Consider the following 57671-nt stretch of genomic DNA (forward strand, 5'->3'; position numbering starts at 1 on the left):
GCGACTTCGGCAGGAAGCCGCCGTCCTCGTTGCGCCAGGGTGAGTCGGGGATGAGCACGGCGAAGAGCACCACCGCCGTGAGCATCAGTGCTGAGGCCAGGGACCATACCAGGCCCCGCTTCTCTTCGGGTTCGAGTTCGGCCTTGACCTCCTTCTGTGATTCCTCGACCTCTTCGGCGGACACGGAGTTCTCGCCGTAGGGGTTGTCCTTGGCCTGATATTCCTTGGCCAGGCCCGATCCCTTGGCATCCGCGTATTCGCGCGGAACGCCTTTGCGAACCATGTTCGGTTCGATGAGCTTGTCGATGATGAAACCGGCGATGACTGCCAGCACGATCGAGGCGACGATGTTGAAGAAGTAGTTCGACACCGGGTTGACGGCCGAATAGTCGGTGTCGGGCAATGTCCCCATCACCGAGGTGGTGATGCCGGCGAAGAGTGCATCGAGGCTGGTCGGCACGATCGAGGTCGAATACCCGGCCCCGGTGGCGGCGAATCCGCCGATGAGCCCGGCCATCGGGTGCCGCCCGGCGGCCTTGAACACGAGCGCAGCCAGGGGCGGGATGATGATGAAGGCCGAATCGGCCATGATCGACCCGACCACGCCGACGAAGCCGACGGCATAGGGCAGCAGCCAGCGCGGGCTCTTGCCGAAGGCGATTCGCACGGCTGCGGCGAGCATGCCCGATTTCTCGGCCACGCCCACCGCCAGGAGGATCGGGAGCACGGTGGCCAAGGGTGGGAACCCGATGTAGTTCTCCCCCATCGTCGTCGTCAGCCACGACATGCCTTCCCCGGTGAACAGTCCCTTGATCGCCACGGTCTCGTCGCTGCCGGGAATCGAGACCGACACGTCGGCGATGGCCATGCCCGTTGAGATCGCTCCGGTGATGAGGAACAGTCCGAGGAAGAGGGTGAACGGCTCCGGCAGTTTGTTCCCGAGCCGTTCGATCCCATCCAGCAGACGTTGGCCGATACCGACTTTCGCTGATGTCGTCGTTGACATGTGTCTTCCTTTATCTGGTTGACGTCGTTAAGTATCTAGTTGAAGTAGTGCTCCACGTCGACCGCTCCTCCGTCGCGCTCGAATTCCGCTACCACCTCGGCGGCCAGTCCGTCGTCGACGAGGAAGTCCAAGGCCGTACACGCCAGCCCATATCCGGCGTCATGGGCGGCGTCTTCGGCGGCAGGTGTGATCGAGGCTGCCGCGAACTCGCGGGTGTGCAGCGCCACCTCGGCGTCGGCGGTCTTGATGAGTGGGTGGATGCCGGGTATCCGGTAGGAGACATTGCCGAAGTCGGTCGACGCTGCGATTGACTCATCGAGCACCCCACCGGGCAACGGTGTTCGCCCCTGCGTCTCCTCGTGCACGGCCCAGCGCTGTGTGAGAGCTGAGTTCGAGCGCACCGGAAGGGAGGGCGGATGCTCATCCCAATCCACCTCCGCTCCGGTGCCGGTCATAAGTGCCGCTCCCTTCGCCGCCTCCTCGACCCTGTCCGAAAGCTCCTTGAGCGTCTCGGGGAACTTCGACCGGACATAGCACTGCACTGTGGCGGCTTCCGTGATGATCGAGGGCCGGGTTCCGCCGTCAGCGATGACGGCGTGCAGACGGGAGATCGGCGGCATCTGCTGGCGAATCAGGCCGAGGCCCTGGTAGAAGAGGTTCGCCGCGTCAAGTGCGTTGCGGCCCATGAACGGCTGTGCCGAGGCGTGGGCGGCGATCCCAGAGTAGTTGACGGTCAGCAGGCGCCTGCCCAACCACACCTGGTCCGCGCAGTCGTACCCGTAGCCGTGGACCATGATGGCTGCATCGATCCCCTCGAATGCTCCACCGCGGGCCATGACCTCTTTGCCCGAGTGGCCCTCTTCCGCGGGAGTCCCGAGCAGCACCACGGTGCCGGGGACAGCGCTGGGGTCCTGTTCCCAGAGGGCATGCAGGGCGAGGAATGCTCCGACCCCTGAGGCGGCTATGAGATTGTGCCCGCAGGCATGACCGATCTCAGGCAGTGCGTCGTATTCAGCGAGGATCGCGATCGTGCGTCCCTGCCCGGAACCTGTGGTCGCGCGCAGGGTGGTCTCGACGCCGAAGAGCCCGGTCTCGACCTCGATGCCCCGTGAGCGCAGCAATGAGGCGATGGCGTTCACGGATTCGTATTCGACGAACGCGGTCTCTGCCAATGAGTGGATGGTGTGCAGCAGTGTGTCGAGATCAGACCGGGCCGCTGCGAGACCCGCGGCGATGCCTGCAGTGCTCGACTCTGGAGCCCCATTGAACCCGGAACTCCACTCGCCTGCTCGCTCGCTGCGGGCTTGAGTCTCGGCGGCGATCTGGTCGAGATAGCTCGCGTTTGGGACGGTCGGATGGCTCAGATCGCGAATCTCACTCATGGAGAACAAGCATAGGAGACATCGGGCAAGTGCACATGCCTCTTCCCTATATTCGGGACTCGATCGGAAGGATCGGGCGCGCTGCGAGTCGGGAGTCTACGACTCGGCGATCTGGAGAGCCAGCGAGTCCACTTTCTCGACGATCGTCTCGTCGGCGGCCAGAGCCTGTTGGAATCGTGTCATCTCCTCGGCGGGCACCTGAGAGCGCACCCCGAGTCGAATGCCGACCTCGGGTCCTTCGACATGGACTCGGGCACTGCCGGGGCTCAGGCTGATCTGGGACAGCCAAGGAAAATCCTCGGCGATCGCGACCAGCGCCTGCCCCACCTCGGCGTCGGCCCAAGCCGGCGTCCAGGACTGTCCCTGGGCGAAGGCGAACATGGCCGGACGCCGGAGCAGAAAGGGCTGAGAAGTACCCGGGTCGAGGACGATGATCTGGGAGCCGGCCTCGATCGCTCCGAGCACCAGGCGCTCGGATTCTATGGGCACCGGTCGGGCGTCACTGTGCCAGGCTGTCAGCGGCGGGATCGAGCAGAAGCCGGGGGTGCATTCGCGCCCGTCCTCGGCCTGAAGCCGAACCATCGCCATCTCCGAGGCGTTGTCGACCATGTGACCGTGCTCGCCGACTTCATGTTCGGTCGCGACCGGGACGATCGGCGCATACAGCCTGGCACCCGCCAGCGCTTGGACGACGTCGAGATGGGCCTGAGGTTCCAACGGTTCCCTGTTGACCCGTCCGAGCGCTTCCAGCAGACCCGTGTCGGCCAGACCTGAGTCGCCCGAGAACGGGTTGGGTTTGAGCTCTCGGCCTTCCCATGGCTGACCGGCCGAGTCGAATGTCACTTCTTCAGCCTCCGGCGACTTCGAGAGCTTCTTCCAAGGTGAACTTTCCGGCGTACAGGGCCTTGCCCACGATCGCCGAGTCCACGCCGAAGGGAACCAGCTCGCGCAGGTTCCGCAGATCCTCAAGGCTGGAGACGCCGCCCGAGGCCACGATCGGCTTATCAGTCTTCTCCGCCATCGACTTCAGCAGCTCCACATTGGGTCCCTGCAGAGTGCCGTCCTTGCGGACGTCGGTGACGACGTAACGGGCGCAGCCTGCCTTCTCAAGAGTCGAGAGAACCTCGTAGAGATCTCCCCCGTCCTGGGTCCAGCCGCGGGCGGCGAGAGTTGTTCCGCGCACATCGAGCCCGATGGCGACCTGATCGCCGAAACGCGAGATCATATCGGCGGTCCACTCCGGGTTCTCCAACGCGGCAGTCCCGATGTTCACCCGCTCAGCACCAGTGTCCAGAGCCCGTTCGAGGCTCTCGGTGTCGCGGATGCCGCCGGAGAGCTCGACCTTGATGCCGACAGCCTTGACGACCTGGTTGAGCAGGTCTGAGTTCGATCCGCGACCGAATGCAGCGTCGAGGTCGACGAGGTGGATCCACTCCGCTCCCCGGCTTTCGAAGTCCTGGGCGGCGTCGATGGGGGAACCGTAGTCGGTTTCGGTTCCGGCTTCGCCCTGGACGAGGCGCACGGCTTTGCCGTCGGCGACGTCTACGGCCGGCAGGAGTACGAGTTTGTTGGGGGTTTGAGTCATTGTGACCTTTCTCAAGAGGCTCTGGAGACTGAGCTGGAGGAACCGGAGTGTGTGGAACTGGAGCGTATGGACAATGCTAGTGGGCTGCCTCGCGGCCCTGGGGGAAGGAGCCGAGCCAGTTGCGCAGCAGACGCGCACCCGCATCGGATGACTTCTCGGGGTGGAACTGTGCTGCCCAGGTGGTGCCGTCCTCGACTGCCGCGATGAAGCTACTGCCATGGGTTGCTGTGGTCACCATGGTGTTCGGTGGAGTGTCGGTTGCCGCATATGAGTGGACGAAGTAGAAGCGCTCTTCGGCGACACCGTCGAACATCTGTGAGGTTGTCGGTGCACTGACCTGTGACCATCCCATGTGCGGCACGACCGGAGCCTCGAGTGCTGTGACGGCGCCGGGCCAGAGTCCGATGCCTTCCGTCTTCACTCTGTGTTCTTCCCCGCGGGCGAAGAACACCTGCAGCCCGACGCAGATGCCGAGCAGAGGCCGCTGGCTTTCGTGCCACGAGCGGATGAGGTCGTCCCCGCCGATTCGCTTCAGTCCGGCCATCACTGCCGAGTAAGCCCCGACACCGGGAACGAGCAATCCGTCTGCACCATCGATGATGGCACGGTCTGCTGTGAGCACGACTTCGGCACCGGCCGCCTCCACTGCGCGAACGGCCGAACGAACGTTGCCCGCGCCGTAGTCCAAGACAGCGACCGTGCTCATCTCTTCGCTCCCTTGGTGAGGACGCTGTAGATCCTCCAGAGGGAGAAGCCGAGGACGATCGCGCCGAAGACAGCGACCACCCAGGCCATGGTGTTTCCGCTGAGCCCGATCGTGATGCCGAAGGCGGTGATGAGCCCGGCGAGGACCGCTACGACGATCCACAGCAGCGCAGTCCGGGCCACGGCGGCCCGACCTGGAGACATCGTGGCGGCGCTGGCCTGCAGCTTCGTCATCGAGGAGGTGGGTATGCTGCCCTCGACTTCGTCGGCTGACACGATTTCGAGCAGGAGCTGCTCGAGGACGTCTGGAAGGTTCTTCAGCGCCAGACCTGCCGGAACATCCGATTCGCGGGCACCGTGGCGGTAGTGACCGGCGTCGATCTGCTCCTCACTGCGGGCCAGGAGGAGGACCTCGTGCTTGCCGGAGAGTTTCGAGATCGCTGCGGCCGCCTCGTTGCCTGTCTGGACATCCGTGTCGGCCAAGACGATACCGGTGAAATCACCGATGGGAACGATTGTCCCCTTGATGTTCGACAGCACGCAGGCTGCGGCCAGCTGCTCGGCGACTCCGAACGGAGTCACGACGACGGTGGTGCTCACAGGACTCCCTTGGTGCTGGGTACCGAGCTGTTGCGCTCATCGGGCTCGACTGCTTCCCGCAGAGCGCGGGCGAAGGCTTTGAACTCGGCTTCGGCGATGTGGTGCGGATCCCGGCCGCGCAGCAGGTCGAGGTGCACGGTGAGACCGGCATGGAAAGCAATGGATTCGAGGGAGTGCGAGGTCATCGATCCCGTGAAGTGTCCGCCGATGAGGTGGTATTGCTGACCCTCGGGTTCTCCTTCGTGCACGAAGTACGGGCGACCGGCCACGTCGACGACGCAGCGGGCCAGAGCCTCGTCCAATGGAACGGCGGCCAGTCCGTAGCGGCGGATGCCGGACTTGTCGCCCAGTGCTTCGCTCAATGCCTGGCCCAGGACGATTGAGGTGTCCTCAACCGTGTGGTGGACGTCGATGTGCGTATCGCCGTCGGCTTTGATCTCCATGTCGATGAGTGAGTGCTTCGACAGTGCTGTGAGCATGTGGTCGAAGAAGGGAACACTCGTCGAAATGTCGGACTGGCCGGTTCCGTCGAGGTTGATCGAAACGGTGACCGAGGATTCCGAGGTCGTACGGGAGCGTTGTGCCTGCCTCATGAATGGCCTTTCGTAGGAAGGGTGGGGGCCGTCTGAGGACCATTGTCCCCTGACTCGAGCGAAGTGGTGCGACTCAGCGTGCGCATCTCAAGGCCGGGATCTCAGTTCGATTCCAGTAGAATACCGGGGTCTTCGGCCAGGATCTCGTCGACTGCGGTGAGGAACGCGGTGGTCTCCTCGTCTGTGCCTGCATTGACCCGAGCATGGTGGTCGATGCCGATGTCACGGATGAGAATTCCGCGGTCCAGGAGCTTCTGCCACAGTTCATGTGGTGAGGCGATGTTGCCGAAGAGGACGAAGTTCGAATCGCTGGGATAGACACTGAACCCGACGTTGCTCAGGTGGTCCGAGATTCGGTCGCGAGCGTCGATGAGCCGGTCCACGTTCTCCAGGAGGACGTCTGCGTGTTCCAAAGCGGTGCAGGCCAGCACCTGAGTGATTTCCGATAGGTGGTAGGGCAGACGCACCAGGCGCAGGACGTCAATGAGATCCGGGGCCGCGATCGCATACCCTAGGCGCAGCCCTGCGCAGGCGAAGGCCTTGCTCATCGTCCGCGATACGACCAGACGGGGACGACCTTCCAGAAGCGTCATCGCCGAGGCTTGTGCGGGCCTGGAGAATTCGGCGTAGGCCTCATCGACGATGACGATGCCCGAGCAGTTGTCGTACGCCGCTTCGATGACGTCGAGACCGATCGATGTTCCTGTCGGATTATTCGGTGTGCACAAGAAGACGATGTCTGGATCGGCTTCAGCAACCTCGGCGCCGACGGTCTCTGCATCAAGGGTGAAGTCATCCTTGCGCGCCGATGACTGCCAGGTGGCACCGGTGCCCGTGGTGATCAGTGGGTGCATGGAGTAGCTGGGAGTGAACCCGAGGACCGTGCGACCCGGTCCTCCGAATGCCTGCACGATATGGGAGAGGACCTCGTTCGATCCGTTCGCCGCCCAGATCATGTCGGGGCTGAGTCCGACGGTCTGACCGGCTCGGTCGTTGACTCCGTGCAGGTAGGTGACCAGATGTTCGCGCAGCTCCTCGAACTCACGGTCGGGGTAGCGGTTGAGCCCGGCGAAGTGATCGTCGACGGCCGACCGCATGCTTTCGACGACCACGTCCGGAATCGGATAGGCGTTCTCGTTGACGTTCAGCTGCACCGGCACATCCAGGTGCGGAGCCCCGTAGGGCTTGAGGCCGACTAGGTCCGAACGCACTGGCAAAGACTCGTTATTTCCCACCGCATCAGTCTAGCGTTGGGGCACATCCAGGGTCTGACCCGGGTGCACCACAGGCGAGGACAGATGGTTGATCTCCACGATCTCGGAAACGACATCGCGAGTGTCGCGTTCGATTCCGAGGTTCGACGCGACGGCCCACAGCGACTCGCCTTCGCCGACGACGACCGCCTCGGTGTCGATGCCGATGTCTTCGGTCTCTGCTCCGGCGGCGGCCGAGAACGACTGCGTGGCGACGAAGAATGCTCCGCCGATGATGACGAGAGCGCACACCATGGTCCGAAGCAGGCGCATCGCCTGGCGTCCACGAGTGGTGAAACGCAGTTCCTGGTTCTGTGCAGACATCGCTTAACCTCTTCCCTTCGTACGATTCCACCCGTAATAGGTAGAACGTCTGTTCTATTCAACATGCCAATCGAACATATGTCCAGTCCAACTCGAACATTTATGCGACAATGAGAGAGAACCAGCGTTGTTGATTGATCTGAAAGAACCATCTCAGGCGGCACTGACACGAGAATTCTCGACGTGAGGATCCAGCGGTGAGGTCGGCAGGAATAGAACGAAGGGGAACGAGCAATGGTTCAGAACAAACGAGGCAGGGGCCGTCCCCGCAATGAGGACGTCGCCAGCGAGATCGCGGCCGCCCGCAGCGATGACGAGGACGTCTCGATTCCGGAAGGCTCCACCGGCGAGGGCGATTTTCGTCTGACCCCGCGACAGCGGTTGGTCCTCGAGACCATCGAACGCGCAGTCGTCACCAACGGCTACCCGCCGAGCATGCGTGAGATCGGCAAAGCGGCCGGACTCGCCTCACTCTCCAGCGTGGCCCACCAACTCTCTCAGCTCGAACGCCTCGGCTATGTCCGCCGAGACCCGAAGCGCCCGCGTGCCATCGAAGTCGTCAATCCCTTCGAAGAGGAAGAAGCTGAGCGCGCCAAGTACGAGGAGCTGGCCAACAACACCGTCCAGGTTCCTGTCGTCGGTCGCATCGCCGCGGGCGGGCCCATTCTGGCCGAACAGGAGATCGACGACGTCTTCTCTCTGCCGACGCAGGTCGTGGGCTCGGGTGACATGTTCCTGCTCAAGGTCGTCGGTGACTCGATGATCGAGGCAGCCATCTGTCACGATGACTGGGTGGTCGTGCGCAAACAGCACACCGCCGACAACGGTCAGATCGTCGCGGCGCTGCTCGATGGCGAAGCAACCGTGAAGACCCTCAAGCGCAAGGCCGGGCAGCAGTGGCTGCTCCCCCACAACAAGGACTACGAACCGATCGACGGCACCTATGCCCAGATCATGGGTCTCGTCGTCTCGGTCATTCGGCGCCTCTGACATGATCGCCTGAGTCTGATGACCCTCAGGTCTTCCGACCGCTGAAGTTCCAACGCACTGTGCCCCGTCCGATCTCGGACGGGGCACAGTGCTGTTCGATGAGGCGGAGTGCTATCGGACGGGGCCGAGTGCTGTCGGACGGGGCTCAGCGCGTGTCAGACTCCGGTCATTTCTCCGTTGCTGCCAGACGTCCCAGGCTGCTCTTCACGAGTGCCGAATCCGTCGTCGGCCACATCGTCGGCATCGAGTTCACCAGATAGCCGCCGTACCGAGCCGAGCGCAGGCGCGAGTCGAGGACCGCGACCACTCCCCTGTCCGAGGTCGACCGGATGAGACGGCCCGCACCCTGGGCCAGGCGCAGTGCGGCATGAGTGGCGCTGACGGCCATGAAGCCGTTGACGCCCCGATCGTCGGCGTCTCTCGACCTTGCCTGCATCAGTGGGTCATCGGGCCGGGGGAACGGAAGCCTGTCGATGATGACGAGGCGATTGGTCCGGCCCGGTACGTCCACTCCCTGCCACAATGACATGGTGCCGAACAGGCAGGCCTGGTCGTCTGCAGTGAACTGAGAGACGAGAGACGGCAGTCCGTCATCGCCCTGGAGAAGGATCGGAAGGTCCAATTTCGTCCTCAGGTGTTCGGCTGCGGCATTCGCAGCCGCTCGCGAGGAGAACAGTCCCAGCGCACCGCCCTTCGAAGCGGTGACCAGTGCCTCAAGCTCATCCAGTGCCTGTTCGCTCAGGCCGCTGCGACCCGGGCGCGGCAGGTGCGCTGCGACGTAGAGGATGCTCTGCTTGCCGTAGTCGAACGGTGATCCGACGTCGAGGCTGTCCCATTTGGGTGCGTCGGGACCGAACAGCCCCAGCGACGCTGCGACCGCGTCGAAGTTGCCACCCAGTGACAGAGTCGCCGAGGTGGCCACCACCGTTGACTCTTCGAAGATCCCTGACCGCATGGTGCCGGCAACACTCAACGGCGCGACTACGAGGTTTGTGGTCTCGCGCTCGCGGAAGGTGCTTCGAGACAGCCACACGACGTCGTTCTTGCCCGGGGAGCAGAAGCGCTCGGCGAGTTCGAAGATCTCCTGGCAGCGGGCCTTGGCCATCTGGCGGCCGGCGTCGGAGTCTTCTGTCTTGCCGCCGATGTCGTTGATGATCTGGCGAGTGGAGTCACGAATCTGCGCCAGCGCAAGGGACAGTGCCTCGCTCATGTTCATGATCAGACCTTCGCCGACACCGCTTTGAGCTCGTTCGAGTGCCGCAGCCGCTGAATCGAGCAGCGCGACGACGCCGTCCTGAACGATCGTGTGCTTGCGCACGGAGCTTGTGGCGGCCGCGAGCATGCTGGTGTTGATCTGACCGGACAGGGCGTTCGTGACCCTGTCCTTGAGCTCGTGAGCCTCGTCGATGATGATGACGTCGTGCTCGGGCAGCACGGTGTTCTCGCCGAAGGCGTCGATGGCCAGCAGCGCATGGTTGGTCACGACGATGTCGGCCTCGGCCGCGTTGTTGCGGGCCAGCTCTGCGAAGCATTCGGTGTACAGCGGGCAGTTCGACCCGAGGCAGTCGAAGGCGTTGACAGAGACCTCTGACCACGCCCTGTCGCTGACTCCCGGGAGCAGATCATCGCGATCTCCGGTGTCCGTGGTCTTCTCCCACGTCCGAATCCGCTGGATCTCCTCGCCCAGGCCGGACCTGTCTGTCGGCTTCCGTCCGGCCTCCGCATCGGCACCGAGGTCGAAGAGCATTCCCTCGCCCTCATCGGGATAGCCGCCGGAGAGTTTGTGTTTGCAGACATAGTTGCGTCGGCCTTTGAGCAGGGCGGCCCTCGGCAGCGGGTCGAGGGTCTTCTTGACTGCCTTGAACAGTCGTGGCAGATCCCTGTGGATGATCTGTGTCTGCAGGGCCAGGGTGGCCGTCGACACGATGACGCGCTTACCCGTCCGACTGGAGTACTCGGCCGCGGGGACCAGGTACGCCAAAGATTTGCCTGTGCCCGTTCCGGCCTGGACCAAGAGGTGGATGCCCTTGTCCACCGATGAGGCGACCGCCTCGGCCATCTCTGTCTGACCTTTCCTGGTCGAGCCGCCGATGGCCCCTACGGCGGACTCGAGCAGATCTTCGACGGTGCTCACTCGCCGATGACCAGGTCCGGACGTCGGAAGTCGGCGAGTTCCGCGGCCAGGTCTGCCGGAACCTTCGCCTGCATGGCGGTTCCCTCGGCACCGTGCTCTTCGTGCTCGACCGTGCCCAGGGCATAGATCTTCGACACGAGGTCGCCTCGTTCATAGGGAAGGAGCACTGTGACGTCGATGTTCGGCGAGGGCAGCATCGCCTCGATCGTTTCGACGAGCTCGGCGACTCCTTCCGTGGTCACGGCGGAGACGAATTGCGCTTCCGGGTACTCGGCGTGGAGTCCTGTCACCACTGCTTCATCGGCGATGTCGGCCTTGTTGAAGACGAGGAGTTCGGGGATGTCTCCCGTGTCGACGTCGTTGAGCACTTCCCGGACGGCGTGGATCTGTCCGTGCGGATCGGGGTGCGAGGCATCAACGATGTGCAGAAGCAGATCCGAGTCCGAGGCCTCCTCCAATGTCGACCGGAACGCTTCGACCAATTGGTGCGGAAGGTTCCGGACGAAACCGACGGTGTCTGTGTAGGTGAAGGTGATGCCCTCAGCGGTGCGGGATTGTCTGACGGTCGGATCCAGGGTCGCGAAGAGCGCGTTCTGGACCATCACCTCGGCGTCGGTGAGCTGGTTGAGCAGCGAGGACTTGCCGGCGTTGGTGTAGCCGACGATTGCCACCGAGGGGATGTGATTGCGGGCGCGGTTCTTCCGCTTCGTGTCCCTCGACGGTGCCATCGCGGTGATCTGCCGGCGCAGCTTCGACATTCTGGCCCTGATCCGACGACGGTCGAGTTCGATCTTCGTCTCACCGGGACCGCGCGAACCGATTCCGGCACCGCCGGCAACTCGGCCACCCGCCTGTCGGGACAGTGACTCGCCCCAACCGCGCAGACGCGGCAGGAGGTATTCGAGCTGAGCCAGTTCGACCTGGGCCTTGCCCTCTCGGGACTTCGCGTGCTGAGCGAAGATGTCGAGGATGAGAGCAACACGATCGACGACCTTGACCTTGATGACGTCTTCGAGTCCGCGTCGTTGACTGGGCGCGAGCTCGGAGTCGATGATCACGGTGTCAGCACCCACGGAGGCAACGATCTCGGCCAGCTCGGCCGCCTTGCCCTTGCCGAGGTAGGTGCCGGGGTCCGGTGTCTCACGTCGCTGGATGATCGCGTCGAGGACCTCTGATCCTGCGGTCTCTGCGAGGGCGGCGAGCTCCCGAATCGAGTTCTCGGCATCGGCCTGTGTCGTGTTCCAGAGTCCTGCGAGGACGACCTTCTCCAGGCGGACCTGGCGGTATTCGACCTCTGTGATGTCTTCGAGTTCGGTGGACAGGCCGGCGACTCGTTTGAGGGCCGCCCTCTCAGCCAGATCGTACTGCGAGGCATCGTCGACGTGTGATTCGTTGGTGTCCAGAGCCTGGGCACCTCGTGCGAGAACGCGGTCGAGCATCGCGTCCCGACGTTCTTTGTCAGTGGACGTCATTCATTCCTTTGTTCGTTTCCACTCTCGCCGGCAATGATGTCGTGCGGAGAGTTTCCTCTCAGATCAGAGAGGTGTCCATCAATTCTCCCACAGCCGTCTAGACTGTAACGGTGTCAGAGCACTATTTCACCGAATCGCCCAGCAGCGAGGCCAAAACACGCGAGCTCACACTTGACCTCGCAGGCCGTGAAGTCACGGTCGAGACCGTTTCGGGGACCTTCTCCCCCACCCGTTTGGACCTGGGAACCGCGGTTCTGCTGCGACATCTGCCGGTGCCAGAACCGGGCGACATCCTTGATCTGGGGTGCGGCTGGGGCCCCATTTCCTTGGACGCAGCGCTGAGTGCCAAGGACGCCGAGGTGGACGTCCGGGTGTGGGCACTTGACGTCAACTCCCGATCCCTTGATGCAACTGCCAAGAACGCGAAGCGTCTCGGGCTGACATCGATCCGTCCCGTCACCGCCGAAGAGATCCCACCCGACCTGCAGTTCAGTGCGATCCGTTCGAATCCGCCGATCAGGGTTGGCAAGGAGGCACTGCATGAGCTGCTGACCACCTGGCTGCCGCGGCTGGCTCCCGGTGGGCGTGCCGATCTCGTCGTGTCCAAGAATCTTGGTGCGGACTCGCTCCAGAAGTGGCTCATCGAGACTCTGGGAAGTGGATTCAGCGTCGTTCGCACGGGATCTTCGAAGGGTTACCGGGTCCTCACCATCGACCGCGACTGATGGCCCCATCCGTGTGACCGGCTGGAGTTCATCGACGGCTGGAGTTGCTCAACGGCAGGCGTTGCTCAACGGCAGGCGTTGCTCAGCGGCTGGCGTTGCTCAGCGGCTGGCGTGTGTCAGCTGATTGTGCCGCTGGCGACCAGGACTGCCGGTCCGGAGAGGGTGACGCTGCCGCGTGTACCATCCTCGTTCGGGGTGATGCCGATGCGCAGCTGGCCTCCGGGAACATCTACCCGCCATTGCAGAGGCGATGCTGGACCTGCCCAGTGGTGTGCGGCGATGGCGGCAGCACAGGCTCCCGTACCGCAGGATCGGGTCTCGCCGACTCCGCGTTCGAACACCCTCATGCGCAGGGCGCCCTCTCCCCCGGCCACATCGCTGCGCGCGGGTTCCATCACGATGTATTCGATGTTCGACCCCTGTGGCGGTACCGGGTCGAGGACCGGTGCGTCCCGCAGCTCAGCGCTTTCGAGCTCAGCCGACTCCGCCAGTGCGACCACGGTGTGAGGGTTGCCGGTCTCGACTCGCATGCCGGGGCGGGGCACTTCGATGCCGGAGGTCGAAACCAGAACGTCATCGCTGTCGTCGAGAGACCACTGGCCCATGTCGATCATGTACCAGGCGTCGGCTGCGGAACCCGGCGGCGTCTGCCCTGCCGGCGCTGTCGCGGTTGAGTCTCCGGTCTGCGTGCCCAGTGCCGGGTTGAGGACAGTGCGCACAGTCTTGATGCCATCACGCGTGCCGACGAGGATCTCTCTGGCGTCAGCCGCGACTCGTCCGGTCGTCACGAGCACGTGGGCGAAGACTCGCACTCCGTTGCCGCACATCTCGGAGAGGCTGCCGTCGTGGTTGTAGTAGTCCATGAACCATTCGGCTCCGGCCTCGGCCTGTTCGAGGGCCCCGGGGATTCCGCTGCTTGCGGAACGGACGATGCGGATGACCCCGTCGCTGCCCAGGCCCGACCGACGATCGGCCAGGAGCGCGATCGTCTCCGGATGCATCTCCAGATCGCTGTCATCGTCGGCCAAGAGGACGAAGTCGTTCTGTGTGCCGTGGCCCTTGATGAAGACGGTGTCTGCGATGTCGGCGAATGGTGACTGGGAGGAACTCATGGTCTCATCCTATCGGTGACAGACCTGCACGTGACACAGTCGGCATTCAGCTCTCGTGGACTATCTCCAACCCGTGTCAACTGTCTTCAACCCCCGTGGACTGTCGTCACCTCTCGGGATCTGCCGTGTCTGCTTTGTTCGCTGTCGTGTCTGCAAGGACTTCGAGGGCCTTGCCCGCATTGGCCTCATGGTCACCGGCAGTCGCGTCGATCCAGGCGATGCGCGGGTCTCTGCGAAACCACGTGTCCTGTCGGCGGGCGAACTGCCGAGTTCTGATCGTCGTCTGCTCTTGGGTGGCGTCTTTGTCGAGTTCGCCGGCCAGATACTGCTGGATCTGTGCGTATCCGATGGCACGGGACGCGGTCCTGCCTTCGGTCAGACCGCAATCGAGGAGATTGCGCACCTCGTCGACCCATCCCTGCTCCCACATGGTGCCCACCCGGGTCGCAATTCTTTCGTGCAGCGTTCTGCGCTCGACGCTCAGACCCAGGTGGAGGGTCGGTTCGATTTCCTGGTAGTCGGGCAGCTGAGCGCTGAAGGGCCGTCCGGTCAGCTCGATTACTTCGAGGGCACGCACGATGCGTCGTGAGTCGTTGGGGGTGATCTTCGCAGCCGCGGCTGGGTCGAGCTCCTGCAGATGCCGGTGCCTGCCCCAGCGATCGGCGTCGACCTCGGATTCGATCCGCGCCCGCACCTCGGCGTCGGTGCCGGGAAACTCCATCAGATCGGTCGCTGCTCGCGCGTACAATCCTGACCCACCCACAAGGATGGGACGTTTCTCCCTGGCTCGGATGTCAGCGATGGCCTCACGCGCCTGTCGTTGAAACGTCTGCACATTCGCTTCTTCACGAACGTCGAGGATGTCGATGAGATGGTGGGCAATCCCCCGACGCTGCCCGACTGGGAGTTTGGCGGTGCCGATGTCCATACCCCGATAGAACTGCATGGAATCCGTGTTGACGATCTCCCCGTCGAGGTGTTCGGCCAGGTTGAGCGCGAGATCTGATTTGCCGGTGGCTGTGGCTCCGGCAATCGTGATGGTCGGCTGGTCGACTGGGCTCAACGTCGGCTCATTTCAGTACGTCCCGGTCCCGCACAGCGAACGGACCTCGTGGACGCGTTCGTCGAAGACGGTGGTGAACGAATAGTCGCGACCTCCATGAGCCCGCATGTGCACAGCGGCGGCTTCGAGGAGGTCGAGATCCGCGTGCACGTCGGCTGCCGCAGCGATCGCGGCAGAGACCGCCCCGATATTACCGGCTTGGAGTGAGCGAACGATCCTGTCATCGGCCTCCGCCGCCTGGGGTACAGGGGCCAACGGGGCGTTGTCCGAGGCTGCGACGGACAGGTCGATGGGAACCAGCAGATCGTCACTGCTGCCCAGCGGGCCGATTCGCACTCCGGAAGCGTGGGCGTGAAGGAGTGCCACGGCGATGGCAGGATGTGCGAATTCGCAGTCTGCACGGCTGGCAGGGCTGAGTTCGGACACGGCCTGAACCCAGTCCTCGCCGTCGAGCAGCTCATTCGTGCGGGTGTCGATGCCACAATCGATCCCCAGTCCCCCGAGGCCGGCCAACGGTGGCAGGCTGCTTACCGGCAGTGCCCACGACGCCTTGGTCAGCAGAGCGGACTCGATCGACGTTCGCAGCGCTACAGCTGTGGCGGTCTCCGCCAAGTCCACACCGGCCAGGAGGATCGGGGCCGCCGGGATGATCGCAAAGGAGGGCATCTCAGCTGCGAATGCGGAGGGTCGGCATGCCCAGGTTGGTGGATCCGCCGCTCGTCTGGCCCGGCGCCGGGACTCCGCAGCTGTCCGCCTGGGCGCGGTCATAGGCATCGCCTGCTCGGGACGATCGCACACCGAAGCCCGAGTCGGCCAAGAGGAAGAAGGGCTTGGCATCTGTCACGGTAGCGGTGACGAAGTCACCGGGACGTGGCATGGACGCTCCTTGCGGGATTCCGACATGGACGAGTCGATTGTCCGCAGAACGGCCGGTCAGTCGTGGTGAGTCATCATGAGGTCTGGTCGTGACGAGGACTTCGACCTCTCGACCGATCTGTGCCGTGTTCTCCTCCCAGGAGATCTCATCCTGGAGGGCCGTCAGTCGTTCGAAGCGTTCCTGCACGATGTGCTTGGGCACCTGATCGTCCATCGTGGCGGCGGGAGTGCCTGGTCGGATGGAGTACTGGAAGGTGAATGCCTGCGAGAAGCGCGCACGGCGCACGATGTCCATGGTTCCCAGGAAGTCCTCTTCGGTCTCTCCGGGGAATCCGACGATGATGTCGGTGGTGATCGCTGCGTGCGGGATCTTCTCGCGCACGGAATCCAGGATGCGCATGAATCTGCTGGTGCGATAGGACCGGCGCATCGATTTGAGGATCGTGTCGGACCCGGACTGCAGGGGCATGTGGAGCTGCGGCATCACGGTCGGTGTCTCTGCCATGGCATCGATGACATCGTCGGAGAAGGACGCAGGATGTGGGCTGGTGAAACGCACACGTTCGATGCCCTCCACATTGCCCACGGCGCGCAGCAGTTTCGCGAATGCGCCTTTGTCCCTGAATTCTGCGCCGTAGGAGTTCACGTTCTGGCCCAGAAGCGTGACTTCGACGACCCCGTCGGCGACGAGCGCTTCAACCTCGGCCAAGATGTCGCCGGGCCTGCGGTCCTTCTCCTTGCCGCGCAGGCTGGGAACGATGCAGAACGTGCAGGAATTGTTGCATCCGACCGAGATCGACACCCACCCGGAATGCTGGGACTCGCGTCGACTGGGCAGGGTCGAAGGGAAGACATCGAGGCTCTCGAGGATCTCGACCTGGGCTTCCTGGTTGTGTCGGGCTCGTTCGAGCAGCGCCGGCAGTGATCCCATGTTGTGGGTGCCGAAGACGACGTCGACCCAAGGGGCCTTCTTGACGATCGTGTCCCGGTCCTTCTGTGCCATGCAGCCGCCGACTGCGATCTGGAAATCGGGGTTGCGTTCCTTGACGTGAGCGAGCTGACCGAGGTTTCCGTAGAGGCGATTATCCGCGTTCTCCCGCACCGCGCAGGTGTTGAAGACAATGACGTCGGCTTGGTCATCGGTGTCTGCAGGAACATAGCCCGCATCGTCGAGAAGTCCGGAGAGCCGTTCGGAATCGTGGACATTCATCTGACAGCCGTAGGTCTTCACCTCGTAGCTGCGAGGTGATTTCTCGGTGGAGGTGGGTGCATCAATCAGTTCAGTCATGGCGCAACTATTCTAGCTGTTGTCTGTCATCGGAGTTGTTCAGTCTTCGCCGAGGACTTCGCGTGTCACTTTCAGACAGACTGAGGAGGCGAATCCGCGTCGGGCGAGCATGCCCAGGATTCGACGTTCGCGGACTTCGTAGTCGAGTCCGCGTGTCGATGCGGCCTTCTTCTCGGCTACTTGGCGGGCGAGGTCGTCTTCCCCGTCCACGTCGTCGACGGCGCCGGAGACGATCTCTGCGGGCAATCCCTTTTTGCTCAGTTCTCGTTTGAGAGCGGATCGGGAGAGCTTCCGTCGTTCCCGGTGAGCGCGCACGTAGCGGTGAGCGAATTCCTCGTCATCAAGGAGCCGGGACTTCTGCAGTTTGGCAATGAGCTCATCAACGGCCGCCGGCAGGAAGTCACGTTTGAGCAGCTTGTCGCGCAGTTCGCCACTGGCATGGTCGCGCATGGCCAGCATGTTCATGGCCGTCTTCTTCGCCTTCGCGTATGCGGCGTCGAAGTCCTCGGGCTCATCATCATCGTCGAACGACAGCGCGTCAGCGAATGAAGGAGCGTCCGCGGGAGACGTGAGACTCGGGGACAGCGAAGGGTCCGGGCCGGAGGTGGCTTCAGCGAAGTACTCCGACTCCCCCTCGGCATGCCGCTGGTCGATCTCGGTGATGGCCTCGCGCAGCTTGTCCAGCTTCGCGGTCGGCGCATCTGATCTCGCCGAGCCTCCCCTGGGGGGTCTCGACTCGGCGAGATCGCTGCCGCGATCGATTGGGTCAGGAGACTTCGACGTCATCCGATTTCGAGCTTTCTGCTGTGCTGTCTTCACCCTGGTCGGTCTCTGCCCCGGCCTCGGCCTCGGGCTCGTCGACCTTGATCAGACCCATCTTGTGCTTGATCTTGAGTTCGATCTCCTCAGCCAGACCTGGGTTGTCGCGCAGGAAGTTCCGAACGTTCTCCTTACCCTGACCGAGCTGATCGCCGTCATAGGTGAACCAGGATCCGGACTTTCGGACGATGCCGTTCTCGACACCCATATCGATGAGGCTGCCCTCGCGGGAGATGCCCTGGCCGTAGATGATGTCGAACTCCGCCTGCTTGAACGGCGGAGCGATCTTGTTCTTGACGATCTTGGCACGGGTTCTGTTGCCGACCGCATCCTGGCCTTCCTTCAAGGTCTCGATGCGTCGTACGTCGATGCGTACGGAGGCGTAGAACTTCAGAGCTTTACCACCGGAAGTGGTCTCTGGTGAGCCGAAGAAGACACCGACCTTCTCACGCAGCTGGTTGATGAAGATCGCGGTGGTCTTCGACTGGGACAGTGCACCTGCGATCTTGCGCAGGGCCTGTGACATCAACCGTGCCTGGAGACCCACGTGGCTGTCGCCCATCTCGCCTTCGATCTCGGCCTTCGGCACGAGGGCCGCGACGGAGTCGATGACGATGACGTCGAGGGCTCCGGAGCGGATGAGCATGTCCGCGATTTCGAGTGCCTGCTCACCGGTGTCCGGCTGAGACACGAGCAGCTGGTCGGTGTCGACGCCGAGCTTCTTCGCGTATTCCGGGTCGAGTGCGTGCTCAGCATCGATGAAGGCCGCGATTCCGCCGGTCTTCTGAGCATTGGCGACAGCGTGCAGAGCCACTGTGGTCTTACCCGAGGATTCCGGGCCGTAGATCTCGACGACACGGCCACGGGGCAGGCCTCCGATGCCCAGAGCGATGTCGAGTGCGATGGAACCGGTGGGGATGCAGGCGATCGGTTCGCGAACGCCTTCGCCCAGACGCATGATTGCGCCCTTGCCGTAGTTGCGGTCGATCTGTCCCAGCGCGGCGTCCAGTGCCTTCGACTTATCTCCGCCGGTCGGGATCTGCAGGTTCTTCGGTGTACGAGCCATGGTCTCTCCTAAAAGTTTCGTTTTCCGTTGAGACCAAGGCTAGAAGGTGGCACTGACATAACAACAGAGGAACGAATTCCCCCGTGGATAATCAGCCACTCATGGTCACAGGTCCCGTGATTCATTACCAGCATAACCGACATGGGAACAAGTGTTCTATATGTCGGCGCGTGTCGCATTATTTCGCACCTGGCGTCGCTCCGCTCTCTGCCCTGTCACCCGGCCCAGTCACCCGCGAGATCGCACTGCGAAGAGGCAGGATTCGAATGTTGAGGAACAGTCCTGGGAACGACAGCCCACGGAGGGACAACCTCAGAAAGGACGTGAACGCGGTTTCTCTTTGCCCAGGCGGTGTGATTCGGGCACGCCCGAGGCATCACAGACAGCGATCCAGATGTCGCGGGGTTCGATACCTGCTCGGAATGCCTCTTCGGCGGTCCGGGAACCCAGGCTGCTCAGTGCGAGGTCCGTGTGCAGCGATGCAGCACGAGCCTCTCCGAACTCCTCGTTCATGAGGACCCAGTAGAGAGTGTGACGCATTAGGGCTTGGCTGCCAGTCGCGGCACCGGGTATCCACCTGGGCGACCGAGGATCTTGTCGGAGAGTTCCTGTGGAATGGTGTCGGGAATTTCGACACCCTCTTCGAGCGCGAAACGATCGGAGACCGATGACAGCAGAGCCGACAACGGCAGATCGAGTGCTTCACAGATCGCGGAGAGAAGCTCCGAGGAGGCTTCCTTCTGTCCGCGTTCGATCTCACTGAGGTAGCCCAGCGATACGCTGGCTCCCGTGGAGACATCGCGCAGGGTCCGCCCCTGGCGCCGGCGTACGGAGCGCAGTGCGTCACCGATTTCAACTCTCAGTAGCATTGCGCGTCCCTCCCTTTGTCTCTGTGAACAGTCGTGATGGCGTAGTCAACTTTACAGCCCGGTCGATGCCGAGCGCCAACCTGGGTGCGTGACCTGATGGTTTTGCCAGTCCATTCGAAGGTACCGGTGCATATTCGTCCAATTGCCATTACCTGGTCAACTTCGCGGAGGCTGAACTTATTCCACAGCGGTACCGTCATGGTTCTTCGGGGCCGTTCGAGTCAGGACCGAACGCCAGCCGGGTGACGAAGTCGTCGAGGTCTGCCACCATGGCCGCGACCGTCTGTGCGCGCACAGCGTCTCGATCTCCGGCGAAATGATGCTCGCTGACCTGTGCCTTTCCGGCGAAGGCGATGGCCGTGTAGACGAGACCGACCGGTTTGTCGTCCTGCGGTTCGGGTCCGGCGACTCCGGTGCAGGCCACCCCGATGTCGGAGACACATTCCCTGGCCGCACCGGCAGCCATCTGAGCCGCGACGACTTCGTCGACGGGTCCTGTCTCTTCGAGCTGGTCGGCCTCGACTCCGGCAAGCCGCGACTTGAGGTCGGTGGCATAGGTGATGAGTCCGCCGCGCACCACGGCGGAGGCTCCGGGAACATCGACGAGCGTGGCGACGAAGCGACCACCGGTCAGTGATTCCGCTCCAGCGACCGAGAGTCCCACCTGTGCACAGGTGGTGATGAGGTGCTGACTTCGGGAGAAGAGTTCGGTCTCGTTCACAGGCTCACTTCGGATTCGAGTCAGAGGCTCCGGTCTCGGCAGTCCCGCTTCCCCCGCGCGATTCCTTGGCAAGTTTCGCGGCCTGGAGGCAGTAGTCGATTCCCGTCACGACTGTGACGACGATGGCGGCGACCATGATCAGCCAAGCCACGATCAGCAGTGCGAATGTCACGCCTTCCGGGACGATCTGCGCCACGGGGCGAAGGAGGAGGAACAGCCCGATGGCGACGGTCTGCAGCACGGTCTTGATCTTGCCGCCTCTGGATGCGGGCATGACGGCGATGCGGATCATGAAGAACCGCAGCACGGTGATGCCGAGCTCCCGGACGAGGATGATGATGGGAACCCACCAAGGGATCTCAGCAATCGCGGCCAGGCCGATGAGCGCCGCAGCCATCAGAGATTTGTCGGCGATCGGATCAGCGATCTTGCCGAAGTTCGTGATGAGGTTGTACTTGCGTGCGAGATCTCCGTCGATCTTGTCCGTGGCCATCGCCAGCAGGAAGACGACCAGCGCCCACCACCGCATGGTCATGTCCTGGCCCCCGTCGGCCAGGAGGAGGACGAGGAAGACTGGGACCAGCAGGATCCGCAATACGGTCAGGGCGTTGGGAACATTCCACGGGCTGGGCTCGGCCGGTGCGTGTCCGGGGGCACCGTGCTCTGATCGATCATTCACGTAGCAAGCCTATCGGAGTGACATGTGAATGGCGTGGAGCCGGCCACTCATTTCAGTAGCCGGCTCCACGCCGTATTCAGATTCTCAGTTCTGCTGTGTCGCTGGAGTCAGCGGCCCGTGAGCGACCAAGCGTCCTCACCGCTGGTCTCGACGACTTCCAGCCCTGTCTCGGGGTCGACGTCGCCGACATGCAGGTCGTCGGCATGCCCGACTCCCGTCGCGTAACGATCGTTGGCACCAGAACCTGATGACCTCGCCGAGGTGCCTGCCCCCGTGCCTCCGAAGTCCTCGAACTCCTCGTCGTAGTCTGCCGCCGCCGACTGCCCGCCTGCACCAGGCGCTCGGCTCGCGCCGTAGCCGGAGCCGTCATCATCCGAGCCGCCGCCGGCTGATGCCGAGTTCGGTTCCTCATCCGGAGGGGTCTCACCCTTGATGATCGCCAGTGTGCCCGGCAGGTCCTCGGGCCGGACCAGCACGTCGCGGGCCTTCGACCCCTCGGAGGGTCCGACGATGCCTCGTGATTCCATGAGGTCCATGAGACGTCCGGCCTTCGCGAAGCCGACACGCAGCTTGCGCTGCAGCATCGAGGTCGAGCCGAACTGCGTGGTGACCACCTGTTCGGCCGCCTGGAGCAGGAGTTCGAGATCGTCGCCGATCTCCTCGTCGATCTGCTTGGTCGGCTTCTCGACGGCGACGTCTTCACGGTAGTTCGGCTTGAGTTCGCCCTTGACGTGTTCGACGACCTTCTCGATCTCGGACTCGTTGACCCAGGCACCCTGGACACGCATCGGCTTGGCAGCACCCATGGGCAGGAACAGTGCGTCACCCTGTCCGATGAGCTTCTCCGCTCCCGGCTGGTCGAGCACGACTCGGGAGTCAGCCAGGGATGAAGTGGCGAACGCCAGACGTGAGGGCACGTTGGCCTTGATGAGGCCGGTGACGACGTCGACGCTGGGTCGTTGTGTGGCCAAGACCAGGTGGATACCGGCCGCACGGGCCAGCTGGGTGATGCGCTGGATCGAGGCTTCAACATCGCGTGGGGCGACCATCATCAGGTCGGCGAGCTCGTCGACGACGACCAGCAGGTAGGGGTAGGGCTGGAGCACCCGTTCCGATCCTGCAGGAACCTGGACGCGGCCCTCCCGGACGGCCTTGTTGAACTCGTTGATGTGTTTGAATCCGAAGTTCGCGAGGTCGTCGTAGCGAGCGTCCATTTCGCGCACAACCCATTCGAGCGCCTCGGCGGCCTTCTTGGGGTTCGTGATGATCGGGGTGATGAGGTGCGGGATGCCTTCGTAGATCGTGAGCTCCACGCGCTTGGGGTCGACGAGGATCATGCGCACCTCGTCGGGGGTCGCGCGCATCATGATCGAGGTGATCATGGAGTTCACGAAGCTCGACTTACCGGCACCGGTCGCACCGGCAACCAGCAGGTGGGGCATCTTCGCCAGGTCGGCGACGACGAATCCGCCTTCGACGTCCTTGCCCACGCCGATGACCAGGGAGTTCTCGGTCTTGCGGGCGGCCTTCGACCGCAGCACATCTCCGAGGGAGACGTTCTCACGGTCCGAGTTCGGAATTTCGATGCCGATCGCCTTCTTGCCGGGAATCGGCGAGAGGATGCGGACATCGGCACTTGCCACCGCGTAGGCGATGTTCTTCGACAGCGCTGTGACCTTCTCGACCTTGGTACCCGATCCCAGCTCCACCTCGTACCGGGTGACCGTGGGGCCACGTGAGAAGCCGGTGACCTGTGCGTCGATCTTGAACTGCTCGAGCACGTCGCGCAGTGCCTCGACGACACGGTCGTTGGCTTCGGAGCGCTCCTTCGCGGGCGGGCCGGGCGTGAGGTTGTCCGAGCTCGGAAGCGTGTAGGTGACGTCCCCGGCCAGAGTGAGCTGCTCGACCCGTTCGGGCAGCTGTTCAGTGGGTGGGGCCACCGGAGCGTTCGTGACAGGCACCGGCGCCGAGGCGGCTCCCGAGTCGGACTTGTTCGCCGCCGTGGTCGAGTCCTCGTCCATCCCGATGGTCTTCTTCAGCGCGGCGGTCTCCCGCTCGGCCTTCGTCGGGCGACGCTCACCCGGCTTGAACTTCGGCCGTTCGATGACGGTGGTGTCGGCTTCTTCATCGCTGACGTCGTTTTCATGGATGTAGGCCTTGTCGTAGGCCTTGGTCGTCGTGTCATCGTCGGCACTGCCGACACCGGTCTCAGACTTCTTGGACCGGCGCTTGGTACCCCTGACGGGTTTGAGCGTGGAGGTCCTCGCATTGTCGGCGACAAGGTCGGTCGACTCCTGCCCGTTCTGCCTCTCTGAACTGGGGCGCGCTCCCCCGGTCAGACGCAGGTAGAGATCCATCAGACGCTTGGGGATCGAACGCACGGGTGTTGCGGTGATAACCAGCAGGGAGAAGAGACCGAGCAGAATGAGCAGCGGGACAGCCACATAGTTGGTGGTGGCGACGACCAGAGGCGAGGAGATGACGAAGCCCAGCGCCCCTCCCCCGTTGGCCATGGCCTCACGAGAGTTCGCGAAGGTGGGGTTGCCTGCGGAGATGTGGGCCAGCGCGGATGCGGAGAGCAGCAGGAGGATGATACCGATGAGAATCCGGTTATTGCCCCGGTTATCGTCTCCGCGCAGGAACAGTCGAATCGCGTAGCAGGTGAAGATCACCGGCAGCGCGAGTGCCACTCTGCCGAAGGTGCCTTCGACGACGTTGCGGACGACGTCACTGATGGCGCCGGGGATGTTCCACCATTCGAAGGCAGCGATGATGATCGAGAGACCGATGAGGAAGAAGGCAGTGCCGTCTCTCTTGGTCGGTGACTGATCGCTCGGCTCGTCACTGAGGATCTTTCGCGCACGGTTTCCGGCCATGTGGGCCACTCCCCTCCACGCACCGGTGACAACGTTTGTCCCGGGGTCTTCCTTGTTCCCCGCTTGCCCGGTCCGACCAGCAGTTTTGCGCGCTGTGCCTTTTCCTTTACCAGAAGCGGGGGAAGTCGTTCTGGTCGCCATGCTTCTCATCTTAGGGCGATTATGCGCTCCTGCCCAGTAAATCCGCAGGGTTCGGCGCGCCGTCAGCCTGTTTGTGCAGCCGCGCTAGATGGTCGTTCTGGGCTGATCCGCCCGAGGATTTTCAGCCCGGAATGACCACCTAACGCACCTGGTTCAGACTTTCCGCATCCCGCATCCAACGCCGAGGTGGCTCCGAGCTCCGCGACCATCGCCGCATAGGCCTCGAGGTCGTCCCGCTCTGGCCCCTCGGAAACGTCGCAGATCGCCGCGCAGCGCGCGTCTTGATGGCTATCGCTCGTGGCTACTCGGGTGCGTGGCTGCTCGGGTGCATGGCAATGAACAGTCCCCACTGTTTGGCGTCCGGCTTCTTGCGGCGGGAGCGGAACTCTTCGAAGAGAGCATCGATGCGGCCGCGGAACTCCTCAACCTCATCGGCAGTGAGCATCGCCGCCATCCGCCCCATCGTCCGCTCCTCGTAGGGAGCCGCAGTGAATTCGGCGGTGAAGGCCTCGATCATCGGATTCGTTACGTCGCCGACATCGATGTACCAGCTCTTGCCTGTCGCTAGGTAGGGGATCTCCCGCGCACCTCGGCGACCCCGCCTCGACTCCTGCGCTTCGAGGAAACCCGTGTCGGCGAGCATCCGCACATGGTGAAGCGATGTCGCGGGGTTGAGGTCGGTCGCCTCGGCGATCTCGCGATTGCTCAGCGCCTCGTCGAGGCACAGCCGCAGGATGCGAATGCGCAGACTTGAGGCCAAGGCCTTCGCCTCAACATCGGTGGCATCACGGCGTTCGACGGCTCGCGCGACGGCCCGCGCTGTATTTTCGGCGCGCTCAGCATTCATACCTCAACGCTAACGAGCGATCGGGAGAAGTCAATTGGTCACCTCGCAGTGATTGACTTAACTCAATCACTCCTGACAGGCTTGCGATTGAGAGATCTCAATCACTCCTGTTCTGCTCTCCCCCATCAGATCACGACACCCCGACTCAAGGACGAGCCATGGTCACATCCGGCACCGCACGCTCGAGACGCTCACCACTGTGGTCCCATCGCGACTTCATGAAACTGTGGGCGGGCGACACCGTCTCGGTGTTCGGGTCTCAGCTCGTCTTCTTCGCACTCCCCCTCATCGCTGTCAGTCTCTTAGACGCGAATGCCTTCCAGATGGGTCTACTCGCGACGCTGGAATCGGCAGCATTCCTCGTCATCAGCCTGCCGGCGGGCGCTTGGATCGATCGGCTGCCGAAGAAGATCGTCATCGTCTCCGGCGACATCGTGCGCGCTGCCATCCTGCTGACGATCCCGTTGGCCTGGGCGCTCGGCGCTCTGAGCATGTTCCAGCTCTATCTGGTGGCAGCAGGAGTCGGGATCGTCACCGTCTTCTTCGACATCGCCAATCAGTCGTATCTGTCCGAACTCGTCGACGGCGCATCCATCGGAGACGGCAACGGCAAGCTTCAGGCCAGTCAGCAGACAGCGGGAGTCGTCGGACCGACCTTGGCCTCAGGACTCGTCGCCGCCATCGGAGCCCCACTGACAGTGGGCCTGACCAGTGTCTGCATGGGCCTGTCGAGTCTCGTCGTCAGCAGAATCCGCCACCGTGAAGCACCGGCGGAACCGGCGACCCGCACCGGCTTCATCTCCGAGATCCGTGAAGGACTCGGCTTCGTGCTCGGGCACAGCCTGCTGCGCCGGATCACCGCATGCACGGGCCTCACGAACTTCGCAGCCTCGGGCATCTTCGCCCTTCTGGTGTTGTTCGTGCTGACGACACTGGGACTGAGCCAAGTTCAGCTCGGCATCATCATGTCGGCCAGTGCGATCGGGGGAATCCTCGGTGCCCTCAGTGCCGCCTCGGTGCAGGCACGACTCGGTGAGGGAACGAGCATCTCGGTGTCCGCAATGCTCGGTGGGTTGAGCTTCTTCGGGATGCCTTTGGCCACGGTTCTGCCGGCCTTCCCGACGATGCTCTCAGCCAGTCTTGTCACCGGCTGGGCGGTCGTCGTCTACAACGTCGCCCAGGTCAGCTTCCGCCAGCGCCTGTGCCCGAAGCCGCTGTTGGGACGCATGAACGCTTCGATTCGGTTCCTCGTCTGGGGGCCGATGCCGCTGGGTTCATTGCTCGCCGGGTTCCTCGGTGACAGGCTCGGCGTGTCCACGACGATGTGGATCCTCGCGGCCTGTTCGCTTGCCGCGTCGATTCCCGTGCTCGCCTCCCCGCTCCTGCGGATGCGGACTCTGCCGCGCGAGCTGGACCTGCTTAGTGCCGTCAGTGATGCCGATCCGGACCGCCGACCCCTCAGCCCACTCCGTAGAGGTGTTCGGGCCTGCCGGTGCTTCCGTATTGGAGTGAGACGGTGACTGCTCGGGACTCGGCCAGCTTGGCCAGGTGGCGCTGGGCTGTCGCGCGGGAGGTGCCCACGACGTCAGAGACCTCCATCGCCGTCAGCGAACGATCCGCGCCTTCGAGCGCCTCGAGGATCCGGCCGCTGGTCGACGAGCCCGAGCCTTTGGCAGGTGCACTCCCCGGCGAGGAGACGTCATGCAGACTGCGCAGCTGACGTTCGAGCTCCGGCTGGCTGACCTTCTCGCGGTCCCAATAGCGTCGGAAGCGGGCATAGCGCCTGAGGAAGTTCTGCAGCTCCTCGGCAGCGAAGGGTTTGATGATATAGGTCATCGCTCCTGCCCGCAGAGCCGAGCGCACCACGTCGGGATCGGCCACTGCCGAGAGCACGATGGCATCGACATCGTGCTCTCGGATCAGTTCGACACCGTTGCCTTCGGGCAGGACGTAGTCGGCCAACAGCAGGTCCACATCGTCCTCGGCGATGATCGTGCGCGCGGTGCGCAGATCTCTGACCGGTTCCAGGGCGTGGAATCCTGCAACCTCGTTGACGTAGCGGCAGTGGATCTGCCCCACATAGAAGTCGTCGTCGAGAACCAGAACGTTGACCATCATCTCTCCTTGTCGTCTGTGCGACGCTCGTTTGCAGGACTCTCATCTGCATGGTCGTCACCTGCGGAAGTGTCGTCCGCATCGTCGCTGAGCACATCGGGCAGGCGCACGGCGAAGCCGGCACCGCCCAGTTCAGGATCGTGGCCGGCCAGCAGCCACACCAGGCCGCCGTGTCGACGTGCGGTCCGGCGACACAGCGCCAGACCGATGCCGTGGCCATGTTCTGGATCGAGGCCATCGGCGCGGCTGACCCCCTCGTCGAAGATGGACTCCGCATCATCGTCATCGACTCCCCCACCGGAGTCGGTGACGACGGCATGCAGCTCCGGACCCGAGCCGAGCAGCGTCACCTCGACTCTGCCGAACACCTCGTCGGTTCGAGAAGCACCGTCAGCACCGCTGCCGCTTGCATTCGTCACCACCGCTCGCACTGCATTGTCGATGAGGTTGCCGAGGATGAGCGTGACATCCTCGGGCTCCTTCACCCGACCCAGCACCAAGGAATCCGGGGTGACGGCAAGGGTCACACCCGCCTCGGCGGCGGTGGTCCCCTTCGCCTCGAGCAGCGCACGAAGATACGGGTCGGTGATCACCTCGATGCCTTCGACGGGCGTCGCGATCGGTCCGGTCCGCAGGATCGTGGCGAGGTAGCTGCGTGCTTCATCGGTGGCCCCTGTGTCGACGAGGCCGAGGACAGTGTGCAGCCGGTTGGCGAACTCGTGGCGCTGAGTGCGCAGGGCCCGGGCCATCGACGTCACCGATTCGAGCTGACGGGCCATCGTCAGCACCTGGGTCTCATCGCGCAGGGTGACGACCCCGCCGACGGAGACCCCATCACGACTCACTCGCACAGCCGTGGCCAACAGGATCCGATCGCCGACGGTGACTCGCCGCCGCAGGGCACCGTGATCGGGTGCCTCGAGCATCATGCTTCTGATCACCTCAGGCACGTCCGCCTGTGAGGCGCTCGCGGGTCCGCCCGTGACCGAGGCCGTGGTGTCCTCGCCTGTGTCAACATCGTCCTCGTCGGCATCGACATGGGCGATCCCGAGCAGCTCTTCGGCCGTCGCATTGCTCAGGGTCGGCTCTCCGGACGAGCTGAAGGCCAGAACACCGTCGTCGAGGCCGCGCAGCACTGCGCCCTGATCACGTGCCATCTCCGCGAGTTCCTCGGGACCCACGCCCAGAGTCTCGCGGCGCAGCCTGCGTCCCAGTGCGAGCGAGGCGATCACGCCGATGACCAGGGCGAGGACGGTGACAGAGCCGAGAACGAGGAATTCTCGTCGCAGGTCGGCATCGAGCACCGAGGCGTGAATGCCCACGGAGACCTCCCCGACGACGGTCTCATCATCGGAGCTGGAATAGATCGGCACCTTGGCGCGCACCGTCTCACCGAGGGTGCCTCGCTCATGCGTGACGGACTCCCTGCCCGCCAGCGCCTCATCCGGGGAGGTCGACACCCGTTTGCCGATGTTGTCCCGGTCCGGGTGGGTCAGTCGGATGCCCCGGTCGTCGGTGATGACCGCGAACACGATGCCCGAGGAGTCACGCAGGTCATCGGTGATCTCGAGCAGCGGAGTGGTGATCGCCTCCTCGGCTTCCCCCGCAGGCTGTGCCGAGGCCTGGGTCGAACCCTTCCGCACCTCGGGATCGATCGCCAGCGTCCGCGCCGTCGCCAGTGCCTTGGTCTCGGTGACCTCGGTGACCGAGCGCGCACCCATCCACGCGAAGACTCCGGTCACCAGCGCCAGCGTCACCACAATGACCGCGAGCTGGCTGAGCAGCACACGGCGTGAGAAGGAACGGGTGGGACGTCGCACCGACTCACACTAACCACGCATGAGCGAAATGCGCAAAAGGTGCCAAACAGGCAGAACGTGTTCAGTGCACACAAACGCGCGCCGCGCCAGAACGCGATCTAGGGTGTATCGGGCATCACATCCGCCTTCATAGGAGAAGCACGTGCTCGTAGTTCTCGGTTTCGCAATGATCATCGTCTTCATGACGCTGATCATGACGAAACGACTCTCACCGATCCTGGCGCTGATCATTGTCCCGACCGTATTCGGACTGTTCACCGGCGCAGGCCTGGGAATCGGCGAAATGGTCATGGACGCCATCGCAGACATGTCGTCGACGGCAGCGCTGCTGCTCTTCGCCATCATCTACTTCGGCATCATGATCGACGTCGGACTCTTCGACAAGCTCGTCGAGTTCATCCTCAGGGTCGCAGGCCACGATCCCGTCAAAGTCGTCATGGGCACAGCCCTGCTGACCGGAGCGGTCTCCCTCGACGGCGACGGGTCGACGACGTTCATCGTCGTCACCGCCGCAATGCTGCCGATCTACCAGCGCCTGGAGATGTCGCCCGTGGTGCTGACCTGCGTCGCGGGTCTGATCAACGGCACTCTCAACATCGTCCCCTGGGGCGGTCCGACGGCACGCGCCTCCTCGGCCCTGCAGATCGATGCCAACGAGATCTTCGCTCCGATGGTCCCGGCTCTCGCTGCGGGCCTGCTGGTGTGCTTCGTCTTCGCCTACTTCCTCGGCATCTCCGAACGACGCCGCCTTGCCAAGAACGGTGTGGCCTGGGTCGATGAGTCCCGTTCGGGATCGAAGCGCTCCGAGCTCGTCGGTGCCGTCGCCCGCTCGAGCACGGGTTCAGACTCGGGTTCGGATTCTGGTCCCAGCACCGGGTCCACGTCGGTATCCGATCACGGCGCAGCAGCCTCGGCGGGAGCATCGCTCGCGGAGACCGCGGGTGCCGATGACGGTTCAGAAGCCGGTTCCGGCTCCGGTTCCGCTCTGACCGACACCGCACTCGACCCCAACCGAGCGACGCTGCGTCCCAAGCTCTTCTGGTTCAACCTGACGCTGACCGTGGCCGTGATGGTCATGCTCATCGCCGACCTGCTGCCCCTGCCCTACCTGTTCATGATCGCCATGGTCATCGCCCTCATGGTCAACTTCCCGAATATCAAGGCACAGCAGGAAGAGCTGGCTTCGCATGCCTCGGCGATCATCGCCGTGGTCGCCATGGTCATGGCCGCCGGCGTGCTCACCGGCATCATGAGCGGAACCGGCATGGTCGACGCCATGGCCGAGTGGCTCGTCGATGTCATTCCGACATCCATGGGCCCCTACATGGCCGTCATCACCGGACTGCTCTCGATCCCGATGACGTTCTTCATGAGCAATGACGCCTTCTACTTCGGCATCCTTCCCGTGTTGGCCGAGACCGCCGGTCACTTCGGCATCTCCGCGGCCGATATGGCCAGAGCCTCCATCACGGGCCAGCCGGTGCACATGCAGTCACCGCTGGTGCCCGCGATCCTGCTCCTCGTCTCACTCTCGGGAGTCGAACTCGGCGACCACCACAAGAAGGTCCTGTGGCGCGCCCTCATCGTGTCCCTCGTGATGCTGACCGTCGGCGTCCTCATCGGCGTCATCGCAATCGGATAGGAACACGACCGACATGACTGATTTCTACTCAGCCCCTCGTCACCGCTTCCCGGCGCCCTCGCTGCGGGTGGAGGCCTCGGCCGGCATCGACGATGCCCAGGCCACGGTCGTCCTGGCCTACCGCTCGGACTCCTCTACAGCCCTCCTCGAGCAGGCGATCGCCGGCGCCCGGCGAGAGGGTGCGGCTGTGCGCGCCGTCCACTTCGAATCGGATACGACGACCGCTCCGTCGACCGGTGCCCTGTCCCAGACGAAGGAGCTGGCCGATCGGCTCGCCGAGGCGGACCTCGAGTTCGAGATCCAACGCGCCGATTCCGATGTGGCCTCCCAGCTCATCGACCTCGCCGAGGCGTGGCAGGCGAAGCTCATCGTGATGCCCTCCAAGCGCCGCTCCCCCGTGGTCAAGCTGCTTCTGGGCTCAAGCACGCAGAGGGTGATCCTCGAGGCCGAGTGCCCGGTGCTCATCGTCAAGTAGAGCCGTGCCTCACCGTGCCAACAGGCCCCTTGCTCCTGCACCGGTGAGTGAGGCGTCGAGGAGTTCGATCGTGTGCGCCGTCGGCAGTGTGGCCTCTCCCTGTCGGCGAAGGGCGTCGGTGACCTGCAGCAGGCAGCCGGGATTGCCCGTGACGACAAGATCGGCTCCGGTGGCGGCGATGTTCGTGGCCTTCTTGTCCCCCAGTTCGCGGGCCGCTTCCGGGCGCACCAGGTTGTAGATTCCGGCCGAACCGCAGCAGGTGTCGGCATCCTTGATCGCAGCCAGTTCGACCCCGGGGATCTGGCCCAGCAGCTCACGTGGCGGGTTGCGCACACCTTGGGCATGGGAGAGGTGGCAGGCGTCGTGGTAGGCCACACGCAGCCCACCGCGGGCCACCGGGTGCCGTGGGGCGCTGGGTCCGAGTTCGACGAGGATCTCTGTCACGTCCCTGACCTTGCCCGCCAGCTCCTTCGCGCGCTGCGCGTAGGCGGGATCATCGGCGAGGATGTCGGCGTACTCCTTCATCGTCGATCCGCAGCCTGCGGAGTTGACGACCAGATAGTCCACGTCCGCCGAGGTGAATGTGTCCACGATTCTGCGTGCGAAGTCCTCGCCCTCTTCGCTGCGCCCGGCGTGGACGGATAGGGCACCGCAGCAGCCCTGTGACTGGGGCACCACGACCTCGCAGCCTTCCATGTTGAGAACCCGCACGGTTGCGGCGTTGACCTGGGGGTAGAAGGTTCGCTGCACACATCCCAGCAGCATCCCCACTCGCGACCGGACAGGCAGGCTTTCGCCTTCGGCCGTGCGCGGTGGGTTCGACGCCGGAATGGTGACCTTCTTGGTCACCGGCGGTGCGATGGCCTCCATCGTGGCCAGAGTCGGTGAGAGCTTCTCGAGGATCTTGGACTTGCGGATGACCGATGACAGTCCCGTCCGCTGGTAGAGCTTGAGGGGTGCCAACATGGTCTTCAGACGATCGGGGTACGGGAACAGCTGGAAGATCGCCTCCCGCAGCGCCACCTCGCCGCGGCTGCGATGCTGTTTTCCGTTGCGTTCGACCTGTCCGCGGGTGGCTTCGATGAGCTTGTCGTACTGGACTCCGGACGGGCAGGCGCTGACGCAGGCCATGCATCCCAGGCAGGCGTCGAAGTGCTCGACCATGGACGCACTCATCGGCCCCTCCTCCAGGCCCTTCTCCATGAGGTAGATGCGTCCGCGCGGTGAGTCCTCCTCATTTCCCCACAGCTGGTAGGTCGGGCAGGCGGGAAGGCAGAAGCCGCAGTGGACGCAGTCGGCGATGAGACTCGGGTCCGGCGGGTTGAAGACGTCGAAGGCCGAGTGGTCCATGGTCGGAGGTGCCATCTGCATGGTCGCCTGGCCGGCCGAGGCCATCGTCTCCTCCAACGCCGTCGGTCCGGAAACCTGGCCCGAAACACCACCGCCCTGGCTTGGGGCACCGCCGCCTTGGCAGCCTCCTGCGCCACCGCAATCGCATGACATCACAGTCCTCCTATTCCACGTCCGGGTGAGAGCAGACCGTTCGGATCGAACTGGTCCTTGATGGTGGCCATGAGCGCGAACCCGGGGATCTCGCCCCAGGCGTCGATCTCGTTCCACACTGTGGGTGGTGCGCACAGCAGCGTCGCAATCAGCTGCTTGCGATCCCAGGTCCGCAGGTGCTCGAGGACGACCCGTGTCGCGATCGCAGGGTCCATGTCGGGGGCGCCGACGCCGAGGTCGAAGACTCCCATGGCACTGCCGCGCAGCTGGATCGGGTAGCCGATGGCGTCTTCGAGTCGGGCGATCTGAGCCACCAGCTCCGGCACCAGCGCCGGTGAGACCGAGGCCCGTATCGTCACGGGGGCCTGAGCCCTCCGTGCCCACCAGCTCGGCTCGATGCCCGCCTTCGCACCGGGGTAGGCCTCGATGATCTGCCGGGTTCGGGACTCGACCGACTCCGGGAGTCCTTCGACCATGACGACGGTCGTGGCCTCTGCACCCGGCGACCGATCGATTTCGACTGCCGCCGGCGCCAGCTGGGAGCCGAGGACTCCCAGCGCAGCCTCGGCGTCGGGAATCTCGACGTAACCCTGGGCTTCCGGCTTCGGGTACAGCCGGATCGCTGCGCTGGCGATGATCCCCAGCGTGCCCCAAGACCCGGTCATGAGCTTCGACATGTCGTAGCCGGCCACGTTCTTCACAACCTTGCCACCGGCCTTCGCGATGGTGCCGTCGGCGAGGACGACGGTGACGCCGAGGACGACCTCACGCAAAGGCAGACGGCCGATTCGCCGTGGTCCCACGGCTCTGGTTGCGATGGCACCTCCCAGCGTCGACCCGGAGTCGACCCGATCCGCAGGAAAGTCCGAGAGGAGCTCCTGGGCACCGGTGTCAGCGACGTCCTTGAGAGCGGCGATCGGTGCACCTGCCTCGGCGACGAGAATGAGGTCCCCAGGAGAATGTTCGATCACCCGGTTGAGTCCGCTCATGTCGATGAGGAGACCCGGTGTCGCACCCGGCGGGTGATCGTCGAGGGCCGTCCCGCCGCCGTAGACGGCGACGCTGTGTCCGTCTCGGTGCGCGGCCGACATGATCTCGGAGAGCTCCTCGACGCTCTCAGGTCGGGCGAATCTGGGAAGTTCCGCGGTCAAAACAGCTCCGCCTTTCCTGCTGCCTGGAGGGGATGCTCCCCCGATGTTCGCCGAGGTGGTTCCCCGCACAGTCGTGGTGTCGGGAAGACCTTTCCCGGGTTGGACAGATAGTCCGGGTCGAAGGCGCAGCGCAGGATCTGCATGGTGTCGAGATCCTCGTTCGTGAACATGCGCGGCATGAACTTGGCCTTGTCGGACCCGACCCCGTGTTCGCCGGTGATCGATCCGCCTTCGCTCAGGCACAGGTCGAGGATGCGACCCGAGGCCGTCTCTGCGAGTTCGGTCTGACCTTCGATGCTGCCGTCGAAGAGGACGAGCGGATGCAGGTTGCCGTCGCCGGCGTGGAAGACGTTGGCAACGCGCACTCCGCATTCCTCCGCGATCGTCGAGATCGACGCCAGCACGGGCCCGAGCCGGGACCGTGGGATGACTCCGTCCTGGACGATGTAGTCGGGGCTGATCCGACCGACGGCGGCGAAGGCCGATTTCCGGCCCTTCCAGATCAGACCGCGTTCGACATCGTCGACGGCGACGCGAACCTCACCGGCACCGTGGTCCTTCGCCCTGGCGATGACCGTCTCCCGCTCGAGATCGACGTCGATGGCCGGTCCGTCGAGTTCGACGACGAGGACGGCACCTGCACCGTCTGGATAGTTGCAGGCCACAGCCTTCTCTGCGGCCTCGATGGCCAACGCATCCATCATCTCGATGGCGGCGGGCATGATCCCTGCGGAGATGATGTCACTGACCGCCTCCCCTGCCGCATCGGTCGACTCGAACCCGATGAGCAGCGTCTCCACTGCTTCGGGCAGCCGGGTCAGACGCACGGTCACCTCGGTGACGATCCCCAGCGTCCCCTCTGATCCGCAGAGCACGCCGAGGAGGTCGAAGCCGGGGTATTCGGGAGCCTGTCCCCCGATTTCGACGATGTCTCCCTGGGCGGTGACGAGGGTGAGGCCGGTGACATGGTTGGTGGTGAAACCGTATTTGAGGCAGTGGGCGCCGCCGGAGTTCTCGGCGACGTTGCCTCCGATCGAGCACACGCTCTGGCTCGAGGGATCCGGGGCGAAGTAGTAGCCGTCGGGGTTGGCCTCATTGGAGAGGTTGAGGTTGATGACGCCTGGCTGCACGATCGCGCGCTGGGCCAGCGGATCGATGTCGAGGATGTCCCTCATCGTCGACATGACGATGAGCACGCCTTCTGCGTGCGGCTGGGCCCCACCGGAGAGCCCGGTGCCCGAACCGCGGGCGACGAAGGGGACGTCGAACTCATGGCAGGCACGCACGGTCAGGGCCACCTCGGCGGTGGAGGTGACGCGGATGACCAGCGCTGGAACGGTCCTGTGCACGGCCAGACCGTCGCACTCGTAGGTCTTGCGCTCGTTCTCGTCGGTGACTATCGCCCCTGGTGGCAAATGTGGTTGGATCCGTCCGAGAACCGATTCGATTCTGCTCATGTCCACTTCCGCCTCCTTGCGTCGATGTTGTCGAGCTTAGCGAAGAACGCCGCCGAAAATGTGCTCCTCGGCACATTTTCGACGGCGTTCTTACGTGGTGAGACTCCTGACCGGCGCAGACTCAGGGCCTGCACGGTCCTGTCTGTCAGGGCATACGTGCGTAGGCCGGCAGCGTCAGGAAGTCGACGTACTCGTCTGCGACGGCCACGGACAGGAACGTGTCGGTGGCATCCTTCCAGTCCGACTCCTGACCTGGGAGCTTCGCGACCTCTTCGGTCACGACCTGGCGCACGAAGTCAGCGGTGACGGTGACTCCGGTGTCGAGTTCGACTCCGGCGTCCATCCACTGCCAGACCTGGGACCGTGAGATCTCTGCAGTCGCAGCATCTTCCATGAGTCCGTTGATGGCGACGGCGCCGTTTCCCTCCAACCAGGCGCGCAGGTACTGGATGCCGACGGAGACGTTGGTCCGCAGACCCTGCTCCGTCATCGATCCTGGGGTCGACTTGACGTCGAGGAGCTCGGCTGCCGACACGGAGACGTCATCGCGCTTGTTCTCGATCTGGTTGGCGTTCTCACCCAAGGTCTCGGTGAAGACCTCCTTGCAGAGGGCGACCATGCCGGGATGGGCCACCCAGGAGCCGTCGAAGCCGTTGCCGGCCTCACGGGACTTGTCCTCGCGGACCTTGGTGAATGCGGCCTCATTCGCCTCCGGGTCCTTCGCCGGCACGAAGGCGCTCATGCCGCCGATGGCGTGTGCGCCGCGCTTGTGGCAGGTGTGCACGAGGAGCTCGGTGTAGGCGCGCATGAACGGCACCGTCATCGTCACGTCAGAACGGTCGGGCAGCAGGAAGTCAGCACCGCGGGCGCGGAAGTTCTTGATCACGGAGAAGATGTAGTCCCAGCGACCGGCGTTGAGACCTGCGGAGTGCTCGCGCAGTTCATAGAGGATCTCTTCCATCTCGAAGGCCGCGGGGTAGGTCTCGATGAGCACGGTGGCGCGGATGGTCCCACGGTCAAGACCGAAGGAGTCCTCTGCGTGGTCGAACACCTGGTTCCACAGGCGTGCCTCGAGATGGGATTCCATCTTCGGGAGGTAGAAGTACGGGCCCTTGCCCTTTTCGATCTGGAGCTGTCCGGCGGTGGCGAAGTAGAGCGCGAAGTCGACGAGCGAGCCCGATGTCTCCTCACCGTCGACGAGGATGTGCTTCTCCGGCATGTGCCAGCCGCGGGGACGGACGACGATGGTCGGCAGCTCCTCGTCGGGGGCCAACGTGTAGCTCTTGCCCTCGGGCGAGGTGAAGTCGATCTCGCGGTTGAGCGCGTCGAGCAGGTTGAGCTGTCCGCCGATGACCGAATCCCACTGTGGGGTGTTCGCATCCTCCTGATCGGCCAGCCACACCTTGGCTCCGGAGTTCAGAGCGTTGATCGTCATCTTCTTGTACGTCGGTCCGGTCATCTCCACGCGCCGGTCCTCGAGCCCGGGTGCCGGCGGTGCGACCTGCCAGCTGGGATCGTTGCGGATCTCGGCGGTCTCGGGGAGGAAGTCGAGATCGGTGCCGGCGGCGATCTGAGCCTGGCGTTCCTTACGGGCCTCCAGGCGCTCGAGGCGGGTGCCGTTGAACTTCCGGTTCAGCTCGACGATGAGCTCGAGGGCCTTGGGGGTGAGTACCTTCTCTGCCCCGTCCGGCAGTTCGCCGGTGATCTCCATGCCCTCTGGAATGTCCAGATTCTCGATTTGAGCAGTCATCGGTGGTTCTCCTTCGGTGCACCAGAGGGGTGCGTTGCGTATTGCTGGCAGCGGGGTTTAGGCTGCGAAACTTTCACATCGTGAAATTTATTGTTCACACAACGAAAAGAATAGGAGGTGATGCACCTCTCGTCAAACGCTTCCCTCGAGGTGAGACTGGCGGATCCCTTGACGGTACAACACACCACCAGGCACGATGAGCAAAGGTACTTCGTTTGCAGAGTCTGCACCATATCGTCTGCTGGCCAATCGAGCAGAGACGGCCGGACTCCTCGACCAAGCGGCAACGACGCCGCGGATCGGATTCACGATGGACAACCTCGCTGTCGCTGCGCTTCTGGCGCTCGCCCCCATTCTCCTGGCAGGAATCCTGCTCATCGGATTTCGCTGGCCCGCGAAATATGCCATGCCCATCGGGCTGGTCGCCGCCGCACTCGTCGCCAACTTCGCGTGGCAGATCGACTGGGTGACGATCAGCGCTTCGGTGGTCCAAGGACTGCTCACCGCCGTCGGGCTGCTGTGGATCGTCTTCGGTGCACTCCTGCTGCTGGCCACCGTCACGCGCTCGGGCGCGATCCAGACGATCCGCGCCGGCTTCGTCTCGATCTCTCCCGACCGACGCGTCCAGGTCATCATCATCGCCTGGCTCTTCGGTTCCTTCATCGAAGGCGCGGCAGGCTTCGGCACTCCCGCCGCGGTGGTCGCCCCGCTGCTGCTCGCCCTCGGCTTCCCAGCCATCGCCGCGGTCCTCGCCGGTCTCATCATCCAGTCCACACCGGTGAGCTTCGGCGCTGTGGGAACACCCATGGTCGTCGGAATCGGCACCGGGCTGTCGAAGGAAGACGGCAGCATGTCTGCCGATGTTGCGGCCAGAGCCTCCGAACTCGGTCTCAGCCAGTCAGAATTCATCGCCCACACGGCCACCCAGGTCGCTCTCATGCACGCCATCTGCGGAATTCTCATTCCGCTGCTGCTGTCCTGCATGCTCACAGGCTTCTTCGGTCGCACCAGGCGCTTCGCCGACGGCCTGGCGATCGCCCCGTTCGCCATCTTCTCGGCCCTGGCTATGATCGTGCCCTACCTCCTGGTGGCAAATCTGCTCGGTCCCGAATTCCCCTCGCTCATCGGCGGTCTCGTCGGATTGGCGATCGTCGTCACCGCCAGCAAGGCCGGATTCCTCATGCCGAAGAAGACCTGGGACTTCGCCCCGCGCGAGATGTGGCCCAAGCATTGGATGGGCACCGTTGACCCGGCCGATGAGGCAGCGGAGCTGACGAAGAAGATGTCGATGATCCGAGCGTGGTCGCCGTATCTCATCGTGGTCGCGCTCCTGCTCGTCACTCGCAATGTGCCCCCGGTCAAGGAATTCCTCACCGGGCCCGCCGTCATCAATATCAAGGAGATCTTCGGCACCGCAATCAGTTCGGATATGGATTTCCTGTGGTCCCCGGGCTTCATCTTCGTCATCGCCTGCCTCTGCACCTACCTGATTCACCGGATGACCGGTTCGCAGATCGCCGGTTCATGGAAGATCGCAGGTTCGCAGATCGCCGGTGCCGCCGTGGCGCTGCTGTGCTCACTGCCCCTGGTGCGTGTGTTCATCAACTCCGGCAGCGACTACAACGCCTCCGGCCTGGACTCGATGCCGGTCACCCTCGCCGAGGCGGCCGCGAGCACGGTGGGCAGCGGCTGGCCGCTGTTGGCCCCCTTCGTCGGAGCCCTGGGCGCATTCGTCGCCGGTTCGAACACGGTCTCGAACATCATGTTCTCGCAGTTCCAGTTCTCCACCGGAACGGCGATCGGGGCGGCTAGTCCTGAAACGGTCGTTGCCGCTCAGGCTGTGGGTGGTGCGGCAGGGAATATGGTCGCCGTCCACAATGTGGTGGCCGCCTCTGCCACGGTCGGTCTCATCGGACGCGAGGGCGAGCTCATCCGGCGCACCTCCATCCCGATGCTCGTCTATTCACTCACTGCCGGTGCCCTGGCATTCATCGGCATCAATGGGCTCGGGTTCAATGCCGGAACCGTGGTCTTCGGAGCGGTGCTCGTGGGCCTGATCGCGGCCGTCCTCCTCGCCCGGAGATCGCCGGGCAAGGAGCTCGTGGCCACGACGGAACCACGGCCTGCGAAGAAGGCGACGCCGACGCCGAAGACCCAGTCCTCAGAGGCACAGTCCTCAGAGTCCTGAGGCGTCGGCACGCCGCCATTTCACCGCATCGGCACCCTGAACCTGCAAAAGCTCCCCACATGTGGGGAGCTTTTGCAGGTTCAGGTATCTGAAGAAGACTCGACAGTCGCCGAGGCGGTGCGCGGCGGTCGGTCTGTGTGTGCTTTGGCGAACGAACTCTGTCGAATCAACTGTGTCGAACGAACTCAGACGATGACGACCATGGGGACGATCATCGGCTTGCGACGCAGCTTCGAGGACGCCCAGCGTCCCACAGTGCGGCGCACGACCTGCTGCAGCTGGTACTGGTCGGTGTTGCCGTCCTTGAGTGCATCCTCGACGGCCTTCGTGACCTTCGGCATGATCGAGTCGAAGACAGAATCGGACTCGGCTACACCGCGGGCGTGGATTTCGGGTCCGGCGATGAGGGACTTGGACTGGCTGTTGATGGCCATGAAGATCGTGACGAAGCCTTCGCCGGAGAGCACGAGACGGTCTTTGAGGTCCGCCTCGGTGATCTCACCGACTGAGGAGCCGTCGACGAAGACGAAGTTGCAGTCCACTGCGCCCACAACCTCGGCGTGGCCGTCCTTGAGGTCGACGACCCAACCGTCGTCGGCGAGGACGATGTTGTCCGGGTTCACTCCGGTCGCCTCGGCGTGCCTGGCGTTGGCCAGCATGTGTCGCCATTCGCCGTGGACGGGCATGACGCCGCGGGGCTGGACGATGTTGTAGCAGTAGAGCAGCTCGCCCCCGGAGGCGTGTCCGGACACGTGGATCTTGGCGTCGGCCTTGGAGATCACGTTGGCGCCCAGCTTCATCAGCCCGTTGATGACCTTGAACACGGAGTTCTCGTTGCCGGGGATGAGTGAGGAGGCGAGGATGACGGTGTCGCCGTCGCCCACCTCGACGCGGTGGCTGCGGTTGGCCATGCGTGACAGGGCTGCCATCGGCTCGCCTTGCGAACCGGTGCACATGAGCACGACCTGGTCATCGGGGAGCTTGTCGACCTCTTTGATGTCGATGAGAGCACCGCGGGGAACCTCGAGGTACCCGAGGTCCTCGGCGATCTTCATGTTGCGCACCATCGACCGGCCGACGAGTGCGACCTTGCGGCCGTGTGCGTCTGCGGCGTTGAGCACCTGCTGGACGCGGTGGATGTGCGAGGAGAACGAGGCGACGATGATCCGGCGCTCGGCGTGGCCGAAGAGGTTCTCGAGAACCGGCCCGATGTCCTTCTCCAGAGCGGTGAATCCAGGGACCTCGGCGTTCGTCGAGTCCGTCATGAACAGGTCGACGCCTTCCTCGCCGAGGCGGGCGAAGGCCCGCAGGTCCGTGATCCGGCCGTCGAGCGGGAGCTGGTCCATCTTGAAGTCGCCGGTGTGGAGGATGTTGCCCGCGCCGGTGCGGATGAAGACCGCGAGAGCGTCGGGAATCGAGTGGTTGACGGCGACGAACTCGAGGTCGAAGGGACCGAGCTGATCGAGGTCGTTCTCCTTGACCACGCGGGTGATCGGCTTGATCCGGTGTTCCTTGAGCTTGGCCTCGATGAGAGCGATCGTCAGGTTCGAACCGAGGATCGGGATATCGGCTTTGCGGCGCAGCAGGTAGGGCACGGCTCCGATGTGGTCTTCGTGCCCGTGGGTGAGGACGAGGCCGACGATGTCGTCGAGGCGATCGTCGAGATAGGCGAAGTCGGGGAGGATGAGGTCAACGCCGGGCTGGTCCTCCTCCGGGAAGAGGACGCCGCAGTCGACGATGAGCAGCTTGCCGTGGTACTCGAACACGGTCATGTTGCGGCCGACTTCACCGAGGCCGCCGAGCGCCACGATGCGGACGGCTTCCGGGTCCATCTTCGGCGGAAGTTTCAGTTCTTGAGTCAATGCATTATTCACTGAGGTAACCACTCCTGGTCAATTGGGCGGTCACGAGGGCCATCTGCTCGTCATCTGCTGGGAGCAGCGGCATTCGCGTACCGCGGTTGTCAAGTATTCCTTGGGCCTGTAGTGCGGCCTTGGCCGAGATGACTCCCGGCATGTGGTTCATGAGCGCGTCGACCATGTCTGCCGTTTCATGGGCAATCGCGCGGGCGGTGGTGAGGTCGTTGTTCGCCACGGCGTCGACCATGTCAGCGAACCGCGGTGTGCAGACATGGCCCGCCACGGAGACGACACCGAGGGCACCGAGAGCCAGCAGCGGAAGGTTGAGCGCATCCTCACCCGAGTAGTAGACGAGCGAGCTGCGGTTCATCACCTGCGCCGAGGCGAAGAGGTCGCCCTTGGCGTCCTTGACCGCGAGGATGTTGGGGTGATCGGCTAACTCGAGGAGAGTCTCCGTCCGAATCGGCACGCCCGATCGTCCCGGGATGTCATAGAGCATGACGGGAAGGTCGGTGGAGTCGGCTGCTGCGCGCATGTGGGCGGCAATGGCCGGCTGTGTCGGCTTCGAATAGTAGGGCGTGACGATGAGGATTCCATCCGCGCCGGCTTCGGCCGAGCGCTTGGACAGATCGATGGTGTGCGAGGTGACGTTGTTGCCGGTACCCGCAATGATCTTCGCCCGGTTGCCGATGACACCGCGGACGACCTTGAGCAGTTCGATCTTCTCATCATCGGTCGTCGTCGGTGATTCGCCGGTGGTTCCGGACACCACGAGCATGTTGTTGCCGAGGTCGACAAGGTGGTTCGCAACCTTCTCCACGGCAGGATAATCAATGGTTCCGTCGTCCTTGAACGGCGTCACCATCGCCGTGCCGACCGTACCGAACGCATCAATTGCAGCGGCTGCTGCGCTGTCACCGAGAATCGCCATACGAAAAGGATACCGCGCACAGCTCATGACTGCGGCAGTGGCCATCCGCGCGCCACCAGTGCATTTCCCTATCGCCGTCTGTCACCCGTGGCCGCTGGCCGCTCGTCGGCGGCGGGCGAGGCATTCGGCTGGGACCGTACAAGGCAATGAGACCACGAGAGACAGATCACACCGACCGGGCTCTGACCCCTGTACTGACCCCTGCACCGGCTGCGGCGCTGCCAGCGGCAGCAGCGCCGACGTCAGCAGCGGCAGCAGCGCCGGCGGCCGCGTCATCGGCTGTGGCCCTGTCGTCGACGCCCAGCAGCCGTCCGGCGGTGAGCTCGAGGGATGCCGCGATCCGATCGGACGTCGCGGCACTGCGACCGGCGGCCACTCCGACATCGAAGCCGTCGATGACCGCGATGAGAGTGTCGACGATGAGATCCACATCGGCGTGCGGCCGGAAGCTCCCGTCGTCGATGCCGATGGCGATCAGTCCCCGGAAGTGGGCACTCCATGTGTCGAAGATCGCGTCGACCGAGTCTCGCAGGTACTCATTGCGCGGCGAGGCGGCGAGGAGTTCGATCCACACCTGCGAGCGCCGCTGCAGGTCACCGCTCCTCGGGACGGCCCGCAGACTCGACTGCAGCCTCTCCCACGCTGTCCCCTGCTCCTGTGTGAGACCCGCGATGGCGTCGACGACTGTGCTGCTGTGGGTCGAGAAGGCGTGGACGAGCAGGGACTCCCGGGACCCGAAGTAGTACTGCAGAGTACCCACGGACAGCTCCGCCGCCTCGGCGATGTCCTTCATCCGCACTGCTTCCGGACCGTGCTGGGCAATCTGGTCAAGGGCGGATTCGAGGATGGCGCTGCGCCTGGACGCGACCTCGGCCGCGGAGTGCTGAGGACGCGGGCTCACGAGAATGCCGATCTCACGATGCTCATGAGGCTGCAGCCAAACTGCTCGCGGCCTGCAGTCCTTCGAAGACCGCTTCCTCCACCGTCCGCGGTGCCACGGCATCCCCGATGGTGCGAACGCTCGCGGACCCGAAGTCGAGATCAGGGATCACGGACTGCGGTGCGCCGGAGACGATAGTCGCCGCCACGCCGTCGACCTCGTGGACGAGTTCGCACAGCGTCGACTGCAGGTAGCCGGTCGACGCATCGACTCCGACGAGGCGGGCGTCGTTGAGGAAGTCGACTCCAGCCCGCAGAGCCTGGGACACGAGCAGTGTGCGTGTGTACTGCTGGATCGCGGCTCCGGCGAAGTTCGCCGCCGTCGCCAGTGTCACCGGTACGCGTGCTTCGGCCAAGCGCAGGGCGATGCCCAGGCCGATCCAGTCGCCCTTCCAATCGGTGACGAGCACACGGCCTGCAGGCAGACTCGGCTGGGTGCTCAGATAGTCGCGGGCACCGACGACGACAGCCTCATCGTCGACCTCAAGTTGTGGCATCCGCTGCTTGGCACCCGTCGCGACGATCACGTGATCGGGGGCAACCTCGGCCAGCATCTGCTGGGTCACCGGCGTCGACGTTCGAATGTCGACTCCCGCGCGTCGTGCCTCGGCGCTCAGGTTCGTCGCCGCTCCCCCGAATTCGGACCGGTAGGGCAGCTCCTGAGCCAGCAGCACGGCCCCGCCGAGGTGGGGCTCGCGTTCACAGAGGACGACGTCATCACCCTGTTCAGCTGCCACCGCTGCCGCCTTGAGTCCGGCGGGGCCTCCCCCGATGACGAGCACACGACGTCGGGTCCTCACCCTGGGCCTGGGCAGGAACGTCAGCTCCCGACCCGACTCGGGGTACTGGATGCAGGAGATGGGCACGCCCATCTGGAAATGCCCGATGCAGGCCTGGTTGCAGCCGATGCAGGCTCGGATCTCGTCCACGGCGTCGTGCTGGGCCTTGTCGGCGATCGCCGGGTCGCAGATCATCGCCCGGGTCATGATCGCCATGTCGGTGCGGCCTTCGGCGATGGCCGTCTCCGCCTCGTGGGGCTGGTTGATCCGTCCGGCGACCATCACCGGTCGGTCGGTGATCTTCTTGACCTGTTCGGACAGGCTCGCGGCATAGGCCGGGTCGATCTGCATCGAGGGGACGATGTGCACCGCACCCTGCAGGGTCGAGGAGTCTCCGGCGGTGATCGAGAAGTAGTCGAGGCAGTCCATCTGCTCGCCGGAGCCTGGCCCATCCGCGACCGTCATCGCGTCGAGGTGGCCGATGAGCTCGAGAACCTCGGTGGCGACCAGACCGTCCTCGGTCTTCTCCTCTCCAGAGATCCTCAGGCCCACCACGACGTCTGGGCCCACCGCTTCGCGAACCCCGGCGACCACCTCGGCGAGGAAACGACGACGACTGGCCGGGCTGCCCCCGTATTCATCGGTGCGCGTGTTCACTCGCGGGTTGAAGAACTGAATGGGCAGGTACCCATGGCTGGCCACGATCTCGACGCCGTCGATGCCGGAGTCGGCGATGCGCTTCGCGGCGCTGGCATACCCGGCGATGATGTCCTTGATCGCGGAGGTGCTCAATGCCTCGGGGACGACCTTGAACCTCTCCTGCGGTTCGTCACTGGGAGCCACGGCGCGAGGGGCCATGCCGCGCTCGCCGTCCATGACCTCACGTCCCGGGTGGAAGAGCTGAGCGAAGATGGTGGCACCGTGACGGTGGACCGCCTCGGCGACGGTCCGGTATCCGGGCACCGAGGAATCGTCGGTGGCCATGAGCACATGGTTCGTGTAACGGGCGGTCTCGTGGACGCCTGAGACCTGGAGGACGATGAGACCGCAGCCGCCCCTGGCTCGCTCTTCGTGATAGGCGACAAGATCGTCGCCGATCATCCCGTGGTCATCGAGTACGGTGTCGTGGCCCGAGGACACGATGCGGTTGCGAATGGTCTTCGCGCCCAGCGTGATGGGTTCGAAGAGGTGAGGGAACAGTGAAGACATGATCGTCCTTGATGCATGCGGGGTGGGTCCTGACAGGTAATTCATATCATGGTATGAATAACTGTGGAAGGTCCAACTGCTCGGTGCAGAACACCCAAGTGCTCGACTCAGAACAACCGGATGGCCCCGACCATGTGAGAATCGAGGCATGAGCTCACACCGCTCCCCCACCTCGGCGACTGCTGGCAGCACAACGACTGATGACAGGACAACGGTCCGTGATCGCCTGAGCCCCGCCGGACGACTCATCGGCCTCGACGCCGCTCGCGGAATCGCCCTGTTCGCGATGATGGTCACGCACATCTTCGCCTTGTCCGATCCCGAGGGCCTCCCAACCTGGGCAGCCGTGTTTGCGGGGCGTGCCTCGGCACTGTTCGCGGTCCTGGCCGGCTGTTCGCTGGTGCTCTCGACGCGGTCGCGGATGGCAGCTTCGGGACGTCTGCGCGATGCCGTGCCCAGTGTGCTCATCCGGGCAGGAGCGATCGTCATCATCGGACTGTGCCTGGGGTCGATCTCGTCGCTGCTGGCTGTCATCCTCGTCAACTACGGGGTCATGTTCGCGATTGCGATGCTGTTTCTGCGCCTGCGCGCCAGCACACTCTTCGTCATCGCCGGTGCCTGGATGGTCCTCAGCCCTGTGCTCTCGATGCTCATCCGCAGCCAGTTCGGCCTGGAGCCGATGTATTCGTCGATGTCGTGGTTCGACTTCGCGAGCCCTGTGACCATGCTCCACGACCTGGTGCTCACCGGCTATTACCCGATTCTGCAGTGGCTGTCGTACATCTTGTTGGGGATGGCGGTCGCGAAGGTCGATATCGGCAGGCACCTCCTGTCCCTCTTCGCCGCCGGTCTGGGGCTGTTCCTCGTCGGCAAGGGAGTCTCCTGGCTGCTCATCAACGTCGCTGGAGGCGGTCCTGTGCTGGTTCGGGTGTCCGAGCTGCATGGGACCGATCTCAATGCGGCGCTGTTCACCGGCAGCTATGGGGTGACGCCGACGACGTCGTGGTGGTGGCTGGCGATCGCGGGCCCGCACTCAAGCACGCCCTTCGACCTGCTGTCCACGGCCGGAACCGCACTGACGACCATCGTCGTCTGTCAGTCGCTGGCGATGCTCCTGGGGCGCAGCACCTGGGTGCTGGCGCCGTTGACGGCTCCCGGCTCAATGCCCTTGAGCGTGTACTCCGCCCATGTCGTCCTGCTCGAGATCACTCGCCCCTGGATCGAGGCCAATCCGATGCTCGGCGGTGAGGCGATGTCACCGCAGACCGTCGAGTTCGGTCTGCATGCTCTCGTGTTCATCGGCTTCGCTCTGATGTGGAAGCTGGCGATCGGTGCCCATGGCCCGCTTGAGGGCGGAGTCGCGGCGATCATCCGATCCGCGTCGCCGGTTCCGGGGCCCGGGCCGGCTAGGAATTCTGCTTCACACCCGCCCGATGCATCGTGACGGCCTTGCGCATCGTTGATCTGGCGCGCTTGCGATCTCCGCACGCGTCGTAGGCACAGGAGAGGCGGAACCATGAGCGCCAGTCCTCGGGTGCCGCCTCTGCCTCGGCCTGGTACTGACCGAAGGCTTCGTCGGCGGATTCGCGGATGATCCTCCCGCCCGGAGTTCGCGGAAGATCATCGACGGGAAGCCCACCCTCTGATTTCAGGATGCGCGCCAACTTCTCGGTCCGGGCACCGAACATGAGTTCAACGATGAGCGTCCAGGCTCCGACGAGCGGCAGGACGAAGAGGGCGATGCCCATCAGTCGTGGAATCAGATCGGGTTCTCTGACCAGAATCCATGCTCGATGCCCCATAAGGACGAAGTAGAAGACGAGCACCACTGAGACGACGATCGCCCCGATTTTTCCTTTGGACATCAGAGGTCGAGCATATTCTCGAGGCCATGCAGAAGGCCGGTGTAGTCGGAGATCGACCGCACTGCGGTGACGATTCCCGGCATGAACGCCGAGGTGGAATGTGAGTCCGTCCGGATCGTCAGGGCCTCGCCGCTGGAACCGAAGTGGATCTCCTCCGAGGCTGTCATGCCCTGCTGTCGGATCGCGTGCACGTGGATGCCGTCGACGACTGCGCCGCGAGCACCGTTGGGATCGATTTCGGTGGCGTCGGGTACCGGAGGCAGGCCGGCATCGTTCCGGGCTGCCGCGATTCGCTGCGCGGTGTGGTTAGCCGTTCCCGACGGAGCGTCGAGCTTGCGTGGGTGGTGGATCTCGACCACCTCGGCGGAGTCGAAGTACGGTGCGGCCAGCTCAGCGAAGCGCATGGCCAGGACCGCACCGATCGAGAAGTTCGGGGCGATGAGCACAGCGGTCTCCGCATGCTTGGCCAGGAGCTCTGCGAGACCGGACAGCTTCTCAGCGTCCCAGCCGGTCGTTCCGACCACGGTGTCGATGTCGTGCTCGACGAGGAAGCGCACGTTGGCCTCCGTCGAGGCGGGAACCGTGAGTTCAACCGCAACGTCGACGCTCTTCTCGAGCAGACTCTCCAGGGAGTCGCTGCTGCCCAGGCTCGCAACGAGTTCGAGGCCCTCAGCCTCGGTGATGGCGTCGACAGCTTGGGCGCCCATGCGGCCCTGTGCTCCGATGACGGCTACCCGAATCGCATTCATAAGTTCGTAACTCCTTGCTCGACGATCTCCGCAGGCCAGTCTAACGACTCACGGCACTGCCACCGTCATCAGGTGATGTGGTCGAGGAAGCACGGATCGGCAGTCTGCGCCGCTGGGGCCGCGGATCTCCGGCCAGTCGAGCACATTCTTCTGTATCGAACCGGACCCCGCCGTAAAGCAGTCGTTCACGTTGCCGACCTTCGACGATGAAACCGGCGCTCTTCGCGACCGCTGCCGATGCCGGGTTGTTCACGCGGAAGCCCAGTTCAAGTCGATAGACGCCAAGTCCATCGTGGAGGTGGTCGACGAAACTGCGCAGGCCGGCCGCGGCCAGGCCCCGACCCCGGACGTCTGGGTCGAGCCAATAGGAGATCCAAGCGGTCGAATTCCGCCGATCGACGGCTGTCGCCATCACATTGCCGACCGGCGTCTGGTTCCCGTCCACGATTGCGTCGGCCGCCGGCGTCCCCTCGTCCTCGGCACTGCGGATCCTATCGAGCCATGCCTGCGCACCTGCTGGTGAGCGGTCGTCAGGCCAGTCCCCGGACATGAAAACGGCGGCCCCGCCGCGATGGGTCGGAGCCGCCGTTTCAGGGTCTGTACAGCTATCAGCCGAGCAGGAGGCCCTTGGTCTGAGCCACGGCGCGGTCGAAGCGTGCGCCTGCATCTGCCCAGTTCACGATGTTCCACCAGGCCTTGACGTAGTCAGGCTTGACGTTCTGGTAGTCGAGGTAGAAGGCGTGCTCCCACATATCGAGCTGGAGAACCGGGGTTCCGCCGAGCTGGATGTCCGACTGCTGGTCCTTGAGCTGTTCGATGAAGAGGTTTCCACCGAGCTGATCGTAGACGAGCACGGCCCAGCCGGAGCCCTGAATCGTGGTGGCTGCCGTGGTGAAGTGCTCACGGAACTTGTCGAAGGAACCGAACTGGTCGTCGATGGCTGCTGCGAGTTCGCCGACGGGCTTGTCGCCACCGTCTGGAGACATGTTGTTCCAGAAGATCGAGTGGTTGACGTGTCCGCCGAGGTTGAACGCGAGGTCGCGGGTCAGCTTCGGCACGTTGGCGAGGTTGCCGCTTTCGCGGGCTTCAGCCAGCTGCTCAACGGCGGTGTTGGCGCCCTTGACGTAGGTTGCGTGGTGCTTGTCGTGGTGCAGCTCCATGATGCGAGCCGAGATGTGCGGCTCAAGTGCGGAGTAGTCGTAGGGCAGTTCCGGAAGGACGTACTGCTCAGCCATGAAATTCCTCCTGAAGAGAATTGATGTCCGCCAGGTCGGCGGCTTCATTTCGACCCTATAGCAGGGTCTCATCTCGAACAACACGGTAATCGTGAGGACTATTCCAGATGACGCCAAGTGACCTCGGAAAAGATCGCGGCACCGCACGAATGCATCCACACGCCATACGAATGCATCCACACGAAATCATCCACAGTGTCAGGGCAGATTCCGTGAGATGAGCAGCCGCATGATGTCTGAGGTGCCTTCCTCGATCTCCTCGAGTTTCGCATCCCGCATCCACTGCTCAACCGGATGCTCTCGCGAATAGCCCCACCCGCCCAGGGTCTGGACTCCGGCCCAGGTGCAGAACATCGCCGTCTCCGAGGCGCCCAGTTTGGCCATGGCCGCCGAGGCGGTGACCTTCTCCCGCGGCACGCCGTCACCGGCATCGATCATCCGGGCCGCGTTGAGGACCTGCAGCCAGGCGGCATCGATGCGTGCCGACATGTCTGCCAGCCGGAAGGCCACGGACTGATGTTCGATGATCGTTTTTCCGAACTGTGTGCGCTCACGCGCGTAGTCGCGGGCGTATTCGTAGGCTGCTCTGGCTGTGCCCAGTGCCGCGGCACCGAGGACCACACGGGAGATGTCGAAGGTGCGCATCAGCCCGTAGAAGCCCTGCCCCTCCTCGCCGAGGCGGTTGTGGGTCGGCACGAACGCGTCGGAGAAGAAGATCTCCCGGCACACGATCGCCCGCTGGCCCATCTTCTTCATCGGGGCCCCGAACTCCATGCCCTCGGTTTCCCTGGGCAGGAGGAAGGCGGTGACCCCACGTGAGCGCTGCGCGGGATCAGTCTTGGCGAAGACCACATAGCCCTCGGCGAGTCCGGCGTTCGAGATCCAGACCTTCTGCCCGTTGAGCAGGTAACCGCCGTCAACAGCCTCTGCCCTGGTGGTGATCGAGGCGGAGTCGGATCCAGAGCCCGGTTCGGTCGTCGCCAGAGCGGTGAAGACCGGTTCCGGCCCGGTCAGAGGGCGCAGCCAGGTCTCTTTCTGCTCTTCGGTACCCAGCGCCAGGATCGGATCGGCGAAGAAGCCGTTGGAGCACAGAAGGTTCCCGATGCCGGGGTCCCCGAAGCACAGCTGCTCTTGGACGAGGCATTGGGTGAAGACGTCGGTGAAGCCTCCGCCCCCGTACTCCTCGGGGATCATGAAGTCGGTGATGCCCACGCGTGCCGCCTCGCGGAACAGCTCCACCGGGGACTCGGTGTCCGCTTCGTCGACGCCGGGGCCTGCGGGTCGGATCTTGTCCTTGGCGAAGGTGGCGCACAATTCGATGATGTCGTTCTGCTCATCACTCAGCGGCCAGGGTGTATAGCTCATGTCAGGTCCTTCTTCTCGTGCGAACTCTGTGTCGACTCATGCGAACTCTGTGTCTGCCGGACCGCACCCAGCATGTCCGTGGCCGCGCGGGAATCCTCGGTGATGTGGATGAGGGTGGGTCCGGCGAAGTCCTCGGCCTGCTGCAGTGCCGTCGCCAGCTGCTCCTGGGTCTCGACGTGGAGACCGCGAGCGCCCATCGACTGAGCCAAGGCCGGGAAGTCGGGGCCCAGCAGAGCCACTCCCGCAGGGGTATCGCCGCGATCGGCCATCTCGTTGCGGATCTCCCCGTACCCGCCGTTGTCGACGATGATGAGTGACAGTGATACTCGCGCCTGCACTGCCGCAGCGAGTTCGGCGATCGTGAACATCGCTCCCCCGTCGCCCTCGATCGCCACGACCCTGGCTCCGGGCACGGCGAGTTTCGCACCGATTCCCGCGGGCAGGCCGTATCCCAGGGTTCCGGCGCCTGCCGGGTAGAGGAAGCGGTCACCTCGGCGTGCCATCCATCCGGTCTGCACACCGTAGTAGCAGCACATCGTGGAATCCGCGGCGACGATGACAGGTGAGGCCGCCGAGGTGGTGTAGTCGTTGAGCCCGCCGCACAGCTGTGCCCAGGGTGCTCCTTCATCCTTGGCTGCGGCCGTGATCGTGTCCTGCCAGCCGCGCAGCCACTCGACTGCTGCCTGTGAGCGGCTGGTCGACCTGGTCTGGTGCAGCTGGTGCGTCAATGCGATCGTCGCGTCCGTGGCATCGGCTGGGATGGGGTGGGTGACGCGGGCGTTGCGCAGCATCTGCACCTCGTCGAGGTCGATGCGCACAACCGTGTGCGGCAGCGGCATCGGTTCGGGCCAGAAATCGCTGGGAGCCAGTTCAGTGCCGATGGCCACCACAGCATCGGCAGCACTGAGCACCTCCGGCAGAACTTCGAGGACACCGATGGCGCCGAGGTTGTTCTCGAACTCATCGTCGATCGTGCCCTTCGCGTTCGAGGACAGGATGACCCCGGCCCCGAGCACCCGGGAAAGCTCTTCGATCTCGACTCCGGCGCTGCGGGCCCCGGCCCCGACGACGAGGAGGGGACGCTGGGAGTCTGCCAGCGCCTCGGCGGCGGAATTGACTGCTGAGGGCTCGGGGCTCGGATGGGGACGGGCCACCGCAGGATGGGCCCAGCCGGGACCAGCGGCCTCGATGAGGTCGAGTGGGATCTCGATGTAGGCGGGGCGAGCGCGCCCGGTGCGCATGCGCGACAGGGCCTGTCCGACTGCTAGGGACACCTCACCGGGGCTTGTCACCCGATGGCTGTCACCGAGGACTGCTTCGATCGCCTGGCTCTGGTTGCGCACCTCGTGGAGGAGTCCGTTGCCACGTCCGGGGTGGGCCAGCGGCATACCGGGGCTGATGAGCAGGACCGGGACCGAATCGGTGAAGGACTGCAGCAGTGCGGTCAGCGCATTGAACACCGCCGGTCCCGTCGTTGTGACGACGACCTGCACCTCGCCGGTGACGCGGGCCGCGCCGTCGGCCATGTATCCGGCTCCCTGTTCATGGCGCGGTGAGACGATGTCGATGCCCTCGGCGGCCAGCTGTGCGAAGATCTCGAGATTGTGGGTCCCGGGGATCCCGTAGACTCGCGTGATTCTCTCGGCTCTCAGTGCCCGGGCCAGGTGCGCACCGCCGGTGATCTCTGCCTGTTCCTCTGTCATCGTGACTCCTTGTCGGGAATGTCGGTGCTGCCGGCGTTATGATTGCCGCTGTCGTAGTCGGTGCTGCTGTCGTCATCGGTACTGCCATCGTCTTCCTCGTCTCGGTTGGTCACGACGAGCGCATCGACGGCGAGCGCTCCATCGGGGGTGACGCGCACCGGGTTGATCTCGACCTCTTGGATCTCGTTGCTGCCAGCGATCAGACGGGAGACCGAGACGATGATCTCGGCCAGTTCGTCAAGGTCCGCCGGACGCCGTCCACGCCACCCGGTGAGCAGCCGATAGCATGTCAGCCGCGACACCATCTCAAGTGCTTCCGCATGCGTCACTGGTGCCAGCTCGAGCCAAGTGTCGCCGTAGAGTTCGGTCTCGGTTCCTCCGGCTCCCACCATCACGATGGGCCCGAAGTTCTCGTCCTGTCGGCCACCGACGAGGATTTCGACGGCCTCACCGCGGGTGTCCATCTCCTCGACGATGTACTCGCCCTCGCCGAGGCGGGCCACCATCTCCGTATAGGCGTGTTCGAGGGCTGTGGCATCGCTGAGGCCCAGCGCGATCGCCCCGAGTTCCGTTTTGTGTGCGGGCCAACCGGCTTTGAGCACGAACGGCGGAGTCAGGTCCGAACCGGCCATCGTCTCGGCGAGTTCGGTTCCGCGCCTCACGGTCAGAGCCTGCGGCACCGGCACCCCAGCTGCCGAGATCGTGTCCCGCGCCGCCGTGTAGCCGGTCCCCCAGGGGGTGACCGGACCCGAGCGTTCCAGAGCTTCGGTGATGCGCCCGGCGTGTGAGGCGTAGAAGCTTGCTCCGGCGACAACGCGCATGACCGATTCGATCGAGGTGTAGGCGGGTATCGAGTTCTCCCACAGTGCGGCGACGGCGGGCGAATCGGCGCTCATCGAGTGGACGATGAGCGGCTTGCGGTGCGAGCGTACGGTTTCGCCCAGCTGCCCCACCTCGGCCAGTTCTGCCTCGAGGAGAGCGGGGATGTCCTCGCCGTAGCAGCCGAAGTATCCGCTGAGGATGACTGAGTCGATCGACTCATCGGCGAGGAGCTCAGCGACGAGACGCGAGTGCACCGACAGGTCGGCTTCCCCCGCCCCGTCGAGGTCGATCGGGTTGTCGATGTGCCCGGCCTGCGGGAGATGGGCTTCGACGCGGGCTCGGGTGGCGGCGTCGAGGACGTTGACGCGCAGTCCGTGGGATTCGGCTCGGTCTGCCGCGATCGCGCCCTGTCCGCCGGAGTCGGAGATGATGGCGATCCGCTTCCCTGCGGGCAGCCACGAGGTGGCGAGGAAACCGGCGAGTTCGACCGCCTCACCGGGTGTAGAGAGTCGGATCGCACCGGCGGCGCGGCAGGCGGCATCGACCGTGTCCATCGCCGAGGTGAGTGATCCGGTGTGCGATTTCGCGAGCCTGGCGCCGGCGTCCGATTGGCCCGTGGTGAGGATCATCGTGGGTTTTCCGGCCGCGCGCAGTGCCTGCATGGCCGAGACCAGGGCACTGCCGCCGGTGAAGGATTCGAGGTAGAGAACGACCTGTGTGGTGTCGGCATCGTCGACGAGGGTGTTCAAGATCTCTGCTGCCCGGACGTCGGACTGTCCGCCGATGGAGGCGAAACGTGAGATTCCGAGTCCGCTGCGCGCTGAGAGGGTGGCGATCTCCGTTCCCAATTGACCGCTCTGCGTCACCACGGCCAGCGAGCCTGGGGTGAAGTTCCCCCAGGCCAGAAGGAGGTCGTTGCCCGAATCGACGACGCCCAAGGATGAGGGCCCGATGAGACGTGCGCCCGCAGACACGATGCGCTCTGCCAGGTCGGCGGCGCCGGGAACCCTGGACGAGATAATGAGGAAGGCCGTCACGCCAGCGGCAAGCGCCTCGCCCACCACGGCCGGAACCCCCGTGCCTGGGATCGATATGACCAGAAGTTCCGGGGTCTCCGGCAGGTCAGCGAAACTCGCGAACGTGGGCTCGGACTGGATGGAGGCGACTCGGGAATTGATGAGGTAGACCCGACGCCTGCCGGTGCCTTGCAGCGCACCTGCTGAGAGCCAGAACCCCCATTTCGCCGGGTCGTTCGAGGCTCCGAGGATGGCGACGCTGCCGGGGTCGAAGAACCGGTTCATGGTTCTAGCGATCTGCCATCGCGTCGGTCGACTGCTCAGTGGCCCCGGGTTCGGAGCCTAAGACCCTGGGCCCAGACGCGGACCGGAGCACCTCGAGGTTCGCGTCGACCCTCGCCTGCGCTGCCTGCCTGGGGGTGATGTGCTGCCGGCCGGCCTCGCCCAGCACTTGTGTCGTGAGTTCGCGCAGAGTCTTCGTCACGATCGACCTGCTGGTCTCCCAGCTGCCATCGACATCACCGAACGTCACCCACCACCACCATGCATTCGTTGCAGAGTTCGCCAGGAAGTCGGGAACGACTGTGACACCGCGAGCCTGCAGACGGTCTTCGGCCTCAGGCAGGACGGGCATGTTCGCCGCCTCGACGATGAGCCCGGCGGTGATGGTCTCGCAGTTCTCAGGCGTGATCGCGTAGCTGACAGCGGCGGGGACCAGCACATCACAGTCGGCGGCCAGCCAGTCTCCACGGTCACCGTCGACGTCCTCGGGCCGCAGTGCGGCCCGGTCGATGCCGCCGAAGGGATCCCGTGTCGCCAGCAGGGCCTCGACGTCGAGGCCGGCCGAGTTGGACACGAACCCATCTGCATCGGCGATTCCGACGATGCTCACCCCCGCCTCGGCGAGGAACCGGGCGGTTGCCCCGCCCATCGATCCGAATCCTTGGATCACTGCGCTCGCAGCTGCAGGGTCTTGCCCGTTGGCTTCGAGAGCGGCGATCACCGAGCTGGCCACTCCGAGTCCGCCGACGAGTTCGTCCTGTCCCACACCGTCGACAATCGTGGAGAAAGCCGTCGCGGCTCGCGCTGTGGCGGCTTGCGGGTCTGTGAGCAGTTTCTCGACGGCTGCCAGCCCGCTTCCGAGCTCACGTTGTGCGAGGATGTCGTCGATATCGCTCTGGCGCACGCCCAGGTCCTCGCCGAGGGCCCAATAGGCGCACATGATCGGGTTCACGTCGACGAGGAAGCGTTCGAGGATGTCTCTGGCTCCGGGGGCACGTGGGTCGAAGTCGATGCCGCCCTTCGCACCACCGACGGGAATGTAGTGCCGGCCCGGCCGCAGATGGATCGCCTCCTTGCGCGTCATCCCCTGAGCCAGGCCCCGCACCTCCTCGAGAGTGCACCCCTGACGCATTCTCAGTCCGCCCGAGGCTGTTCCCCTCACCAGCGTGTCGATGACGACGAATCCGTGTGCTCCGGTGATCGGATCCTGCCAGGTGATGTCCATGAACATGTCGCTCCCAAGGGTTTTACTGAATCGCTGTTCAGTTAGCTTCAGACCACCAGTCTGACCGTCGGAGGACTCCCGCGTCAAGAGCGACTGGGCAAGAATTTCGGGTTCATTCCAATTCGCGTGCGACGAAGGCATCGACCCAGCTGGACAGGGTCTCAGGCGACACAGATTCGGGGTTGAAAATGAGTTGGACTGCGAGCCCGTCGAGGTACGCGAGGATCCTCGTGGCGCAGTCATCGGCCATCTCTGAAACGGTGGTGCCGGTGGGCCCGTTCGCCGACGCTTCAGTGACTTCTCGAGCGTGGCTGAATCGGAATTCCTGCACCTCGAGTCCAGCGACGATGAGCTCGGACAGTATTGTCTTCCACTCTCGGTCGAGGATGGAAAACGTCGACTTCACCCCATCGTCGAAGAGTCCGGCAGACCACCCGTCGATCCAGATCTTCCAGCTCCTCGTCGAGCCTGTCGGCATGTACCACTGGACGACGTCTCTGAGCCGCTGCGCTGCCGGCTTCCGTGTCGCGGCGAGTCGACGCGCGCGATAGAGGTCGTTCTCCCCGGCATGTGCGAAGGCTGCGGCGACGAGTGCCTCCTTCGTCACGAAGTGGTAGATGACTAGGCTCGGGCTCAGCCCCAGCCGTGCGGCGACATCGGCGACTCGGAGGGTGCGCAGGCCGGTGCTCTCGATCTCCTCCACGGTCGCAGCCAGGATCTCCTCCCGACGCACCGATGCGCTCTTTCGCGACATGAATCTCTCCCCCCACACAGACAGAAATGGCTATACAACAAGAATCTTGTTGTACAGCCATTCTAGATGCTCATGGTTCGGGGCCTGCGGGCATCGCCTCAGGCTGGCGTCATCTCAACCTCAGCGCAGGACGACGTCGGCCTGTGGTCCCACGAGCGACAGCGACTTCGGGCGACTCATGAGGTCTCCTGCCATCGTCGACACCTGCTCAGCCGTGACCGACCGGACGCGTTCGATGAGGTCGAGCGGAGATTCGAGTGGGATTCCGAAGATCTCCGAGCGGGCCAGTCGATTCATCCGTGCGGCCGAGGATTCGAGTCCGAGGACCATCGAACCCGAGAGCTGGGAGACGATCGCGTCCAGCTCGGTGCGACTTGGCACCTCCTGCGCCAGACGATCCCATTCGGCCAGTGCCAGGTCGACGACGGCCTGCCCGTTCTCCGGTGTGCAGCCGGCGTAGATGCCGAACGTTCCGAAGTCGGTGAACTGGCTCGCCATGCAGTTAACGGCGTAGGCGAGACCGCGTTGTTCGCGCACGCTCTGGAAGAGTCGGGAGGACATTCCTCCGCCGAGCATCGTCAGCAGCACCGAATAGACGAAGCGATCCGGATGGCCCTCTTCCAGACCCTCGCAGCCGAGCAGGATTCCCAGCTGTTCGGTGTCTTTGACCGTGTGTGAGCGACCCGAACGGAACGTCGGCACCTCACGTGCGCTGCGGTCGGGCACCCGGCCTGCTGTCGCGGCGGGGCTGTCCCAGGTGTGTGAGCCGGCCTGTGAGCCGACACCGGCCTGAGCCAATGCGTCATCGACCATGCCCAGGACTTCGTCGTGGGTGGCACCGCCGGCGGCGGCGATGACCAGGCGCGGGGGCACATAGGTCGTCGAGTGGTGTTCGAGGAGTGTGTGATGGCCCAGCACGCGGATCTGGTCCTTCGTCGCGCCGACCGGACGTGCCAATGGGTGGTCGCCGAAGATGAGCTCGTCGAAGTCATCGAAGAGGACGTCGCCGGGATCGTCGGCGGACATCGCCAGCTCTTCGATGATGACGCCGCGTTCGCGCTCGAACTCCTCGGCGTCCAGGTTCGAGTTCGAGACCATGTCGACGAGCAGCGAGGTGATGTCCGACAGGTCCGTGACCAGGCAGCGCGAGTAGTAGCAGGTGAGTTCCTTGGCCGTGATGGCGTTGGAGTCTCCCCCGGTCCGGTCGAAGGCTGCCGCGATCGTCTTCGCGTCCTTCGTCGACGTTCCCTTGAAGAGCATGTGTTCGAGGAAATGGGTCGATCCGGCGGTCTCGGTCGATTCGTCACGCGAACCTGCCGCGACCCAGATGCCGATGGTCTCCGACGCCAGTCCGGGCATGTGTTCGGTGGTCACTGTCAAACCACCGGGGAGGACAGACCGATCGACTCGGCTGCCCTCCCCGGTGTGAGAATCTCCCCGTATCAGTTCTCTGATTCCTCTTCTGCTTCATCGTCATCGTCGCTGACAGGCGAGAGTGACAGCTTGCCGCGGTCATCGATCTTCGTGATCTCGACCTGGACCTTCTGGCCGACTCCCACGACGTCTTCGACGTCCTCGACGCGCTTGCCATCGTTGAGCTTACGCAGCTCGGAGATGTGCAGCAGGCCGTCCTTGCCCGGTGTCAGGGAGACGAATGCGCCGAAGCTCATCGTCTTCACCACGGTTCCGAGGTAGCGTTCGCCGACCTCGG

At 64.1% G+C, this 57671-nt stretch carries 51 protein-coding genes (2 of these 51 cut by a window edge); 7 read left to right on the forward strand and 44 right to left on the reverse strand.

The window, feature by feature from the left end; all coding sequences use genetic code 11:
- The 9 genes from JFC13_RS17080 to JFC13_RS17120 all read right to left on the reverse strand — a co-directional run.
- Positions 1-1006, reverse strand: the 5' portion of a protein-coding gene (locus JFC13_RS17080) for an AbgT family transporter (RefSeq protein WP_198398255.1). It extends 632 nt beyond the left edge of the window; 1006 of the gene's 1638 nt are visible here — the first part of the coding sequence; it begins with the start codon at positions 1004-1006; its stop codon lies beyond the left edge, outside the window.
- A 35-nt stretch (positions 1007-1041) separates the two neighbouring features.
- Positions 1042-2388, reverse strand: a complete 1347-nt coding sequence (locus JFC13_RS17085; RefSeq protein WP_198398256.1) for a M20 family metallopeptidase — start codon at positions 2386-2388, stop codon at positions 1042-1044.
- Between the two features lie 96 nt (positions 2389-2484).
- A complete protein-coding gene (locus JFC13_RS17090; RefSeq protein ID WP_198398257.1) occupies positions 2485-3231 on the reverse strand; it encodes an SseB family protein in 747 nt (248 codons plus the stop codon).
- 4 nt (positions 3232-3235) lie between these two features.
- Complete coding sequence (gene priA, locus JFC13_RS17095) at positions 3236-3973, reverse strand: bifunctional 1-(5-phosphoribosyl)-5-((5-phosphoribosylamino)methylideneamino)imidazole-4-carboxamide isomerase/phosphoribosylanthranilate isomerase PriA (RefSeq protein ID WP_198398258.1); 738 nt, start codon at positions 3971-3973, stop codon at positions 3236-3238.
- Positions 3974-4049: 76 nt separating this feature from the next.
- The gene (gene hisH / locus JFC13_RS17100; RefSeq protein ID WP_198398259.1) at positions 4050-4679 is read right to left on the reverse strand and encodes an imidazole glycerol phosphate synthase subunit HisH; all 630 of its coding nucleotides are present in this window, start codon (positions 4677-4679) and stop codon (positions 4050-4052) included.
- Positions 4676-5278 (reverse strand): hypothetical protein, encoded by a 603-nt coding sequence (locus tag JFC13_RS17105; RefSeq protein ID WP_198398260.1) that lies wholly within the window; start codon positions 5276-5278, stop codon positions 4676-4678. Before JFC13_RS17105 ends, hisH begins: the two co-directional genes overlap by 4 nt.
- Positions 5275-5871 (reverse strand): imidazoleglycerol-phosphate dehydratase HisB, encoded by a 597-nt coding sequence (gene hisB, locus JFC13_RS17110; protein ID WP_143922560.1) that lies wholly within the window; start codon positions 5869-5871, stop codon positions 5275-5277. The genes JFC13_RS17105 and hisB overlap by 4 nt, the downstream gene beginning before the upstream one ends.
- Before the next feature lie 101 nt (positions 5872-5972).
- Positions 5973-7106: a histidinol-phosphate transaminase gene (locus JFC13_RS17115; RefSeq protein ID WP_198398261.1), complete on the reverse strand. Its 1134-nt coding sequence runs from the start codon at positions 7104-7106 to the stop codon at positions 5973-5975.
- Positions 7107-7115: 9 nt separating this feature from the next.
- Positions 7116-7448: a LysM peptidoglycan-binding domain-containing protein gene (locus JFC13_RS17120; protein WP_198398262.1), complete on the reverse strand. Its 333-nt coding sequence runs from the start codon at positions 7446-7448 to the stop codon at positions 7116-7118.
- Between the two features lie 234 nt (positions 7449-7682).
- On the opposite strand from JFC13_RS17120, the gene lexA reads away from it, so the two are divergent.
- Positions 7683-8438 carry a transcriptional repressor LexA gene (lexA, locus tag JFC13_RS17125; protein WP_198398263.1) on the forward strand — a complete coding sequence of 252 codons (756 nt, stop codon included), beginning with the start codon at positions 7683-7685 and terminating at the stop codon, positions 8436-8438.
- A gap of 166 nt (positions 8439-8604) precedes the next feature.
- Here the strand turns inward: lexA and JFC13_RS17130 are convergent, their stop codons facing one another.
- A complete protein-coding gene (locus JFC13_RS17130) occupies positions 8605-10572 on the reverse strand; it encodes an ATP-dependent DNA helicase (RefSeq protein WP_198398264.1) in 1968 nt (655 codons plus the stop codon).
- Positions 10569-12044, reverse strand: coding sequence for a GTPase HflX (gene hflX / locus JFC13_RS17135; protein WP_198398265.1), 1476 nt, complete (start codon positions 12042-12044; stop codon positions 10569-10571). The genes JFC13_RS17130 and hflX overlap by 4 nt, the downstream gene beginning before the upstream one ends.
- A 110-nt stretch (positions 12045-12154) precedes the next feature.
- Here hflX and JFC13_RS17140 point away from each other — a divergent pair, with 110 nt between their 5' ends.
- Positions 12155-12769: a class I SAM-dependent methyltransferase gene (locus tag JFC13_RS17140; protein ID WP_198398266.1), complete on the forward strand. Its 615-nt coding sequence runs from the start codon at positions 12155-12157 to the stop codon at positions 12767-12769.
- Positions 12770-12885: 116 nt separating this feature from the next.
- Here JFC13_RS17140 and dapF read toward each other — a convergent pair whose 3' ends face one another.
- From dapF to JFC13_RS17200, 12 genes are all read right to left on the reverse strand, one after another.
- Positions 12886-13881 carry a diaminopimelate epimerase gene (gene dapF, locus JFC13_RS17145; protein WP_198398267.1) on the reverse strand — a complete coding sequence of 332 codons (996 nt, stop codon included), beginning with the start codon at positions 13879-13881 and terminating at the stop codon, positions 12886-12888.
- A gap of 106 nt (positions 13882-13987) precedes the next feature.
- A complete protein-coding gene (gene miaA / locus JFC13_RS17150) occupies positions 13988-14944 on the reverse strand; it encodes a tRNA (adenosine(37)-N6)-dimethylallyltransferase MiaA (RefSeq protein WP_198398268.1) in 957 nt (318 codons plus the stop codon).
- Between the two features lie 12 nt (positions 14945-14956).
- A complete protein-coding gene (locus JFC13_RS17155; RefSeq protein ID WP_198398269.1) occupies positions 14957-15610 on the reverse strand; it encodes a hypothetical protein in 654 nt (217 codons plus the stop codon).
- Between the two features lies 1 nt (position 15611).
- Positions 15612-17108 carry a tRNA (N6-isopentenyl adenosine(37)-C2)-methylthiotransferase MiaB gene (gene miaB, locus JFC13_RS17160; RefSeq protein ID WP_198398270.1) on the reverse strand — a complete coding sequence of 499 codons (1497 nt, stop codon included), beginning with the start codon at positions 17106-17108 and terminating at the stop codon, positions 15612-15614.
- A 39-nt stretch (positions 17109-17147) separates the two neighbouring features.
- Positions 17148-17894 carry a regulatory protein RecX gene (locus JFC13_RS17165; protein WP_198398271.1) on the reverse strand — a complete coding sequence of 249 codons (747 nt, stop codon included), beginning with the start codon at positions 17892-17894 and terminating at the stop codon, positions 17148-17150.
- Positions 17875-18993, reverse strand: coding sequence for a recombinase RecA (gene recA, locus JFC13_RS17170; RefSeq protein WP_198398272.1), 1119 nt, complete (start codon positions 18991-18993; stop codon positions 17875-17877). Before recA ends, JFC13_RS17165 begins: the two co-directional genes overlap by 20 nt.
- Positions 18994-19305: 312 nt before the next feature.
- Positions 19306-19533 (reverse strand): DUF3046 domain-containing protein, encoded by a 228-nt coding sequence (locus JFC13_RS17175; RefSeq protein WP_101619758.1) that lies wholly within the window; start codon positions 19531-19533, stop codon positions 19306-19308.
- On the reverse strand, positions 19533-19862 hold the full coding sequence (locus JFC13_RS17180) for a helix-turn-helix domain-containing protein (protein WP_143922548.1): 330 nt from the start codon (positions 19860-19862) through the stop codon (positions 19533-19535). Before JFC13_RS17180 ends, JFC13_RS17175 begins: the two co-directional genes overlap by 1 nt.
- 196 nt (positions 19863-20058) lie before the next feature.
- Positions 20059-20583 carry a CinA family protein gene (locus tag JFC13_RS17185; protein WP_332839454.1) on the reverse strand — a complete coding sequence of 175 codons (525 nt, stop codon included), beginning with the start codon at positions 20581-20583 and terminating at the stop codon, positions 20059-20061.
- A 4-nt stretch (positions 20584-20587) separates the two neighbouring features.
- Positions 20588-21262 (reverse strand): CDP-diacylglycerol--glycerol-3-phosphate 3-phosphatidyltransferase, encoded by a 675-nt coding sequence (pgsA, locus tag JFC13_RS17190; RefSeq protein WP_198398273.1) that lies wholly within the window; start codon positions 21260-21262, stop codon positions 20588-20590.
- A 107-nt stretch (positions 21263-21369) separates the two neighbouring features.
- Positions 21370-24138 (reverse strand): DNA translocase FtsK, encoded by a 2769-nt coding sequence (locus tag JFC13_RS17195; RefSeq protein WP_198398274.1) that lies wholly within the window; start codon positions 24136-24138, stop codon positions 21370-21372.
- Positions 24139-24580: 442 nt separating this feature from the next.
- The gene (locus JFC13_RS17200) at positions 24581-25126 is read right to left on the reverse strand and encodes an ArsR/SmtB family transcription factor (protein WP_198398275.1); all 546 of its coding nucleotides are present in this window, start codon (positions 25124-25126) and stop codon (positions 24581-24583) included.
- A 158-nt stretch (positions 25127-25284) separates the two neighbouring features.
- On the opposite strand from JFC13_RS17200, the gene JFC13_RS17205 reads away from it, so the two are divergent.
- The gene (locus tag JFC13_RS17205; protein WP_198398276.1) at positions 25285-26646 is read left to right on the forward strand and encodes an MFS transporter; all 1362 of its coding nucleotides are present in this window, start codon (positions 25285-25287) and stop codon (positions 26644-26646) included.
- Here JFC13_RS17205 and JFC13_RS17210 read toward each other — a convergent pair.
- Both JFC13_RS17210 and JFC13_RS17215 read right to left on the reverse strand, forming a co-directional pair.
- Positions 26585-27244: a response regulator gene (locus JFC13_RS17210; protein ID WP_232488733.1), complete on the reverse strand. Its 660-nt coding sequence runs from the start codon at positions 27242-27244 to the stop codon at positions 26585-26587. The two genes, JFC13_RS17205 and JFC13_RS17210, sit on opposite strands and share 62 nt — an antisense overlap.
- Entirely contained in the window at positions 27241-29061 is a 1821-nt protein-coding gene (locus JFC13_RS17215; RefSeq protein ID WP_332839455.1) for a sensor histidine kinase, read from the reverse strand. The genes JFC13_RS17210 and JFC13_RS17215 overlap by 4 nt, the downstream gene beginning before the upstream one ends.
- 142 nt (positions 29062-29203) lie before the next feature.
- Between JFC13_RS17215 and JFC13_RS17220 the strand changes: the two genes are divergently transcribed.
- Both JFC13_RS17220 and JFC13_RS17225 read left to right on the forward strand, forming a co-directional pair.
- Positions 29204-30703 (forward strand): CitMHS family transporter, encoded by a 1500-nt coding sequence (locus JFC13_RS17220; protein ID WP_198398277.1) that lies wholly within the window; start codon positions 29204-29206, stop codon positions 30701-30703.
- 13 nt (positions 30704-30716) lie between these two features.
- Positions 30717-31178, forward strand: a complete 462-nt coding sequence (locus tag JFC13_RS17225) for a universal stress protein (RefSeq protein ID WP_198398278.1) — start codon at positions 30717-30719, stop codon at positions 31176-31178.
- A 9-nt stretch (positions 31179-31187) separates the two neighbouring features.
- Here JFC13_RS17225 and JFC13_RS17230 read toward each other — a convergent pair whose 3' ends face one another.
- From JFC13_RS17230 to aceB, 4 genes are all read right to left on the reverse strand, one after another.
- Positions 31188-32681 carry a (Fe-S)-binding protein gene (locus JFC13_RS17230; protein WP_198398279.1) on the reverse strand — a complete coding sequence of 498 codons (1494 nt, stop codon included), beginning with the start codon at positions 32679-32681 and terminating at the stop codon, positions 31188-31190.
- Positions 32681-33832 (reverse strand): FAD-binding oxidoreductase, encoded by a 1152-nt coding sequence (locus tag JFC13_RS17235; RefSeq protein ID WP_198398280.1) that lies wholly within the window; start codon positions 33830-33832, stop codon positions 32681-32683. The genes JFC13_RS17230 and JFC13_RS17235 overlap by 1 nt, the downstream gene beginning before the upstream one ends.
- Positions 33829-35289: an FAD-linked oxidase C-terminal domain-containing protein gene (locus JFC13_RS17240; RefSeq protein WP_198398281.1), complete on the reverse strand. Its 1461-nt coding sequence runs from the start codon at positions 35287-35289 to the stop codon at positions 33829-33831. The genes JFC13_RS17235 and JFC13_RS17240 overlap by 4 nt, the downstream gene beginning before the upstream one ends.
- Positions 35290-35434: 145 nt before the next feature.
- A complete protein-coding gene (gene aceB / locus JFC13_RS17245; protein ID WP_198398282.1) occupies positions 35435-37039 on the reverse strand; it encodes a malate synthase A in 1605 nt (534 codons plus the stop codon).
- 196 nt (positions 37040-37235) lie between these two features.
- On the opposite strand from aceB, the gene JFC13_RS17250 reads away from it, so the two are divergent.
- Positions 37236-39227, forward strand: coding sequence for an L-lactate permease (locus JFC13_RS17250; RefSeq protein ID WP_332839456.1), 1992 nt, complete (start codon positions 37236-37238; stop codon positions 39225-39227).
- Positions 39228-39412: 185 nt separating this feature from the next.
- Here JFC13_RS17250 and JFC13_RS17255 read toward each other — a convergent pair whose 3' ends face one another.
- The 4 genes from JFC13_RS17255 to JFC13_RS17270 form a co-directional block, all read right to left on the reverse strand.
- On the reverse strand, positions 39413-41059 hold the full coding sequence (locus JFC13_RS17255) for a ribonuclease J (protein WP_198398311.1): 1647 nt from the start codon (positions 41057-41059) through the stop codon (positions 39413-39415).
- 34 nt (positions 41060-41093) lie between these two features.
- Positions 41094-42017 (reverse strand): 4-hydroxy-tetrahydrodipicolinate synthase, encoded by a 924-nt coding sequence (gene dapA, locus JFC13_RS17260; RefSeq protein ID WP_198398283.1) that lies wholly within the window; start codon positions 42015-42017, stop codon positions 41094-41096.
- A gap of 166 nt (positions 42018-42183) precedes the next feature.
- Positions 42184-42918: a TetR/AcrR family transcriptional regulator gene (locus tag JFC13_RS17265; RefSeq protein WP_198398284.1), complete on the reverse strand. Its 735-nt coding sequence runs from the start codon at positions 42916-42918 to the stop codon at positions 42184-42186.
- Between the two features lie 22 nt (positions 42919-42940).
- On the reverse strand, positions 42941-44944 hold the full coding sequence (locus JFC13_RS17270) for an NADH:flavin oxidoreductase (protein ID WP_198398285.1): 2004 nt from the start codon (positions 44942-44944) through the stop codon (positions 42941-42943).
- Between the two features lie 148 nt (positions 44945-45092).
- On the opposite strand from JFC13_RS17270, the gene JFC13_RS17275 reads away from it, so the two are divergent.
- Positions 45093-46388 (forward strand): heparan-alpha-glucosaminide N-acetyltransferase domain-containing protein, encoded by a 1296-nt coding sequence (locus JFC13_RS17275; protein WP_198398286.1) that lies wholly within the window; start codon positions 45093-45095, stop codon positions 46386-46388.
- Here the strand turns inward: JFC13_RS17275 and JFC13_RS17280 are convergent.
- The 11 genes from JFC13_RS17280 to JFC13_RS17330 form a co-directional block, all read right to left on the reverse strand.
- Positions 46351-46809 carry a tetratricopeptide repeat protein gene (locus JFC13_RS17280; protein ID WP_198398287.1) on the reverse strand — a complete coding sequence of 153 codons (459 nt, stop codon included), beginning with the start codon at positions 46807-46809 and terminating at the stop codon, positions 46351-46353. The genes JFC13_RS17275 and JFC13_RS17280 overlap by 38 nt on opposite strands.
- The gene (dapB, locus tag JFC13_RS17285; RefSeq protein ID WP_198398288.1) at positions 46809-47558 is read right to left on the reverse strand and encodes a 4-hydroxy-tetrahydrodipicolinate reductase; all 750 of its coding nucleotides are present in this window, start codon (positions 47556-47558) and stop codon (positions 46809-46811) included. Before dapB ends, JFC13_RS17280 begins: the two co-directional genes overlap by 1 nt.
- 40 nt (positions 47559-47598) lie before the next feature.
- Positions 47599-48108, reverse strand: coding sequence for a GNAT family N-acetyltransferase (locus JFC13_RS17290; RefSeq protein WP_198398289.1), 510 nt, complete (start codon positions 48106-48108; stop codon positions 47599-47601).
- A 58-nt stretch (positions 48109-48166) separates the two neighbouring features.
- A complete protein-coding gene (locus tag JFC13_RS17295; RefSeq protein ID WP_092107348.1) occupies positions 48167-48793 on the reverse strand; it encodes a superoxide dismutase in 627 nt (208 codons plus the stop codon).
- 198 nt (positions 48794-48991) lie between these two features.
- Positions 48992-50158 carry an acyl-CoA dehydrogenase family protein gene (locus JFC13_RS17300; protein ID WP_198398290.1) on the reverse strand — a complete coding sequence of 389 codons (1167 nt, stop codon included), beginning with the start codon at positions 50156-50158 and terminating at the stop codon, positions 48992-48994.
- Positions 50155-51861 carry a thiamine pyrophosphate-binding protein gene (locus JFC13_RS17305; RefSeq protein WP_198398291.1) on the reverse strand — a complete coding sequence of 569 codons (1707 nt, stop codon included), beginning with the start codon at positions 51859-51861 and terminating at the stop codon, positions 50155-50157. The genes JFC13_RS17300 and JFC13_RS17305 overlap by 4 nt, the downstream gene beginning before the upstream one ends.
- On the reverse strand, positions 51858-53984 hold the full coding sequence (locus JFC13_RS17310) for an acetate--CoA ligase family protein (protein ID WP_198398292.1): 2127 nt from the start codon (positions 53982-53984) through the stop codon (positions 51858-51860). The genes JFC13_RS17305 and JFC13_RS17310 overlap by 4 nt, the downstream gene beginning before the upstream one ends.
- A gap of 4 nt (positions 53985-53988) precedes the next feature.
- Positions 53989-55212 (reverse strand): Glu/Leu/Phe/Val dehydrogenase dimerization domain-containing protein, encoded by a 1224-nt coding sequence (locus JFC13_RS17315; protein WP_198398293.1) that lies wholly within the window; start codon positions 55210-55212, stop codon positions 53989-53991.
- Between the two features lie 106 nt (positions 55213-55318).
- A complete protein-coding gene (locus JFC13_RS17320; RefSeq protein WP_232488734.1) occupies positions 55319-55960 on the reverse strand; it encodes a TetR family transcriptional regulator C-terminal domain-containing protein in 642 nt (213 codons plus the stop codon).
- Positions 55961-56080: 120 nt separating this feature from the next.
- The gene (locus tag JFC13_RS17325) at positions 56081-57334 is read right to left on the reverse strand and encodes a M16 family metallopeptidase (RefSeq protein ID WP_332839457.1); all 1254 of its coding nucleotides are present in this window, start codon (positions 57332-57334) and stop codon (positions 56081-56083) included.
- 68 nt (positions 57335-57402) lie between these two features.
- Positions 57403-57671 carry the end of a polyribonucleotide nucleotidyltransferase gene (locus JFC13_RS17330; protein WP_198398294.1) on the reverse strand. Its footprint extends 1951 nt past the window's final position, so the window shows 269 of its 2220 coding nt (coding positions 1952-2220); its start codon lies beyond the right edge, outside the window; its stop codon occupies positions 57403-57405.

This window comes from Brevibacterium antiquum (assembly GCF_016107655.1).
Lineage (GTDB): Bacteria > Actinomycetota > Actinomycetes > Actinomycetales > Brevibacteriaceae > Brevibacterium > Brevibacterium antiquum.

Coding starts and splice junctions, on each gene's coding strand:
- JFC13_RS17085 (WP_198398256.1), bottom strand. CDS start 2,388: ATGAGTGAGATTCGCGATCTGAGCCATCCGACCGTCCCAAACGCGAGC.
- priA (WP_198398258.1), bottom strand. CDS start 3,973: ATGACTCAAACCCCCAACAAACTCGTACTCCTGCCGGCCGTAGACGTC.
- hisH (WP_198398259.1), bottom strand. CDS start 4,679: ATGAGCACGGTCGCTGTCTTGGACTACGGCGCGGGCAACGTTCGTTCG.
- hisB (WP_143922560.1), bottom strand. CDS start 5,871: ATGAGGCAGGCACAACGCTCCCGTACGACCTCGGAATCCTCGGTCACC.
- JFC13_RS17120 (WP_198398262.1), bottom strand. CDS start 7,448: ATGTCTGCACAGAACCAGGAACTGCGTTTCACCACTCGTGGACGCCAG.
- lexA (WP_198398263.1), top strand. CDS start 7,683: ATGGTTCAGAACAAACGAGGCAGGGGCCGTCCCCGCAATGAGGACGTC.
- hflX (WP_198398265.1), bottom strand. CDS start 12,044: ATGACGTCCACTGACAAAGAACGTCGGGACGCGATGCTCGACCGCGTT.
- dapF (WP_198398267.1), bottom strand. CDS start 13,881: ATGAGTTCCTCCCAGTCACCATTCGCCGACATCGCAGACACCGTCTTC.
- JFC13_RS17155 (WP_198398269.1), bottom strand. CDS start 15,610: ATGCCCTCCTTTGCGATCATCCCGGCGGCCCCGATCCTCCTGGCCGGT.
- miaB (WP_198398270.1), bottom strand. CDS start 17,108: ATGACTGAACTGATTGATGCACCCACCTCCACCGAGAAATCACCTCGC.
- JFC13_RS17165 (WP_198398271.1), bottom strand. CDS start 17,894: ATGACGTCGAAGTCTCCTGACCCAATCGATCGCGGCAGCGATCTCGCC.
- recA (WP_198398272.1), bottom strand. CDS start 18,993: ATGGCTCGTACACCGAAGAACCTGCAGATCCCGACCGGCGGAGATAAG.
- JFC13_RS17175 (WP_101619758.1), bottom strand. CDS start 19,533: ATGCGTCACACTCTCTACTGGGTCCTCATGAACGAGGAGTTCGGAGAG.
- JFC13_RS17180 (WP_143922548.1), bottom strand. CDS start 19,862: ATGCTACTGAGAGTTGAAATCGGTGACGCACTGCGCTCCGTACGCCGG.
- JFC13_RS17195 (WP_198398274.1), bottom strand. CDS start 24,138: ATGGCCGGAAACCGTGCGCGAAAGATCCTCAGTGACGAGCCGAGCGAT.
- JFC13_RS17200 (WP_198398275.1), bottom strand. CDS start 25,126: ATGAATGCTGAGCGCGCCGAAAATACAGCGCGGGCCGTCGCGCGAGCC.
- JFC13_RS17205 (WP_198398276.1), top strand. CDS start 25,285: ATGGTCACATCCGGCACCGCACGCTCGAGACGCTCACCACTGTGGTCC.
- JFC13_RS17210 (WP_232488733.1), bottom strand. CDS start 27,244: ATGATGGTCAACGTTCTGGTTCTCGACGACGACTTCTATGTGGGGCAG.
- JFC13_RS17225 (WP_198398278.1), top strand. CDS start 30,717: ATGACTGATTTCTACTCAGCCCCTCGTCACCGCTTCCCGGCGCCCTCG.
- JFC13_RS17230 (WP_198398279.1), bottom strand. CDS start 32,681: ATGTCATGCGATTGCGGTGGCGCAGGAGGCTGCCAAGGCGGCGGTGCC.
- JFC13_RS17240 (WP_198398281.1), bottom strand. CDS start 35,289: ATGAGCAGAATCGAATCGGTTCTCGGACGGATCCAACCACATTTGCCA.
- aceB (WP_198398282.1), bottom strand. CDS start 37,039: ATGACTGCTCAAATCGAGAATCTGGACATTCCAGAGGGCATGGAGATC.
- JFC13_RS17250 (WP_332839456.1), top strand. CDS start 37,236: ATGAGCAAAGGTACTTCGTTTGCAGAGTCTGCACCATATCGTCTGCTG.
- JFC13_RS17255 (WP_198398311.1), bottom strand. CDS start 41,059: ATGGACCCGGAAGCCGTCCGCATCGTGGCGCTCGGCGGCCTCGGTGAA.
- dapA (WP_198398283.1), bottom strand. CDS start 42,017: ATGGCGATTCTCGGTGACAGCGCAGCAGCCGCTGCAATTGATGCGTTC.
- JFC13_RS17270 (WP_198398285.1), bottom strand. CDS start 44,944: ATGTCTTCACTGTTCCCTCACCTCTTCGAACCCATCACGCTGGGCGCG.
- JFC13_RS17275 (WP_198398286.1), top strand. CDS start 45,093: ATGAGCTCACACCGCTCCCCCACCTCGGCGACTGCTGGCAGCACAACG.
- JFC13_RS17280 (WP_198398287.1), bottom strand. CDS start 46,809: ATGTCCAAAGGAAAAATCGGGGCGATCGTCGTCTCAGTGGTGCTCGTC.
- dapB (WP_198398288.1), bottom strand. CDS start 47,558: ATGAATGCGATTCGGGTAGCCGTCATCGGAGCACAGGGCCGCATGGGC.
- JFC13_RS17290 (WP_198398289.1), bottom strand. CDS start 48,108: ATGTCCGGGGACTGGCCTGACGACCGCTCACCAGCAGGTGCGCAGGCA.
- JFC13_RS17295 (WP_092107348.1), bottom strand. CDS start 48,793: ATGGCTGAGCAGTACGTCCTTCCGGAACTGCCCTACGACTACTCCGCA.
- JFC13_RS17300 (WP_198398290.1), bottom strand. CDS start 50,158: ATGAGCTATACACCCTGGCCGCTGAGTGATGAGCAGAACGACATCATC.
- JFC13_RS17305 (WP_198398291.1), bottom strand. CDS start 51,861: ATGACAGAGGAACAGGCAGAGATCACCGGCGGTGCGCACCTGGCCCGG.
- JFC13_RS17310 (WP_198398292.1), bottom strand. CDS start 53,984: ATGAACCGGTTCTTCGACCCCGGCAGCGTCGCCATCCTCGGAGCCTCG.
- JFC13_RS17315 (WP_198398293.1), bottom strand. CDS start 55,212: ATGTTCATGGACATCACCTGGCAGGATCCGATCACCGGAGCACACGGA.
- JFC13_RS17320 (WP_232488734.1), bottom strand. CDS start 55,960: ATGTCGCGAAAGAGCGCATCGGTGCGTCGGGAGGAGATCCTGGCTGCG.